The sequence below is a fragment of the Longitalea arenae genome (assembly GCF_016924755.1).
In the GTDB taxonomy this organism is placed as follows: Bacteria; Bacteroidota; Bacteroidia; order Chitinophagales; family Chitinophagaceae; genus Niastella; species Niastella arenae.
In genome coordinates this window covers 57,672-115,342 of sequence record NZ_JAFFJX010000016.1, presented here as the reverse complement: position 1 = coordinate 115,342, position 57,671 = coordinate 57,672, and the positions used below count along the sequence as shown (strand labels likewise).

Below are 57,671 nucleotides of genomic sequence, written 5' to 3'. Positions count from 1 at the left end.
GGGTATGGAAAGAAAAAGGATTTACGTTTCAACATGCGCCTGTATTTATGGGACCGGCCAACGCGCTTGACGGAACCGGCTTTATGTTACTATCGGGCGACGAAAAAATAATCAGCGACCTTACACCTTCGCTCGAGAAGATGACCGGAAAACTTCTTTATTTCGGTGCCGAAGTTGGCAAAGCCGCCGCTATGAAGCTGGCCGGTAATGCTTTTCTCGTATGCTTAACCGCCGGCTTAAAAGACACACTCACATTATCGAAAGCGCTTGGTGTTTCCCTGGAAGATCTTTTGACCCTGTTCGGCTCCTGGAACCCGGGGGCACTTGTAACGGCCCGGCTGCAACGCATGACCGGCGCCGACCATTCGCAACCTTCCTGGGAATTGAACATGGCGCGGAAAGACACGCAATTATTCATTGACGCCACCCAACAAAGCGGCGACCAGCTGCTGCTGATGCCGGCCATTGCCGCCCTGATGGATGAATGGATCAATAAAGGATTTGGCGGTCATGACTGGACGATCATAGGAAAATAAGAAGGATTGGATGGAACATACTTGTAAAGGTCGCTCAAATAGGCGACCTTTAAGTTTTAATAAAACAGGCAATTTTCATGACGGCAACCGGATCGGGCGTATCTCATAATACCAGTATGAAAAACAATCCCGCAACCGTCAGCTATTTTCGCATTCTCAGCAACGTGGTGTCGCTGTACCGCCGGGTTCAAAGGCAGGAAAAATGGCTTCACAAGCAATTGCCCATCATTTTAGCGGACACTGTTCCTGACTACCAGCAAAGTTTTTCGCCCAGAGACATAAAAAGAATTACCAAATACTGGCAACTGGCCCTAAACCTGGTCTGCGAAAACCTGTACCAGTTAACCGGAAACAAACCAGACTCCGGCGAACACAAACGGATCATCTTATTGAGTGTGTTCGGTCCTTTGTTCGACGATCTCTTTGATGACAATATATTGCACTACGAACAGATCGCTTCCCTGGTGGCAAAGCCCGAAACATATGTTCCGCAAACAAAAACCGATCTGCTGGTTAAAAAACTTTACCTGGCCCTCCTTGAAATTACTCCGAACCGGCAATTATTTATTGAGCAGCTGCAGCAGGTCTCTTATTGGCAAAGAGCTTCTTTAAAACAATTAAATAATACCATAACAGAGGAAGAGCTCTACGAGATCACCTATAAGAAAAGCTACTATGCCATCCTGTTATTTTGCGCGGTGCTCGACCATTACCCCGATCAACAAGTACTGGAAATACTGTACCCGATCGCCGGCCTTATGCAATTGACCAACGACGCCTTTGATGTTTGGAAAGATGTGCACAATGGGGTGTACACCCTCCCTAACCTGTACCTGAATTTTGAACAGCTGCAGGCCCGGTTCCTGGCCGAAATTGCGTTGATCAATCATAAGCTATGGCAATTGCCTTATACAGTAAAGAACAAACAAAAATTCGCCATTACCATTCATTCCCTGCATGCCATGGGATGGATCTCGCTTGCGCAGCTCAGGCAGGTGACAGCCGGTATATCTAGTTTCGAAGCGCTTACAAAACTGAGCCGAAAAGCCCTGGTTTGTGATATGGACAGTTTTGAACAAAAATTAAAATGGCTAAAATATATTCATCGCTTCGTCAATTATTAATTTAATTTAATTCGGTTCCGCAGGATTTCATGAAGGCGTTGGCTGGTTTGCCTACTAAATCAACATTTTTAAATAGAAAATCCCGGTCTCCATGGAGACCGGGATTTTCTATTTTTATGTCAAATTCAATTATTAGCTAAACAGTTACGGGGCTGGATGAATCTTGCTTCGGCGGGCAATTCAACATGTAATGGCTGATTGTCTTTGTTCTTAACCAGGTCTTTATTCTTCAATCCCCATTGATTCAACTGCATCAAAATAGGCACTATGGTTTCGCCTACCTCCGTGAGTGAATACTCCACACATAAAGGAAAGCCGGGGAATATTTTCTTGCTCACAATTCCATAATCGACCAGCTCACTTAACTGCATATCAATGACGCGGGCACTGGTTGATGTTATTTCCCGGTGCAGCTCGCTGGGCCGTTTTATACCGCGGCTGATGGCATCGATGATACAGGGCTTCCATTTGGCGCCAAATACTTTCATGGCTACGACAATCCCACAATCCAGGTCTTCCTTTATCTTCCGCTCGTACATGTTTTTTTTAGCTTAAAATTAATTCATTCCGTGCATAATCCCGCCGCCGGAACAGCTTTATTCCATACTGAATAATTTTTCGGTATAGGAATAATTAATCGGTTATTTTTTCTTTTTGACGCTTGCCGAAACTTTGCCTCATCGAATCTACACAATATGAAAAATTTACAATTTAAGAATTGGGGCACGGCAGATATTCTGCCTATATTTTCCTGGCTGGGCGTTCTTGTATTAACGTACACTTTCATGCATGGGGCCGACCATTATTTGCAACTAACCCCCGAAGCATTGGGCAAATATTTTAAATTCCGGTGGTTTCTCATCGCTCATATAACAGCCGGTGGCGGCGCCCTGCTGTTAGGTCCTTTACAGTTCTGGAAGCGGTTTCAACAAGATAACTGGAGGTTGCACCGCATCCTTGGCATTTTGTACCTGCTGGCCGTATTAGTCAGCTCCATTTGTGCTGTGGTCTTAGCTTATACCACCGCCTATGCCGTGAATGGCCCTTATGCATTTTCCGCACAGGTATGGGTAAGCGTGTGGATCATTTCCACTTATATTGCATATAGAAGCGCTATTAAAAGAAAATTCAAACTCCACAAAGAATGGATGACCCGGAGTTATATTGTTACTGTCGCATTTCTTATTTCCGGCCTGCTGTTGAAAATGCCTTTTATTCAAAAACTGGGAAGTTTTGAAGACATTTCACCTTCCCTGTTCTGGTTTGGCTGGGCTGTTCCTTTATTTGTGTATGAAGTTATTCTATCGGCCGGCAGAAAAAGTTAAATGCCATCCTGTAGAAACAGAACGGCTCTACTTACTAGCTATGAAACAAGATCTTTAAATCAGGCCCCATTATTTATTGCGCTTAAGCAACGCGTAACAATGCCTGCAACTTGGGTTCTATAAAAAAGGTTTCATCCTGCACTACATCTATAAAACAGGTCTTTTGCAGATCCTGGAACTGTTTCTCTTCGCGCATGGCAATGATGGCTTCTTTATCGAGTTCGCATTTTACCCGAACCAATGAAGGGAATTTTTCTTTAACCATCTCCAGCACATCGTCCCAGCTGAATTTGCGGTCTTTGGTGACCTTGGGCGTTCCTGTACGAAAACCGATCACACTATGTAACAGATCAAGACTTTTACGGCGGCCCCAGCTGTCTTTTTGCTCTTTTGCGTAGATCTCCAACAGATCCATTTGCTGTTCTTTTTCCAGGGTGAGCTGGATGATCTCATCCTGGAACTGATTTCTAATGTTGTTGATACGTTCATTCATTTGCGCTTCGATAATGTTGAGCCGGGCTGAGATCTCAGCATAACGGGCAGAAGCCTCCTGGGCCTGATCATAATTTACATTGATGATCACTTTCTTTTTTTCGCGGAACATGTTTAAATTTTTTATGGTTATGAAATTGATTCCTTCAGCCTGTGAAAAGGAGGAAGAGCAGTTATACCGGCTCTTCCTGGCATTCATTGAAATAGTTTTTCACAGGTTCATAATATTTCAGGATCTTTTCATCCTGCACATTCAACCAGTTATATCCACTTCTGATACCCTTGATCACACCTGCGTGATCAGTAGCACCTGTAAGATTAGCCAGGAGGCTGTAAGAGATATGCGGGAATCTTTTCTTGCCTGCCATCCACAATAATTTTCGCATGGTTGGCCGGTCGTTCGCCCGGCTTTTATCACTTACCCATGATAGTTGCACATTCCAGCAATCGCACATGGCTTCGAAGAGTTGTTTCACTTCCTCTTCCACCAGTTTATTTGAATAGCGGGGGATGAGGATCACATCAATACCAGCCTGTTCCTGGATCTCATGCTGGGCACGGGTAATAACATGGCTTACGATCGACAGCTCTCTTCTCGTATGTACGGTCATGGCATGTCCGTTTTTATAGCTTGGCTTTGCTTTTCTTTGTAATAACATTTGTGTCATAAGTTAAGGCGGTTTAATACATTAATAGATCGATTAATAAGCCGTTTTATACGCTGGCAGGCCATTTGCCCAACCGGTATAGAATATGTTATTAATAAATTTTAGTTCATCGTTTTAAAGGGTCAAACAATAAAAGCGTCTGGAAAAGATCAGTCAGCACAAGAAGCAGTATCAGAAAAAAAGCCCGGGAGAAGAAGCCAGGATCAGGCTATCGATATTTCATGTTCCTGCATTTGGGTCTGTAGTAAATGGCACGATATTCTTTGCAGCACGTAACAGTAAATTATCGTTCTCGATAATATGCATGTAGGTGGCCATTATCTGCACATTGTCACGATCACCCCGTATCACCTTTCTCACATGATCGGCAGTAACCCCATGGATTTCTGCGACCAGCGCAGCCACATCGCGCCTGCGTAGTACGGTTTCGTTATTTTTTTGCATACTTTTAGCCCCCTGCATACTTGTATCGTTTTTCGATACAGCAAATATATGCCTCAATTTTGGACATTACCAACTTTTGAGGCAAAAAATTTTACTTTATGTCGACTTTTTTTGCACCCAACCTTTCCTACTTAAGGAAGAAAAAAGGGCTGACTCAGGCAGAAGTGGCCACCGCATTGGGTTTGAAGCGTAATACCTTTTCTAATTACGAGACAACTCATTCAGAGCCAGATTTGGGAACATTAGAAAAAATTGCCTCATTTTTCGACATTTCGATCGATGAGCTGGTGAGCGTTGACCTTGCAAAAGGCGGTTTGGTGGAATACAGGGAAGAAGATGAGCAAAAAGAAAGTCACAAAATCACTGAAAACGAGCCGGATCAAAGCACTGATGAATTTCCGGTTTCGGTAGTAGGCAGCACGCTTTTTCCTTTTCGCCGTTTTCAGGCGCCCAAGATCATCACCATGGACAGCCAGGGTGAAGAGAACATTATATACGTTCCCGTAAAAGCCAGGGCAGGGTATATGTTAGGTTACGGAGATCCTCAATTCATTCAGTCCTTATCAGCATACCGCCTGCCCGGCTATACCAACGGCACCTACCGCATTTTTGAAGTGGAAGGTCATTCCATGTTCCCAACCCTGCAGGATGCAGACCGGGTAATCTCGCGCTGGGCCGACATTTCAGATGTTCGTGATGACCGGGTATATGTGCTGGTTACCCGCAGCCAGGGAATATTGATCAAGCGATTGATCAACCGGTATCATGAAGGAAAGATCATTGTCAAAAGCGATAATAATCATGCCGGGGAATTTCCTACGATCGTGCTGGATGTGGATGAAGTAGCAGAGATCTGGTATGTAGTAGAACGCTGGACAAGGCAATTGCCCGGACCAGGTGAAATTTACAAGCGCCTGGTAAATATTGAGGCCGAACTGGCTATGTTGAAACAACGTATGGGGCAGCAATAAGCTCAAACCCCAAATGGATATGTTTCCGGCATTTGATGGCCTTCCGGCAAATGCAGGGCATGCAAAGCCTGCGTGGTATCGATATACACAAAGGCATCATAGCGCTGGTTCAGGATCGTGGGCACATAATTTCCAAACCTTTCTCTTCCGGGGTCGTATACAACGCCAATTGCCCGATGGCCTATACGCAGATCAAACAAGCGATCGGTTTCTTCCTTAAAGATCATATAACGGTCATTGCTACCGCGTAAATGCAGGGCTTCTTCAACACTGCCCGGCCGTGCAGGCGGCACATCCATTTCCTCCATTTGAGCGCCCCAGGCTTCACCTGCCAGAACAGTGCCTTTATACGAACCAAAGCCAACCAGGAAGACCTCTTCTTCACCATATCGTTTTCTGCCTAATTCACCAATATTCACCATGCCTTCCTGCTTCATGTCTGTGGCCCTTGCATCGCCGATATGGGTGTTATGTTCCCACACAATTCCTCTGGCGTCTGGGCCATGAAATGCCAGCAATCGTTCCAGCGTTTCCATCATGTGGGTATCGCGAATGTTCCAGCTGTCGTTATCGAAGCCGATCAAACTGCTGTAATATTTTTCTGCGTTCACCGCGATCAATGCATTCTGTTCGGTATTGAAACCAGCCTCCCGCTCGCCATTGAGGAATTGCGCTTTCATCCGGATCTCTTTGAGCAGTGCCAGCACCGTATCGCGGCAGTTATGTTCCTTTAAAGAATATGCATAGGCCTGTTCCCTTTCGCGAAAGGGTTCAAAACAATGTATGGCCGCTTTGACCGACGAAGCCGCTTCACCGTCTTCTTTATCGAGGTATTTAACCATTGCATCCATGGAATCCCACAGGCTGTAAACATCCAGTCCGTAAAAACCTACTTTCTTTTCCATGCTTAAGCGCTGGTTGTATTCGCGCAGCCATTCGGCCAGGGCAGCGGTTTCCCAGTTGGCCCACATCCAGGTAGGCCATCTGTCAAATACCTGCAAAACCTCATGGATGTTATTACCGGCATCTTTATAACCCTTGATGTACCGGTTGATCTTATAACAATCGGGCCAATCTCCTTCAACGGCAATAAAATTGAACCCGCATTCTTCGATAAGTCTTTTTGAAATGGCCGTGCGCCAGGTGTAGTATTCGTGTGTTCCATGGGATGCTTCGCCGAGCATTACCACTTTTTTGTCGCCTGCAGCTTCGATCAACGCGTCGAGATCCTTTGCACTGGATAAGTTATGCATTTGACTTCTTTCCTCCATTGCAGCAATTTTTACGCCATGGAAAGCGATTGCTTACTTCCAATTTGCGCTAAATCTGTACACTCCCGAACCAACCTTTACCACGTAATATTCTTTTTCCTTTCCAACCACCTCTATCTCTTTGGCTGCGCTTAATGGATTGCCGTTCTCCAATACTTCATCTGATCCCTTCAGTGGAATATAGATAGTAGCGGTGGTATTGGCAGGTATGGTTACATCGAACAATAACCTTTCATTTTCTATTTTCCAGGCGGAAGACAATTTTCCATAGCGCGTGGTGTAAGTGGCTGCTGCCTGGGTAAAGCCGCCGCCGATCTTCGGTTGTACCCTGATCTTTTTATAACCGACTGCTTCTTCATCGGTATCCAGTCCGGCCATTACGCGATACATCCAGTCGCCAATGGCGCCGTATGCATAGTGATTGAAAGAGTTCATGGTGGCGGTTTGAAAAGTGCTATCAGGCCGGATGCCATCCCAACGTTCCCAAATGGTAGTGGCGCCCATTTTCACCGGGTATAACCAGGAAGGATAGCTTTCCTGCAGTAACAGGGTATATGCCACATCGGTATAACCGAAACGACTAAGCACATGGCAGAGATAGGGCGTGCCCAAAAAGCCGGTGCTAAGATGATTATTATATTGCTTGATGTTTTTCACCAGCCGGTCTGCCGCCTGCTGCCGCATTGATTCCGGCAGCATATCAAAGTGCAGGGCCAGCACATAGGAGGTTTGCGTATTGCTGGTGGTAGCGCCGTTCAAGGTGGTGTATTCTTTTAAAAAAGCATCTTTTATTCTGTTGAGCAAGGCCGTGTATTTGGTGGCTTCCTCGGTTTTACCAAGAATTCTGGCCGCGTTTATCAGCAGCTGGGTAGAGTGCGCATAAAAACATTGCGCTATAAAGTACTTGTCGGTGATAGCCGATCTTCCGTCACGGTCATTGTTCACGCTGTAAAAGAGCCAGTCGCCATAATGATTGCCTTTATTCCAAAGGTCGTTGGTGCTTTGGCTGGTCATATAATCAACCCAGGCCTTCATACTGCTGAATTGTTCTTCCAGTACTCTTTTGTCGCCATAGGTTATATACATGCTCCAGGGAATGATCGTTGCCACATCGCCCCAGCCGGCGCTGCCACCACCATTGCCCATCACGTTGGGAATAACATGCGGAATGCTGCCACTGGCGAATTGGTCGGCCGACAGATCCTTCAGCCACTTGTTAAAAAAATTATTGCAATCCTGTAAAAAAGTAGCTGTGCGAAAGAATACCTGTGCATCGCCGGTCCAACCCAGGCGCTCATCACGTTGCGGGCAATCGGTGGGCACATCCAGGAAATTGCCTTTCAGTCCCCATTCTATATTTCGCTGCAACTGGTTTATTAAATTGTTAGAAGAAGTGAAGCTGCCGGCTGGTCTCATATCAGAATACAGGGCCACTGCCGTGAAATTTTCGGGTATTAATTCGCCGGGATAACCTTCTACTTTTATAAAGCGGAAACCATGCCAGGTGAAATGCGGTTCAAAAGTTTCTTCTTCATTCCCTTTTAATATATATATGTCCTGTGCTTTTGCCACACGAAGGTTCTCGGTGTAAAAATTTCCGGCTTTATCCAACACTTCCGCATGCGATACAGTGATCCTGTCGCCTTCTTTTCCTTTTGCTTTCAGCACTACCCAGCCAACGAGGTTTTGCCCGAAGTCGATCACCTGCTCACCCGCTGGTGTTTTAAAGATTCGTACCGGCTTAAAAGTTTCATGTTTTTTAACCGGTTCATTGTAGGTAGCCAGTAAAACGTCTTTTGAAAATTCGGCGCGTTTTGCAGGGCTCCAGGCCGCATCATCGTAACCAGCCATGGCCCAACCCTTTTTTTCCTGGCGGGCATCTATCGTTTCCCCGTGATATACCTCTGAATACCGGATAGCACCTGTGGCCGATTTCCAGCTTTCATCCGATACGATGCTTTGTGTAGTGCCATCTGTAAATGTTATATCTAACTGAAACAATAATGCGATATCTTTTCCATATCTATTATTTTTCTCTTTTCCCCAGGCGAGATCACTGCGGTACCAGCCATTGCCCAGGGTTACGCCTATGGCATTATTGCCCGCTTTCAGCTGATCAGTTACATCATAGGCCTGGTATTGCAGGCGCTTGTTGTAGCTCGTCCACCCCGGAGTGAGGTAGGCATCGCCTACTCTTTTGCCGTTGATCTGTGCTTCATACAATCCATGTGCGGTGATATAAGCAACTGCCGATCTTATTTTCTTATTATTGCTGAATTCTTTTCTGAATAACGGTGAGGCGCGCAGGCTGTCTTCTTCAAAACCCGGTACGATCCAGCTGGCTTTCCAGTCTGCCGGTTTCAACAGCCCCATTTGCCAGTAAGCGGGCGCACTCCAGGCAGAAGCCTTGCCCGTATTATCCCAAACGCGTACCTGCCAGTAATATTTTTTGCCTGAACCAAGTGCAGCGCCATTATAGGGCACCAGCACCGACTGGTCTGATATGATCTTTCCTGAGTTCCAAACATCACCTTTTGAAATTGTCTTTATATCGTTTGCTACTCTTATTTCATATGCTGTTTGAAGTACATTCCGCTTCGGAGAACTGAGTTGCCAGCTAAAACGGGGGTTGGTTACATCAAGCCCAATGGGGTTGCTGAGGTTCTCAATGACCAGGTGCTGTACCTGTACTTGTGCGAGTGCTGCGGAAATGCCTGTTGATAAGGCAAGAAACAATAAAAAGACCTTTTTCATATGTGCTTTCGTTAGTGTTCTAAAAACGTCCTTACGTACAATCCTTCTAAAACGGCTTACATGCCAGGGACCACTATATCCTGTGAAGGTATTGCGAATTTCTTTTTTGAGTCATGTTTCGTAGGGGGGCAAAACAAGATACAAAGCTTCTACGGTTCACTGTCCTGCGGTGTCCCGGTTGATCCCATCCAAAACAACAGAGGCCGCCCTACTCAGGCGACCTCTTGTTTTAGCCTCAATGATATTGCCGATTACTCTAACACCAATGTAGCCATGGAATGCGGCAAACTGGTGATCTCTGCTGCATTGCCCTGCAGCCATACCCTGTACGCCAACTGGTCGTTCGACGTGTTCAAAACAATCACTACCACTTTGCCATCGGGATTGATGAATGCGGTGCTTGCCAGCTTATCGCGGCTGCTGGCAGTACCTACCCGCCGGGCGCCTGCTTTTACAAATTTTGAGAAATGCCCCAGGTAATAATAGGCATTGGTATAGATCAGTTTACCGGTTTTAGTGTCTGCATGCACGGGGGCAAAACAAAAGTTACCAACGTGGTTCGGTCCGCCGTTTTCATCCAGCAAAATATTCCAGTCGGTCCATGCCACGGTACCACTATTAAAATCATTTACCATCGAGAAACCGTACCGCTCGCCAATAGCCCAATCATGGATGCGGTTCATATCGAACTTCTCAACGCAGCCTTCCGTAAAGATCAAATTTCTGTCAGGGAAAGTCTCGTGTACCCTTTTCAGGTTCTCGAATTGCATGGCGCTGCCGGTCCAGGTCTCATACCAATGATAACCGATGCCCCACACATATTTAGCGGCTTGCGGATCATTCAAGATCGTAGTAGCGCGTTGATATAAGAGGTCGCGGTTATGGTCCCAGGCAATCAGCTTTTTATTGCCCAGGCCTTCTTTATGCAGGGTGGGCCCTAAATATTTCTTTATAAAATCCCTTTCTTCCTCCGCGGTGAAAATGCAGGATTCCCAGCGCTGTTTTGCCATGGGTTCGTTCTGCACGGTAAGTCCCCACACCGGTATGCCTTTGCTTTCATAGGTCTTGATATACTTCACAAAATAATTCGCCCAGCTTTGCCTGTATTCTTCTTTCAGCTTACCGCCCTGCAGCATGTTGTTGTTGTCTTTCATCCAGGCCGGCGGGCTCCATGGACTGATATATAAAGGGAGTTTACCCGCCGTGGCGAGTGCCCTTTTGATCATGGGGATGCGGTATTTTTCATCATGCGCTATGTTGAATGTTCTGAGGGCTGTATCATTTTCATCAACATAGGTATAGCTGCCGCTGGAGAAATCACAACTATTCATATTCGTGCGGATCAGGGAATAGCCGATGCCTTTTTCTGCACTATAATAGGCGTTTATCAGCTCCTCCTGGCTGGCCGCAGGTAATTTGGCAAAGGTTTCTGCACTGGCATCTGTGATGGCGCCGCCTATGCCGGTTATGGTTTGAAATGTTCTGGCGACATCAATAAACACACAGGGCTGTGTTTCGAGGGGCTGGCCAAAGGGAGAAAGGGTCTGGGTCTGGGTCTTTGACAAGCGGTAATCCGTTTTTTCCGCCGTGGTATACACGGTAATTGTTCTATAGGTTTGTATTGGATTTACCGCCCTGGGCTTTTGCACATTTTGCGCCTGAACAAGCTGGGTAAGGAAAATTAAAAACGGGACAGGAAATTTCATCTTTATATCATTTTACAAATTACCATACATAAGTGCCAACAGCCCCGGCATTCAGGCTGGTGCTTACCATTTTTCCATTGAATTTTATATTAAAAGCGCTTGCAGCCGTTCCTTTATTCAATGCGATCAATACCTTTTTACCTGCGGGATTTTTAAATGCTACCGTAAGTATATCACCGGCATGGTTAGAGGCAATACGTACCGAACCAGGCCGAACGAATTTGGAAGCATGCGCAATAACATAGTAGGATACATTTCTCGTTATGGTTGCACCAATGGTAAGCGCGCCCAAACAGCTGGTACAACCACCTGGGGTATGCGGTTTATAGCCAGGATCGGCAGCCAGGTTCCACTCCAGTACATTGCGGCTCCAGTTACGGGTAGCGCCAATGATCAGGTTTTCAACATGCCACTGCAGATCCACCGGAAAATTGCCCGGACCTCCTACCCATTGTTCCGTAAAATACACGTGTTTATCAGGATGTGCATTGTGCACTTCGGTAAGCGCTGAAATATTGCCCCCGTACAGGTGAAATGCCGATCCATCAACAAAAGGTTTAGCCTCGGCATCATTTAATATGGCCAGCGGATAATCGGGCCGGTCGGCATTGTGGTCGTACAATATGATTTTGGTAGTGACCCCTGCCTGTGCGAATGCGGGCCCCAAATGGTCCTTGATGAATGCTGCCTGCTCAGCAGCCTGCATGACCATGCTGGGATTATTACCGCCGTGCAGTGGTTCGTTCTGCGGTGTAATGGCATCGATGGTAATGCCCTCGGCTTTCATAGCCTGGATGTATTTTACAAAGTAATTGGCATAGACGCTGTAGTACTCAGGCTTCAGGCTGCCGCCTTTAAAGCTGCCATTGGTCTTCATCCATACGGGCGCCGACCAGGGCGAGCCTAATATTTTGATAGCGGGATTTAATGCAATGATCTTTTTCAATACAGGTATCAGGTCCGGCCTTTCTTTCTCTATGCTGAAGTGGGTGAGGGCCGGATCGGTTTCACCGGCCGGCATATCATCATAGGTAAAGGTAGTAGCGCTTAGATCGGAGGCGCCAATACTGATGCGTAAATAACTTACCCCGATATGCGTACTATCCCACAGAAAAAGCTCTTTCAATAAAGCGTCGAGTGTGGCCGCCGGCAGCGCATTCAAGAGGGAAGCGCTTCCGCCGGTTAATGTATACCCAAAGCCGTCAATCGTTTGAAATGTTTGCGCGGTATCTACCTCAATAGTGTTACTTGCAGTTCCCGTACTGGAAAATAACAGGCTTATGTTCTGTTTATTGAAGAGAATGTTGCGATCGCCCTGGGTTAAATAAAAATGCACATCGGTAGAAGCAGGCGGTTCCGGCGCAGGCGGCGGATTTTCGGTTACCTCATTTCTCGTGCAGCTGCCGTTCAACATCATCCAGATCAACAATAAGCCAAGAGAATTGAACATAAAATATGGTGGTTCTTTTAATGATCTCATCGGATAGGTTTGAAGTATGACCTGTAAGGTGCACAGGCAGGTGCTGCATTTCTTTCAAGTTTATGTGCACCTGACAGGTCCTGCTTGAAAAGACCTGTCAGGCTCGCATTTACATCTCAACTGTTTGGTTTTCGATGACGAACCTTACAGGTCATGGTCATAGTGTTAGCTAATTATAATTCGGGTTCTGTTTGATCTTCGTGCCCTGTGTTTCCCGGAAAGGAATGGGAAATATTTCATGGGTGCCGGCTTTAAAACCCCTGCTTCCCAATACTGCCGGTGCATCACCCCATCTTACCAGGTCGAACCAGCGATGGCCTTCGCCGGCGAGTTCAGCCCGGCGTTCTTTTTTAATGGCGTCCATAGAAACAGGCACAGGAGTCAAGCCAACCCGGGCTCTAACCGCATCGAGCAAGGCCTGCGCCCGGGGGCCGGTAGCATTCAATGCTTCTGCTTCCATTAAATAGGTATCGGCCAGGCGTATGAGGTAGGTATTCTGACGGTAATTCAATTCGGCATTGCCACCGCCTTTGGATACATCTTCTTTACGGGGCAGGAACTTGTTCAGGAAATAACCGGTATTCATATAACCGGCAATGTATTTTACTTTGTTAGCGGCCTGCAGTGGGTTCAGGTCTAATAAAGTAGCTTCCTTGCGCGGGTCATCTTTTATGAAATCATAAAAGTTCTGGGTAAACACCAGGAAGCTCCAGCCAGATGGCAGATCGGGTGCTGATGTATCTTTTCTTTCATAACTTCTGGGACCTACCTGAACATTCACGGTATTGCCTTCATCACGGCCGCTGCCCCAAAAATCCCAGACAGAGTTGCCACCGGCACTGTGCGTTTCTTCTAATATTGATTCTGAGTTAAACTTGTTCGAAGGCTTCCACAGGTCACTGAATTTATCGAGCAATTTATAACCGAATGGGCTCACAGCGCCAGGTGTACCATTCACTTCAGCCAGTTGCTGGGCAGCCAGCGCATTCTTTTTCTCATACAGGTATACTTTTCCCAATAGCGCCTTTGCAGCCCCTTTGGTAAAACGGCCGGCTTCAGTAGAGGCGGTAATCGTAGCAGGCAGATCGGCAATGGCTTCGGTAAGGTCTTTTTCTATCTGCGCATATACGTCTTCGGGTTTTGCCTGTGAAGGCTCGTACAGGTTGTTAATACTTACCGGTTCCAGGATCAGCGGAATATTTCGGAACATGCGCAACAGATTAAAGTAATAATAAGCGCGTAATGCTTTTGCTTCTGCCGCAAATCGTGCACGCACTTTATCATCCATGGGTACATTCGGCAATTTCAATAAGAGGGTATTCGCTCTTAAGATTCCCTGGTAAGGATCGTTCCAGAAGCTGGCAGCCATCAGGTTCGAGGTCATTGTATAATTGGTGAAAGCCTGTAACTGCGTGCCATCGGTGGCGCCGCCGCCACCGGCCACGTGATCATCGGAACCTGAGTTCATCAGGGCAAGCATATTGTCGAAGCCACCGGAATTTTTTCTCAATACATCATACACAGCCACCAGGGCCCAGTAAGCCTGGTCCTGGTCTTTATAATAAAAATCTGAGAGGAATTGTCCCTGCGGCGTTACATCAACAAAGCTTTTTTTACAAGCTGCCAGGGTGTTAAGAGCAATTACTGCCAGCAGTAAGTATTTTATTTTTATGAGTCGCATAACTGTAAATAATTGGGTGAATGATTAGAATGTCAATTGAACACCGCCAATAACGGAACGGGCCTGTGGGTAAACTCCTTTGTCAACGCCAAAAACGACGCCGCCAATTTCAGGATCATAACCCGTGTAGCCTGTTATGGTGAACAGGTTCTCAGCGGTTACATATACCCGCAGCCTGCTGATCTTTATTTTGCTCAGCAATGTTTGTGGTAAGGTATAGCCCAGCTGCACCAGTTTAAAGCGCGCATAATCGCCTTTTTCAAGATAGAAATCAGACATTCTTGAAAAGTTACCATTGGGATCATTGCTCGATAACCTGGGAAACTCATTGGAAGTGCCTTCGCCTGTCCAGCGGCCCAATACTTTCGATTGATAATTGGCATTGCCGATATCGAGCCGGCGAAGCCCCTGGAATATTTTGCTGCCTGCAGCACCCTGCATAAACACCATAATGTCGAAGTTCTTGTAGCCGGCGTTGAGTGTTAAGCCGAATGTATATTTGGGAATGCTGCTGCCGAGGAAGGTCTTATCGAGGTCATCACCGGTGAACTTGCCATCACCATTTACATCTACCCATCTGAAATCGCCCGGTTTCGCATTGGGCTGAATTAACTCACCGTTCTTGTTTCTGTAGGCATCGATCTCGGCCTGATTCTGGAAAATACCATCCGTTTGAAAACCGAAGAAGGTGTTATAAGACTGGCCTTTCTGAATACGGGTTACGGTACCCATGGTTTGAAAGCTGGCCTCACCGGGAATAAAGTCGGCATCAGCAGCTACATAAGTCACTTTGTTTTTCAGGTATGAGAAGTTGGCATTGGCGCCAAAGTTCACTTCGCCGAAATTGGTGCGGTAGCCTACTTCAAGATCTAACCCGCTGTTTTCCATATCTGCCACATTGGCTACAGGCGCAGTAGATACGCCTACATAACCAGGGATCGTAACAGGGCGTAAGATACCGGTGGTCTTCTTGATGAAATAGTCAACATTAAGGGTGAGCGATTTCAGCAATTGGGCTTCAAAGCCAATATTGGTTTGGGAGGTTTCTTCCCAACGCAGGTCGGGATTGTCGAGCGACTGCGGTGCATAACCGGTGGTGATATTATCCGATGTTCCGATGGTATAATTAAAGCCGCCGTTTATGACCGCCAGGTAACCGAAGTTCCTGATGGCATCGTTACCAACCACACCATAACCACCCCTGATCTTTAACCGGTCAAACACATTGTTCACCGGCCAGAATGCTTCATTGGAAACATTCCAACCTACAGAGAAAGAAGGGAAGATTCCATATTTATTCTTCATAGAGAACCTGGACGAACCATCTCTTCTGAGGATACCGGTGAACAGGTATTTTTCATTATAATTATAGTTCACGCGCGTGAACAGGGATGACAATATATGTTCAGTAAGGTCAGAAGAAGTTGAGTTCCTGTTTGCCTGGGGAATGTCGAAATTAAAAGAAGCATCTTTATAACTGCTGATGGGCAAACCGAACAGGGTGACGCTGGAGGCGCCGCCAATATTCTCTACATAAGCACCCTGACCCAATAAAACGGTTACATTGTGTTTATCGAAACTATTGGTATACGTTACTGTGTTCTCAATATTCCAGTTAAAACTGTTGTTATTTTCTTTTCTGAGGTTGTTCTGTGAAGTTTTCACATTCGCGCTCAGGTAGTAGAAAGGGGTGAAACCCTGATTGCCCCAATAAGCCAGTTTACCACCCAGCGTTGATCTTACTTTTATATGTTTACCAAGCGCTGCTTCCAAATAAACATTACCTACAAAATCATCAGACCAGTTGAATTGGCCCAGCCGGGTTTGAATATAAGCGGCAGGATTGGTAATTTCCTGACCCACATATGAGGAGATCGCATAGGGATTTCCATTTGCATCTTTGATCACCGGGTTATTGCTGTAGGGATTGGCGTTCGCAATCGCCGGGTCGGTAATTACCAATGGCGTTACCGGATCCAGGTTGATGGCGGAAGCCAATGGGCCACCAAATTCATTATTGGTATTGCCAATGCCAACTGATTTCTGCCGTGAATACGCCAGGTTCTCGCCGAATGTGAAGATCTTGCTGATCTTATGCGTTGAATTGAGCCGTACGTTCTTCCGCGTATAGTTCGAGATCGGGCCGGCAATGATGCCTTCCTGGTCCTGGTACCCGAACGATAAATAAAAGGTTGACCGTTCATTACCGCCGCTCATGCTTACTTCATGTGAAAAACGGGCAGCATTATCATTAAAGATCGCATCCTGCCAGTCGGTTCCACTACCCAGTGCAGCAGGATCATTGAAAATTTTGGCGCCGCCGCCGTTCACCGATCTTTCATTGATGATCGTAGCATATTCGGTGGCATTCAGCAGGTCGAGCTTTTTATTGGCTTTCGACACACCGTAAAAACCGTTGTAATTCACCGTTAGCTTGCCACTTTTGCCTTTTTTGGTAGTCACGAGGATCACACCAGTTGCTGCGCGGGTTCCATAAATAGCTGCAGAAGCCGCATCCTTCAATACTTCAATGGACTCAATATCGCTTTGGTTCAGGTAGCCGATACCGCCCTGGTCAACGACCACTCCATCAACTACCCACAGCGGATTATTTCCGCCGTCGTTACCGGCGCCGGCGCTGAATGTGGTAACACCGCGTACCCTGATGGTAGAGGCAGACCCGGGCTGACCATTATTCTGGGCGATGGTTACACCGGAAACGCGCCCTTGCAGCGCCTGCTCGATCCTGTTACTGGGTACATTTTCCAGGTCTCTTGCTTTTACGCTTGAAATAGCGCCTGTAACTACTTTTTTACTCTGGGTTCCGTACCCGATCACCACTACCTCATCGAGGCCTAAGCTGGCTACATCTTCCATTTGTACCAGCAGGGGGCCGCTTTCGGGAATGGATAGCTCCTGGCTGTTCATTCCAACATAGGACACCACCAAGCGAACTTTACGGTTAGGAACATTGATGGAAAAATTGCCGCTGGCATCGGTTGTAGTAGCAACACTGGTTCCTTTTATTGCTACCGTTGCCCCCGTCAGGGGCTCGCCGGATCTGGCATTTACCTTACCGTTTACTACAAGATCCTGTGCCAGTACAGGTAAGAAGAGGGCCTGAAAGACCAGCACTACGAGGACAATTCGCAGAATTTTCATACGCAAGTCAGTTGTTAGTTAATAATGAAACAAATCAAAATCTAAAGTAGTCCCTTGATAGGCCCTGGCCTAAAAAGGGGCCCCATCAATACCCCATCAAGCCAGCCATACAGGCAGGTTAGACGCTGTTTTCACCCCCTCTTTACCACATCATGGCGGCTATATGTTTCGGATATTCTTCGTCTTACGCTTAAGGATAAAATAAAAAGCCCCGGCAAAATTGCCGGGGCTGCTGCATAACCGATTGTATTACTCAACTGCTGTAAACTGTATGTCGCGGATGCTCATTTCTCCTTCATCAATGTATATACGCAGGCTATTGGATCCTTTCTTCAAGGTGATATCTTTTACTTCAAGGGATTGCCAACCTGTTGTGCTGGCAACCGGTAGTTGTTTGGTACCGTTACCATTTACCTGTACACTTAGTTTTGCTATTTCTTTAGCAGGGTTACAGTTCAGTTTAAGATGATAATTGCCGGCCTTGACCACATCGATCGTGTATTGCAGCCATTCACCCGCTTCGCTATTCGTTACATAATAACTATCATTGGCAGGGTCTGCCGCGATATCCACCCCATCATTGCGATACACCCGGCCCCGGTTGCCACCACGGCTGCCGTTTGAAATGTGGTAATCGGCGGTATCGGTATCAAAATAAGCGGCCCCATTACTGCCCAGGTCGTAGTCCACCGCTTTTACGATAGCTTCGTTCCTGACCACATTCTTTTTAAAGGGAATGGTTGCCCGTGAAAAAGGTTGCCGGAATAATGCATCCAGCACGTCTCTTTTAATGACCGTGTTTTCCAGCTTAGTGGCCGCGGCCAATTCCATCAGTCCTTTCCAGGCCTCCACTGCAGTAGGTTTGGGTCCTTTACCTGCCCAGTATTCGAGCACCTTATCATATTCCTTATTCGACGGGATTTGCATCGGGTTGTTATTGCCCAGCTTTTTCAAAGGCCACCAGGCCCAGCCAATATTGTTGGTTTCAAGCAGCCGCACCGCTTCAGTAAACCACACGTTGGAGTTTTCGCCGGTTTCGCCGAGCCAAACCGGTACATTATAGGTATCCCTTGTTTGCAGAATGTGTTTAATGGCGTCCTGGGTATTAAAATTCCAGTATTTATGAAAGCTTAGCACCATGTTCTTATCCCAGGGCGGCAGTATACCATTATAATTATTACCCCAGCCATTCCCTTCAATGATGATGATGTGTTTATTATCTACTTCACGAATGGCTTTGGTGATATCCACCATCAATTGTTTCAGGGGTTGGTTACCGGTTTCTTTTAAGCCGTTCTTGTCATTTTTGAGATCAGCAAAGCCCCAGTTTGGTTCATTCAGAATATCATAACCGCCGATCCAGGGTTCATTGGCATAGCGTTCAGCCAATTTTCGCCATAAAGCGACCGTTTTCTGCCGGTTCCCCTCGCTTTCCCAAAGCGATGGTTTTGAGGGGTCGCGGTCGGCAATATTGAGGTCGTTACCCTGCCCGCCGGGCGCCGCATGCAGGTCGAGAATGAGATATATTTTATTGGCTTTGCACCAGGCCAGCAGCTTATCGGTCATTTGAAAGCCTTTTTCCAGCCAGGTTTGTTTCCCCGGTTCCGGCTCCTGTTCGGCAGACAGGGTGTACAGGTTATAGTGCATGGGCAGGCGAACGGAATTAAATCCCCAGGCTTTCATGGAGTCGATGTCAACTTTGCGCGTATGATTGGCCAGCCAGGCATCATAGAATGCCTTTGTGCTGTCTTCGCCGATCAGCTCTACGATGCGGGACCTGATCTTGTGCTGCATGCCCTCGCCATTTACCCGCAGCATGTACCCTTCCTGCAGCATCCAGCCGCCAAGGCCAACGCCACGGAGCAGTACGTTCTGCCCTTTTTCATTAACAATCTGCTTTCCGTTCACCCGCAAAAAACCCTGGGCGTCGGAATCGGGGTGGGCCAGCAGTAATAGAGATAACAATAACAAGCACGTTGATCTAAGGTGTAGCATTGAGAATTATTTGGTTGTTACAGGTTACAAGTTTCAGGTTCCATGGTTTCCGGAGGGATCAGGCACCGTTACCCATTTCGCACAGCCGGTAATCGCGGGCAATTGCAATTGCGATCCCATTGACGGTATCTAAATTATAACTCTACCAGAAAAATTTACGATCCGGCACCCCATCAATACCACATCATAAAGAACATAAACTATTAAAAAACAGCAACTTTACCCCATTAACACCCCATCCACCCCCTTTTTTCATATTAATCATTTACCTAACTTAGTATCATATCGCCCTCAATTGCCTCTCATGAGAAAATTATTGCTTACCATAAGTTGCCTTGGTTTGTTACATGGGTTTGCCCAAAACACCATTGCCCTGCCTGAGATCATCAATTATCAAAAACAGGTTTATAATGCCGGTACCCAAAACTGGAAGATCGCCCAGGATAAAAAAGGCATTATGTACGCTGCCAATGATGAAGGTCTTTTAAGTTTCGACGGAAATTTCTGGAAAAAATACACCTTACCGGCCGGCACGGGAGTTCGTTCGCTGGCCATCGGCAATGACGGACGGATCTATATTGGTTCCCAAGGGGAGATCGGGTATTTTGAACCGGGCAGGAACGGAAAGCTGCAATACCACTCTTTGAGCGACCTGATCCCCGACAATGAAAAAGATTTTACCGATATCTGGGATGTTGTTCCGGTTGGAAATGAAGTTTTCTTTAGATCCTTTCGCAAGATCTTTCAGCTGCAAAACGACAAGATCACGGTCTATGGCAATCCGGCCTGGAGTTTTCTGGGACTGCACCGGCACAAACTGATCAGCAAAGCCTGGCAAAAAGGGTTACTGCAATTTCAAAACGGCACCTGGGTGCCTTTTTCCAAACCTGATTTCTTTCCGGAAAAAGCGGAGATCACCGCCATTGTTCCGCTGCAGGGCGACAGTTCACTGCTGCTCACCAAACATCATGGCTCTTATATCTTACACGGTGAAACCATCACCCCCTTTAATACGCCAGATATGCGGCTGATCAATGAAAAGAACCCTTATAGCGCCGCCGTGATCGATCAAAACCAGATCGCTATCATTACCAACCTGGCGGGTTGTTTCGTGATCAACAGTAAAGGGGAACTGATCCAACGGCTTTCGAAAGCGGAGGGACTTCAAAGCAATAATATTCTCACCGTTTTTGTTGACAGGAAGAAAAATATCTGGCTCGGCCTGGATAACGGCATTGATTTCATCGCTTACAATAATGCCATCAAACATATTTATCCCGATTACCAGGAACACAGCGCCGGTAAGGCGGCCATTGTTTTCAAGGACAATTTATATATAGGAACTTCCAATGGCGTTTATCAGTCGGCCCTGGCTGATCATAGTGATATTGGATTGATCAAAAGTAAATTCGAATTGATCCCCGGCCCCAAGGGGCAGGTATGGAACCTGTCGGAGTTAAATGGCCAGTTGGTGATGGGGCATAATGATGGCTTTTTTGTGATCGAGAACAAGAGCTCGCGCATGATCGACAGCAGCTCAGGCTTCTGGACCTTCATGCCCCTCAGTAATGTAACGCCATCCCCGGTCGTGATTGCCGGTACCTATAATGGTTTGAATTTTTATAATTATGTAAATGGCCGCTTTATCAATCCTGAAATTCATTCCCATTTTGAGTCGGCCCGTTTTGTTGCGGTTGACAATAATATTGCCTGGGCGGCGCACCCCTATAAAGGTTTGTATAAAATATCGCTGAATGGCGGGGTTAAACCTGCTTATACCCCCTATAAAGACAGCAAAGGTCTACTCTCCGGTAATTACAACCATATATTCAAGGTGAAAAGCCGGGTGGTTTTAACGAACGACAAAGGGATCTTCGAATACAATGCAAAGACGGGGGATTTTGAACCTTCGGTTTTCCTGCAACAATTGTTACCAAAAGTGCCTATCCGGTATATGAAGGAAGATAGCCAGGGCAATATCTGGTTCGTGCATGATCGCCATCTGGGCGTTTCAGACCTCAGCGGCAAACAAGCGAGGATCATTTATTTTCCGGAGCTTAATAACCGCATTATCGGCAACGGACTGGAATTTATATATCCCTATAACAGCCGAAATATTTTCATAGCAGCGGAAGAAGGCTTTTATCTCATCGATTATGAGCGGTACAAACAATTCAAAGAAGAGATCCCGATACAAATAAGCGATGTGCGGATCGTTAACAAGCGCGACAGCACCATTTTCGGTGGTTATTTCAATAAAGAATCAGAGCAACAGTTAATGAATGAAGAGGTGCCCAACATCCAATATGCATGGAACTCCATTCATTTTGATTATGCATCGCCGCTCTATGGCAAACAATCGAGCATTGAATATTCCTATTATCTCGAAGACTTTGATAATGGCTGGTCGGCCTGGTCGAAGAAGAACGAGAAAGATTATACGTATTTGTCGCCCGGCACTTACACTTTTCGCGTAAAAGCAAGGACCCACGAGGGACAGGAATCGGCGGTGGCCGCTTACCGGTTTACGATCCTGGCGCCCTGGTACCGTAGCTCCTGGGCTTATGCCCTGTACAGCATCCTGGCAATCCTGTTTATCTATGCCATTTATAAATGGCAAAAGAAAAAGTTCATCGTTCAGCAAAAAAAGCACGATGAAGAGCGGAAACGCATGGCCTACCTGCACCAGCTGGAGATAGAAAAACACCAGGAAGAACAAAAGCAATTGATGTACCTGCACCAGCTGGAGCTGGAAAGAAATGAAAAAGAGATCATCCGCTTACAGAATGAAAAGCTGCAATCTGAAATACAGGTAAAAAATACCGAGCTGGCTTCAACCACCTTTAATCTGGTGCAAAAGGGGGAGATGCTTATGAAAGTGAAGGAAGAATTTGTACGCATGAAAAAATCGAGTGAAATAGATAAGGATACCGACGATTATAAGAAGATCCTGCGTATGCTGGGTGACGATAAAATGAAAAAAAACTGGGAGCAGTTTGCCATGCATTTTGATAAAGTGCATAGTAATTTCCTGGTATCATTAAAGCAGACCTATCCTTATCTCACTGCGAGTGACCTGAAGTTATGTGCCTATTTACGCCTCAACCTTACCAGTAAGGAAATAGCCCAGATCATGAATATTACCATTAAAGGTGTTGAACTGGGCCGTCACCGCTTACGAAAGAAATTAGGCATTCAGCCAGACGTGAACCTGGTTAATTTCTTATTGAATTTTCATTCAGAAATAAATTAATGAACAGGATAACGGTGCCAGGGTTTGAGACCGTGGCACCGTTCTTTGACATTTACGCGCTCTGTAACTGATAAATGGCCGGGTAATCGATATAACCGCTATCGCCGCCCTGGTAAAAAGTTTCTGCATTGGGAATGGCCAGTTCGGCGTTATGGCGAAAACGTTCAACCAGGTCGGGGTTGGCAATAAAAGGTTTGCCAAACGCAACGAGGTCAACCAGGTCTTGTTGTAAAAGCGCTTCGGCAGAGGCTGCAGTGTGCCCACCGGCCAGGATGATCAGATTATTGAATTGTTTACGTACATCCTCTAAAAAGGAGTTCGGGATGGATGATTGACCGTTGGTGATCAAAGCCGACAAATGTATGTACAGGATATCCAGCTTTTGCAAAGCATCGATCAGGTAAGTATATGTCGCGGCTTCTTCTTCATAGGGCGGCAGATCATTGATATGGGCAAACGGGGACAATCGTATGCCAGTACGTTCTTTACCGATGGCCGCCACAACGCCTTCCATAATTTCAAGCAGGAAGCGGCTTCTGTTGGCTATGCTGCCGCCGTATTCATCGGTTCTGCGATTGGTATGCGGGTGGAGAAATTGTTCAGGCAAAAAACCGTGGGCGCCGTGAATTTCCACACCATCGAAGCCCACTTCAATGGCGCTGATGGCAGCCTGGATATGCGCTTCTATCATTGCTTTTGCACCCGCTGTTGTCAAAGCTTCCGGAACCGGCAGCGGCAGATGCACATCACCGGGAACGCGAATCACACCTTCGGCCTGCACGGCAGAAGGAGCCACGACGGGTGCATTTCCTTCATTATTCAGCGGGTGACCAATGCGGCCTGCATGCACCAGTTGCATAAATATTTTTCCGCCTTTGGCGTGAACTGCATCCACTACTTTTTTCCAGCCCGCTTTTTGCTCCTCGTTATATATGCCGGGTACCTGTAAGTATCCTATACCGTTGGCCGCAACCGCTGTATTGTCGGTAATTATTAAACCGGCGCTTGCTCTTTGTGCAAAGTATTGAACGGTGGAAGGTCCGGGTACGCCGTTCACAGCACGGCGGCGGCTCATAGGCGCCATCACTACCCGGTTATTTAAGTTGAGTGTTTTTGTAACTAACGGTAATAATAATTTCTTTGCTTGCATGACTGATCGTATTTGAGAACAAAATTATCAGCCAGCAAGACGGGGGAACAGTGACAGAAAAAGGTTTGTTCTGTACAATTAAAGGTTGGTCATGGCCTTAACATTTCATTGGCAGTTTTGGTCTGTTTAGCGTTCTTCCGGTATTCGAGCGGACCCACGCCGCCGGTATGTTTTCTGAACTGCCGGTTCAAATGGCTTTCATCGCTAAAGCCAAGTTCCTGGGCGATCTGGCTTACCGTGAGTGCGCTGTTAGCCAGCCGGTGCTGCACCAGTTGCATTTTGTATTGCATGATATACTGTTGCAGGCTTTCGCCAGTGAGCTTTCGGAAATATTCACCAACATAAGTAGCCGAGAGATTAAATTCTTTAGCCAGGTAGGCGATGCGTAAGTTTTCCGGTTTATTGATGTTCTCATGAACATGGAGCAACATGCGATTGATGAGTGGTTCCGCCTGCGGTTCGGCAGCTTTAGAGGGAATACCATCCGCTACGTGGCGGGCAAGTATATTCAGTACGAGGGTAATGAAATGCTGCAGGTTTTCCTGGTAAAAGGATTGCTTTGATTCGTACTCCTGCACCATATTGCCAATGATGGAAGAGATCATCTGGCAGTCGGCCGGCTGTTTAATGAGTACCCGTTCGAAGCGGTTATGATGGTAGAAGATATGTTCCAGTTGACGAAGCCATTGGGTTATCCGTTCGCGGTCCTGGGCCGATTTGCATTTGCTTAAGAACACTTCAGAAAAACGGATGGAACAAAAGCGGGTCGGTTTTTGCATTTCAAAGCCGCGGCAGTCGAGTGGTGTGAAAAGAAAAATACTGCCTTTGCTATAGGGGAACCGGTTATCGTTTACCAGGCGTACACCTTCCCCATCGAGGATCTGTACGATCTCGAAAAAATGATAAACGAGCGGGCGTGCCTGCCAGTCTTCCATATCTGCCACGTACAATTCAAAAGGCTGTTGGAGCGTTTTTTGTTTCATACCTGGTAAAATTACAATGGAAATGCTTACCGTGGCGCCCGGTTCTGGCGTGGCAGTTGTCCGACTTGTGAACAGTGCCTTATGCCTCTTTCAAACTGAATGGCTTTTTACTATTTTAGCCGCAATAAGATTAAAATAAACCCTCATATGGCATATATCATGGTTGATATAGAAAGTGATGGCCCTATTCCTGGCGATTATTCCATGATCTGTTTTGGCGCCGTGCTGGTAGATGAACGGATGGATAAGACCTTTTACGGAAAGTGTAAACCTATATCAGATAGATTTATTCCGGAAGCGTTAGCAGTTTCCGGTTTTTCGCGCGCAGAAACGATGACATTTGACGATGCAGCTTCAGTTATAAATTCCTTTGCCGGCTGGATAAAAACAGTGGCAAAAGACAGACCTGTGTTCATCAGTGACAATAATGGTTTTGACTGGATGTTCATCTGCTGGTATTTTCATCATTTTACCGGGTCCAATCCTTTCGGGCATAGTTCGCAAAACTTAGGCAGTATGTATAAAGGACTGGTAAAAGATACTTTTCAAAACTTCAAGCACCTGCGCAAAACGGCCCATACCCATAACCCGGTTGATGATGCCAGGGGAAATGCGGAAGCCTTACTCACCTTGAAGAAGGAGTATGGGTTGAAGATCAAGTTGTGATTAGAATCTGTAATATGACCGAAATTCCGTTCATTTGAAAAGCCCGGTCGCGATCATCTGACCGCAACCAGGCATGTAAACAAATAAGTCAGTTCAGCTATATTTTTCCAACGCCCGCGCCCGCGATTACTCCTGACTTAACCGCACTGGCGTCATCCAGCGAATAGGAATAGGGCGGGGTAAATGTGCAGGTAGAAGACGTAGGTGCTGCTGTACCCGTAATACCTGAGAACGTATTGCCAATAACCTGGTACTTACCCAGTGTAGTACCACTGGCAATGATCGGGCTCTTAACCGTCTCAAACACATTGTTCTCCACGCGAACGCAGGCGCCCATACGCGAATCAATGCCTGATCCCCTGATCACATTATAATAGTTATTATACACATGTGCCACTCCGCCGCGGTTCAAAGGCAGCCGGGAAGCAATATTGCGATAATAATTATGATGGAAAGTCAATTTCCTGTCGGAGATATCTGTATCAGAAGAACCGATCAAATGAGTTTTGTGGTTGTCGTGAAAATAATTCCATGACAATGTAATGTACTGGCTCGTATTTTTGATGTCGACCAAACCATCGTACAGGTCTTTATTCGTCTGCACCGTTGGATCAGTGTTATACAGTTCGCAATGGTCTATCCATACATTGGAGCTGCTGCCCTGGATACTGATGCAATCACCACCATTTACAATGATCTGGGGCAGTCCTTCATCGCCATCCGGATCATAAACGGCAGGATCGCTGCGGTCGGTAATAGAAGTGAGTGTGATCTTAATGTTCTGAATTATGACATTCGTTTTACTGGAAATATTTAACCCAATGCCATCTAAAAAACCAGCGGTGCCAACGCCCAGCAGGGTCTTGTTGTTATTAACGTTGATACGTCCGCCTTTGGTGCCATTATAGATCCTGCGATCTACTCTTACAATGTAAGTGGTGGAACTTTCGAGGTAGGTTTTCAAATCTGCGAAACTGGTTGCGGTAACAGTAGCGCCGCCCTGTCCGCCGGTGGTACCACCGTTTTGGGTGGCAAAGCCGGCAATACCAAATGGCGCTTCGGTAGTGATCGTTCTGCCGTCACCGGATTCAACAGGGGCCGTCCCTATCTTAGATGTAGTTGATTTAGAGCACGAAGTTGTGCAAATATGGAAGCTTATGGCAAGTACTTCCATACAAACGAATGAGGTTTTTCCCATTGGAAGCAAGTTTGAAATGAATAATAGATTTGATCATGGAGATCTACAGGATACACATCCCGGTTGCCGGCGTGAAATGGCAATAAGAGGAAACTATAACGGTTGGGTACAGATCAAAGCGCTGCAGCGTGGCCTGGCAATCGTTCGTAATCGTGTAAATTCGCTTATGTAATATAGTAACTAGATAACTTAAAATAATAGCCGGCTGCCGCTTTTTCTGTGCAATCGTTCCCGGAAAAGGTGGCAAGGCAATCGGGGCCCCATTCTATTTAAAAATTTTCCGATCGTTCAATTCCCTGCAACCACTGTTTAATTTTTTTTCGATGCCAATAAAAAACTTCAGCCCGCATCTACTTTTTAAATAGATCAAAAAATAACTATTCCTGCCCGTTTAGTTTTTTGCCGACCCATTTATTATTTCTTACGCTGAAGCCGGTACACACTTTCAATGGCCTTGCATCTGCTCCAAGGTATGGCTGCGGATCATAGTCATCGCCCGCACAGGCGAACCCATATACTGGGATCCCGTTCTTCGTATTGTTCAGTAAACATTTATTCTTTAACCAGGCCGGCCCCATTAAAGGGGCCGGTATTTTTGTTTCTACGGGTCCTTAACCAGGACACCATAGCCATCCACACCGCTAAAATATTCAATCTCTTTGTTGCATTTAACGCCAAAAGCGCCTACTTTCGGCCCAGTTCTAAAATATTCATGATGTCAAAAATCGGGATCGTATTAAGCGGCGGTGGCATAAGAGGATTTGCTCATTTAGGTATGTTACAGGTGCTGGAAGAATTAGAAATTCAACCCTCGGCTATCTCCGGTGTAAGCGCCGGTGCAATCGTTGGCGCTTTATACGCAGCCGGCCATTCGCCGCAAAAAATACGAGATCTCCTCAAGAAACACTCCTACTTCGGCTGGTCGAGCTTTTTGTTGAATAAAGATGGTCTTTTCTCCATGAAGGTGCTGCAAAAAGTATTGCAATCCTGCCTTCCTGATAACAGTTTTGAAAGCCTTTCGAAAAAACTATATATTACTGCTACCGATTACGCCAATAACGAAGCCGTAACTTTCTCGAAAGGCAAACTTATTGAAGCAGTGATCGCTTCTGCTTCCGTTCCCGTCATTTTTGAACCTGTAAAGTTCGATGATCGTGTGCTGGTCGACGGCGGCTTATTGAATAATTTTCCCGTTGAACCCCTGGAAAAAAACTGCGATGTACGCATCGGCTGTTATGTAAACAGCATCCCGAAAGGCCTTGGCAATGGCAAACGCATCGGTAAAATGAATATGATCGAAAAATGTTTTCACATGGCCATTGCCCCTGTGGTTTACAGTAAGGTTGAAAAACTCAACCTGTTCATTGAACCCGATCTGCATGCCTTCGGTATGTTCGACGTAAACAAAGCCGATCAAATTTATGAAGCCGGCTACCAGGCTGCCATGAAACATAAAAACAAACTATTAAGCCTGGGCTAGGAAATACTCTTACAAAATACCTTCGCTGTTCATTCATACATAAAAAACCTGACCTTCAACAGCTAATCGGCACCGGGGTTCTTGTTGACTTATGTCAATAAACTAACGGTTATAGTGTCGTACGATTAATTCAGAATAAATTTAACAGACCAACAAAATTGCGGTTTTAAAAAATTGCGGTAAATTATATAAGGGTTAACCCATAACCCCGGTTTTTGTCTCTGAATAATTTGTTTCACCTTTCGTTTTATTGGAAGGGCTTTTTTAATCCTCCCACACACTAATCACTTAACCAATGAATTTGAATGAATATTAACCTTTAAACGCTTCCATATGCAAACAACGCTGCTGCTGTACAATGACAACAAACTTCAACCCCAAAACGAAACCAAACTGGCAGACCTTGTCAAATCGCAACTGGTATTAGGTTTTGGTGGTAAAGAAGTGATTAATACGCAACCCGTATATGAAGCGCTGAAATCAACCTTCCCTGAGGCGCATATAGTTCTATGCTCAACGGCGGGCGAGATCATCAATAAACGGGTAAACGACAATTCTGTATCAGTAGCAGCCATTGAACTGGAAAAAACCTCCATACAACCCGTTGCAGTGAACATTCGCGACTATGTAAACAGCTATGAAGCTGGCAAAGCCCTGATCAAACTGATCGATTTTGCCGACCTATCGTATATCCTTATCATTTCAGACGGAAGCCATGTAAATGGCAGCGAACTGGTGCGGGGCATCAATGAACTGGTGAATGACCGCGTACCGGTTACCGGTGGTCTTGCGGGTGATGGCACCAATTTTCAATCGACCGTGGTTGGACTGAACGAAAAACCATCCGGCGGCAATATCGTGGCCATCCCTTTTTATGGTAAACACTTCGTAGTTTCCCATGCGTCGATGGGCGGCTGGGAGATCTTTGGCCCCGAACGCACTGTTACGAAAGCAGTCGCCAACCAGCTATTTGAGATCGAAGGACAAAAAGCGCTTGACCTGTATAAAACCTACCTCGGCCCATATGCTGATGAATTGCCGGGATCCGCTTTGCTGTTTCCGCTGGGCATTAAAACGCATGAGGATGCGGCGCCTGTTGTGCGAACCATACTTTCCATTGACCAGGAGAGCGGCAGCATGGTGTTTGCCGGCGATATTCCCAATGGCTCAAAAGTACGGTTCATGAAAGCGAATTTCGACAAGCTCGTTGATGCAGCTACGTATGCTGCCGGACAGGCTTTTCAAAAATTACCTGCGGCCCCCCAACTGGCATTACTGATCAGCTGCGTTGGCCGCAAGATCATTCTGGGCAAACGCACCGAAGAAGAAGTGGAAGCTGTTGCCGATACCTTTGGCAATAAAACCTTACTCACCGGCTTCTATTCTTATGGTGAGATCTCCCCCTTCAATGATAACGCAAAATGCGAATTACATAATCAAACAATGACAATTACCACCTTTGACGAGATATAATTGCGATATGGGCTTCAATAAACTTCTTGAACGGCAAATCAGAAAATACCTTCCTGAAGATTATTGCATGGATGAACACCTGAACCGCTTTATTCAGGCTGTACACGATTCGTATGAAGAATATGAACGGGACCGAAAACTGTTCAACCATGCTTTCGCCTGCAGTGAAAATGAATACATAAAAATTAATGAGAAGCTGAAGCTGGAAGCCAGGATTAAACATGCTTCTATTCAACAGCTGAAGGAAACCATTAATAAATTCAAAGGCACCGATTCCCATGTTTATAATGAATCCGATGACCTGTCGGATATCATTAATTACCTGGAACATGAGCTGCAGGAAAAAAAGAAGGCCGATGACCTGCTGCAACAATCGGAAAAACGTTTACGGCTGGCATTGTCAACCATCGATGACAATGTGTGGGAATATCATTTCCCCACCCGCACTATGACCTTCGCCATCAACGAAAAATCGATCCTCGACCTCGACAAAAATGTATATGAAGGAAAAGAAAACCTGGTGTGGTGGCAAACCATTCTTGAAGAAGACCGCCATATAGCCGTTGAAACCTTCCAGCAGTATATGAGTGGAGAGATAACCAGGCATTGCGTTGAATACCGGGTAAAACTTAAAAATGGAAAAACGAAATGGATCCTGAACCGGGGCGGTGTTATCAGCAAATCCAAAACCGGAAAGCCCGTTACCATCATCGGTACGCTTACAGACATTCAAAACTATAAAACCATTCAAAGTGAGTTAACGGAAACCGCCAACCGCCTGTCGCACCTGCTTAAGAACCTGCAAACAGGTGTGCTGCTGGAAGATGAGAACGGAACGGTGGTGCTGACCAATAAAAAGTTCACCGAATTTTTCGCTTATCCCGGCTCACCCGAAACCCTGGTAGGTATTGAATGCACCGAATTATATGAAACGAGTACTTATCTTTTTAAATACCCGGGTGAATTCTTAAGTCAAACAGCCAGGCATTTAAAGAACCGGGCGCCGGTAAATACCGAAGAACTGATCATGGCCGATGGCCGGGTGCTCGAAAGAAATTACATTCCTTTATTTATCGATGATATTTACCGGGGTCATTTATGGACTTATAACGACATCACTGAAAGAAAACGATCGGAGATCCAGCTTAAAAAGCAGGAAGAAAAATACAGAAGCATTATCGCCAATATGAACCTTGGCCTGATTGAGGTTGACCTGGAGGAAAACATAAGGTATGTAAACCAGAGCTTTTGCCTCATGAGCGGATACGAAGAGCATGAACTGATCGGAAGAAACGCCGCCTCGCTCTTTGTAAAAGAGGAGTACAGCCAGGTTATGGAATCCAAAAACAGTTCGCGGCAAAAGGGAATTTCCGATGCGTATGAAATGAACGTAAAAACCAAGCACAGTGATGCCAACTGGTGGCTGATCTGCGGCGCTCCACTGTATAACGACAAACAACAATTGATCGGCTCCATTGGTATTCACCTTGATATTACCCAGCAAAAAATACTGGAGCGGCAGCTGATGGAAGCGAAAGAAGTTGCCGAACGTTCTGTTCATGCCAAAGACCTTTTCCTGGCTAACATGAGCCATGAAATACGAACGCCCATGAACGCCATCCTGGGTATGAGTAAACAGCTGCAAAAGACCATTCTCAATCCACAACAGCAATCTTTCCTCGAGATCATTGGCACCGCTGCAGAGAACCTGCTCGTGATCATTAACGACATTCTCGACTTTTCAAAACTCGAAGCCGGCAAGGTCACCCTCGAAGAAATCGGTTTCAATATGCGCGATCTCATAACCAATACCAGCCGCATCTTGAAGTTAAAAGCGGAAGAAAAAGGGTTGGTCTTTTCCGTTTCCATTGCCCCCGAAGTAGCGCAGGTATTAAAAGGCGACCCCTACCGCATAAACCAGATCTTAATGAACCTGCTAAGCAATTCCATTAAATTCACCAAACGGGGTAAGGTTACTTTACAATGTTTGATAAACAGTAATGAACCACATGCACAGCAGTTGCAGATCGTCATCAGTGATACCGGCAAGGGCATGGATGAAGCCTACCTGAAAAACCTTTTTAATAAATTCAGCCAGGAAGATGAAAGCATTGCCCGCAGTTATGGCGGAACAGGGCTTGGCATGAGCATCGTTAAACAACTGGTTGAACTGATGAATGGCAGCATTGCCGTAAAAAGTAAAAAAGGCGAGGGTACCCAGGTGACCATTCAATTGTTTTTTGCAAAAGGCACCGAAAACGATCTGCCGAAAAAAGATAACAGCCATGTGGAAGCGCATATCCTGGCCGATAAAAAGATCTTACTGGTAGAAGATAATGAAATGAACCGGGTGGTGGCAGAAACCATTTTAAACCAGTATGGCGCCACTATATCGGAAGCCGTGAACGGTGTTGAAGCCGTTGACGCTATCCGCAGCCACACATTCGATATTGTATTAATGGATATTCAAATGCCGGTTATGGATGGACTGGAAGCCACGCGCACCATCCGTAATGATCTGCAATCGAATATCCCTATCATTGCCCTTACAGCCAATGCTGTAAAAGGTGAGATGGAAAAATGCCTGCAGGCGGGCATGAACGATTATCTGAGTAAACCTTTTGAAGAAGAAGATCTCATCCGGCTTATTGCCAAATGGCTCGGGCGTGAAACGCATTTCGGCCCCGCCAAAAACGTCACAGTTAACACCACTCCTTTATACGACCTGACGAAGCTGAAGCAGATCACCCGCGGCGACGACCGGTTCATGATAAAGATGTTGCAGATCTTTATCAATGAAACGGCAAGCGGCCTGGCCGGTCTCGAAAAAGCGTTTGAAGAGCATAATATCAAACAGGTACAGTTCCTTTCGCACCGCATGAAATCTTCGCTGAATAACCTGAGCGTTGTGGAAGCAGCCGGTATTGCCGAAAAAATTGAGAAAACCAGCTGGACGGAACCCGAATATCCTGCCCTGCAGCAACAGATCAACGCATTTAAAAAAATCATGAATGAACTGATCCCGATGCTCAGGGCAGCTTATCCCGAGCTCATCTGACAAAACCTGCCGAATGATCATCTAAATGGGGAACAGGGAACCTGCCATGCAAAACGCCTGTGGTAACATTGCCTCAAAAATGGCTGCCTCAACACATCCCTTCTAACCTTGGAATAAGACAGGCTGCGTGGCTTCCGGCCACGGCAACTTATTGAAATGTAAGCAACTGCCACTTCAACTGCCAAGTTTTTTATGGAATTTCAAGAATAGTAACGACCTTTACAGCGTCTATCATTCTCCATCCTTGCTTTTTTAATACTTGCCATAACCTGAAAAGTTAGTTAGGCGAAAAGTGCTCCATTATGCCAATGGTGGCACAATTGTTCATTAATGTTTAATCAGAAGAACGAGTTATGGAACAACCAGTTAAAAAAGTAGTTATTGTCGGAGGAGGATTCGCCGGCATTAACCTCATCAAAAAGCTTAGAAAAGACAAGCGCTTCCACATTACCCTGGTAGATAAGAACAACTACCATTTCTTTCCTCCACTCTTATACCAGGTTGCAACCGCTTTCATTGAACCTTCGAATATCAGCTATCCGTTTCGCAGGTTATTCCAGGAAGCCACCAATCTGCGCTTCCATATGGGCTGCCTGAAAAAAGTAAATCCCGAACAAAACACCATTGAAACAGACACCGGCATTGTAGCATATGATTACCTGGTGTTGTGCCTGGGCACTGAGACGAATTATTTTGGCATGGAACGCGTAAAAGACAATTCGCTGCCCATGAAGACCATCGATGACGCCCTGAACCTGCGTAACCATTTATTGCTGAATATGGAAGAAGCAGTACACACCAGCGATCTTAAGGAAAAAGAAAAACATTTGAATATCGTGATCGCCGGCGGCGGTCCAACCGGCGTTGAATTAGCGGGTATGCTGGCGGAGCTGGGCCGCAATATTGCGCTGAAAGAATATCCTGAAATAAAAGACCTGCGTTCACACCTCTATCTTATCGATGCGGGTAAAGCGCTGCTTGGCCCCATGAGTAAAAAATCACAGGAAGAGGCCACCCGGGTATTAAATAAACTGGGTGTGCATGTGATCCTCAATACCGCCGTAAAAGATTACCAGGATGACGTCGTATACCTCTCTGACGGCCGAACCATTCCAACCAACGTATTGATCTGGGCTTCCGGTGTAACCGGCAGGGAAGTACCCGGTTTACCGGCTTCTGCTATTGCTCGTGGCAGACGGATCCTGGTGGACGAACATAATAAAGTGCAGGGCACCCAAAACATCTTTGCGTTGGGTGACATCTGCTTAATGACCGCTGATAAGAAATTTCCCAATGGCCACCCCCAGCTGGCGCAGGTAGCTATCCAGGGAGGTAAACAGCTGGCTGAAAACCTCATCAGGCAGGCAAACAACAAACCTATGGAAGCCTTTGTTTATAACGATAAGGGCAGTATGGCCATTATTTCAAAATACAAGGCGGTGGTTGACCTTCCCAAACTATTCTTCAAAGGTTTTGGCGCCTGGATGGTTTGGTTATTCATCCATATTATTCCATTGATCGGTTTCCGTAATAAAATGAAACTGGCCTTCAGCTGGTTCTGGTCCTTTATGACGAACGATCCTACGCTGCGGTTGATCATCCGGCCAAGAAAAGAAGACGTACAGAAAGAGTTGACCAAGTTGAAAACTTAATACGGGATCATTCATGAAAAAAGTCCGAAGCAATGCTTCGGACTTTTTAATGTATAGATTTTGTTAATACTATTTACATGTGAACTTATTTACCAGGTTTTCTTAACAACTACTGTATTCGTCCACCGGTCGTGCCAGGGCATATAGCCAAAGGCGCTGAACGGTTCAAAGGGAACAAAGCGGCATAAGGTCCGCAGTAAGGCATGTTTAAAAGTAAACGGAGTGCCATCCTGGGTGATAGCGGTGGTATTGGTTAAGATCTTACCTAAGGTCCTGCCTTTGGTAGCAGCCTCGAAAATGGTATAATAGGTGAGCGTGACCGCCAAAGAAAATAAAAGCCTTAGCCAAACGGCCGCCATGTTTCCCTGCATGATGGCATCTTCACTATAATTTCCATTACTGCTTAAGCCAAGTACATAATCAAGGCCATTGAAAATTACCCCAATTGCGATCTGGTCAATAAGATAATTGACAAACCTTATTCCCGGTGACACCGGATCAACATAATTTACTTCATCATGTATATCCTGTAACAGATCTGCCTGATTTTGTGGTTCCATTATAACAAAGGTTAAGGTGCAAATGTAAAACGAAAGAACGGTTTACGGTAAAGCGTATTGCCACGGTAAGTAAAAATAACTATACGTTGTAAAAAAGGGTGAACTACCCGTTGGCAGTTCACCCTTTCAATATTAACATTTCATTGATTATTGCCTTACCAGCTTCAACTCATTGATGAGGTTGGTAGCGCCGCCCAGCTTATCGATACACCAAAGCACATAACGAACATCTACACAGATGGTGCGGTTATATACCGGGTCGAATGATATCTTATGGCTCAAAGCCTCGTAATTACCGTCGAATGCCAGTCCGATCAAATTTCCGCTGCCATCGATCACTGGTGAACCGGAATTACCGCCCGTAATATCATTGGTAGTAATAAATCCAATCACCAGGTCATTGCGTTGTTTATCGATGTATTGGCCGTAATCTTTTTTCTTAGCGAGTTCTACCAGTTTCTCGGGCAGGTCAAACTCATAATCACCGGGTTTGTATTTCTCCAGCACACCTTTCATCGTAGTTACATAGTCGTATTTAACTGCATCGCGCGGTGCGTAGCTTTTTACATTTCCGAAGCTAACCCGCATGGTAAAGGTGGCATCGGGATACATTTTTTTGGCTTTTACCGTATCCATCTGCATAATACCCTTCAGGTATAAGCGGCCAAACTCATTGTTCTTTACAGTGAACTGCTGAAAATTCTGCAGGTATTTACCCTGCCAGTTCTTTAAAAAGGCGCTGGCTACAGCATATGCCGCATCGGCCTGTAGTACGGTAGCATCGGGATTAGCACTGAAAGCCTCCCATTTGGCATTATCCAGGATCATGGTATTGGCGAAAATACTGGCTGCATATTTTTTGTAAGTAGCTTCATCGTTCAGATCGCCGTAATTCGCTTTTATGGCATCATAAAAACCGATGGGGTGCTGGGTTTTATCGATGTCTTTGTAATACATCATCAAGACCGTTGCCACTATATTCTGGTCAGAAGGTCTGTTCTCATTTTTCAACAACTCGGCTCTTGCTTCTTTGGCAGCATCTATCGCTTTTTTAATGTCTGCTGACCCTCCCTTTTTTACGATGGCATTTTCCACCTGTTGCAAAGAACCGGCAAAAGCCAGGAGCGGTGATCCGAAAATACCTTCATTGATATACACACGGTGTTTTGAAAACGGGCGCCATTGATCATAAGCCGCGCTCCAGTCTTTAAAGATATTTGCAAATTCGGGTTTGTTATTCGCCCATGCCTGGAATTTTGCCTCAGCCGCTTTCTTCTGGTCATATACATTGTATTTGATCAGCTGTTTGCTTTCACCATCAAAGAACTTCCAGTAATTGGCGATAGACGCATAATCAGCGGCCAGTTTCAGTTTGGTAGCCGGATCATCTTTCATTTGCTCAAACATATATTTCAACCGCATGTCACGCAACTTCACCAGCGTGGGATTATCGATATCTATTTTTTGTTTGATGCCAAAAGATGTTTCATATCTGTTGGTGCTGCCGGGATATCCGTAGATCATGGCATAATCGCCATCTTTAATACCTTTAATAGAAACGGGCAGAAAATGTTTAGGCTTTAAAGGAACGTTCTCGGGCGAATATTCAGCGGGTTTTCCATCCTTGCTCATATATACGCGGAAGACGGAAAAGTCGCCCGTGTGGCGGGGCCATTCCCAGTTGTCGGTATCGCCCCCATATTTACCAATGCTTTCGGGTGGAACCCCGGCCAGGCGGATATCGGAATATTTTTTGTAAACAAACACCAGGTATTGATTGCCTTTGAACAGCGAGCTTACCCTGGCAATGGTGTTGGTTGATTCATCGGAAAGCCGCTTGTTGATGGCCGTTGTAACCGCAGTGATCTTAGATACACGGTCAACGCCGCTCAATCCTTTTGCAGAATCCAGCACTTCAGCGGTTACATCTTCTATTTTGGTAAGGAACTCAGCATATAAGCCGGGGGAGGGAATTTCTTCCTGTTTGCTTTTCGCCCAGAAACCATTTTTGAGGTAGTTGTTGGTTACCGAGCTGGCAGATGCCACCGCATCGTAACCACAGTGGTGATTGGTAAAAATAAGCCCCTCGTTACTTACAATTTCGCCGGTACAAAATCCGCCGAAAATGATAATAGCATCTTTGATAGAGGCCTTGTTCATGTGGTATAACTGATCTTTGGTAAGCTTCAAACCCCGCTTCACCATATCGTTATAAACCTGTTGACCAAGCAATAGCGGCAGCCACATGCCTTCATCGGCAAAACTGCGCGCCATAGTAACGGCTAACACAACCGTTAAATAAATTTTCTTCATATAATGATAGCTTTTGTGGCGGCAAACCTATAGAAAATTTTCATTAATTGGCTCAACGGGTATGCCGTCTGCCGAATATAGCCATTTTATCTTTTTAGTTCCTGTAATATCTTTACCATGTATGCCCGCACGTCTGCAGAATACAGCCTTTTGTCCATGCTATCGAGGGTGCGGCCCGAAATGACCCAGTTCATGGAGTATTTCAATGGCTCCTGCGGCCGGTATAAGTTAATGGGTTTATAATGTAAATTGTTGCCGTACATGTCACGCAGGTAATTCTTCAGGCGGCTGTCGTTAATACTTGTTTGTACGCCATAAGCGCCCATCAATGTTTTCAGGGGAGCAGCCAGGTCATTTACAAATGGATTGACCTTTTTTAATAATACATCGCCTTCGGGGCCATTGCTGATGTGCATTACATAAAAAGAGATCTTCTTGCAATGGTTACTCAGTATAGTGTCATTATTCGAGCGGCAAATGCTATCGCGTAAGGAATTCAATTTAATGATCATTTCATGCACCACTCCTGCGCCGGAATTATCTACATATCCACCATCTACAAAATAAAATGGAAACTCGGTGGGACCATTCCTTAGAAATTTGTAGGCATCTATACGGCCGGCCGGACTAACATAGGGGAAACTGGCGCCCAACACAACGGCTGTGCTCAGCTTCATATCCTTATTATCTTTTAGCCGGGCCAGCACATCGATCCTGTTATTGAAGGTAAGCGGGTCAATGGCGATAGTACTGATCACCGATGGTTGTCCGTCCTGCATACGGGTAGTATTCACACAAAGAATGGGCAGTTTCGTATTCACGCGATCTTTGTATACGGCCAGCTCCGATAAAGGCGTTTGCAGCTGCCGTTTCAGCAGTACACTGTCTTTAGGCGCCCATTCCAACGCATCTGTCAAGGCCTTTGCGCGGTCGCCGCGGGTATCCATGGGCAGCATCGCTACGAAGAAATCATGGCCCAGCATACGGCTTAGTGTATACGTAAGAAAATCGCTGCGCAGGTATTCCTTTCCTGCCTGGTAAAATGACTGATCATTCGGCAGGTCCTTATTGGGCCGGTCTGCGGCATTTTTCAATAAGGTATAAAAAGCCGCATTACCTACACTTCCACCCGAAGCACCCGACAGGCAAAACAGGTGTTTTGAGAAATCATGTTGTGAAGTGTCTTCCAGCTTTCCCAATACCGAAGCCACCCAATAACCAGAACGGGAAGCACCGCCATCAGAGAGTACAAAGTACACCGGAAATTCTTTAGATCTTTTGATAAGCGTATCCCTGTCTTTTACCCATTGTATGAAATAATCACGTACACTGGCTTTGTTGGTAAAGCGCTTTATGGTTGGTTTCTTTTCGATCAATGCCACTTCATGGCGTTCCGTCCACTGACCAAACAGGAAAGTGAGGATCACGAAAATGAGATGGATATTTATACCAATACGGATGGAGATAAACGCAAGTATGAATCCGAAACCCATGAATACTGAAAAAGCCAGGAGTACAAAAGGGAAAGAACCCATTGAGACCGCAAAACCTACATTAAGTGTACAGGCCACGTAAACGCCCAGCGCCACCAGGCTGATCATTAAAAAAATAATATGGAAACGCACTTCTTCCCGCGGTATGCCGAGCAAATGAGCCAGTTGTTGCACTTTTGCCATGGCTTTGTTGGATTGTTTCTGCTCTTTTTTATACTGCTGTAGCATTTCCCGCCTGGTTACCACAAGCACCAAAAAGCAGGCCTGCAGTACCAACAGCATCAGGATCACCATCCAGGAATAACGGTCAATATTAAATGTGATCAGCGTTGAACCCGTGACTATGAGCAGCAGCGTTATTAAAAACAACCGGTTAAGCCGGATCACTTTGAACCGTCGTTCGAAATAATTGTTCATCCAGAAATAATAGGGAATGGAAGCGGCCAGCAAGACAAAGTATAATTTACTGTCGTCCTCGATAGCACTGCCAAATACCGGTGTTTGTACAAAGGCGAGTATAATTATAGTGAAGATAGAAAAGCCTATAAAACGGGGCATGTGTTTATAATAGCTTTCGGGTAAATAACCCGGTGCCGCATGAACGCAATCCTTTTTGGCATTGGCCACTGTACGGGCCGCATACCAGCTAACCAATACCAAAAAACCTAGCAGGGATTGAAACAGCAGGAAAAAGCCGCGGTGTTCAGTGGCTAACACCATCAGGTCTTTACCCTGTGCCAGGTTCCAGAAGCAAACCAACGTAAGTGCAAGGAAGAGTAAACCCGGAAAAAATACCCATAAAGCTCTGAAAAGGTAACGGAGCAGGGTAGTCAGGCGCTTTAAGATACCGGTTATGGCCGACATAGATAACAGTTTTAGGGAATCCTAAGATAGTTATAAGGTCGCCAATTCCAATACCCCAATAGTTGTATTCGGGCATTGGTTAGTCACTGATCGAAACCGGTCCGGCTATTAATTATTCGCCACTTCGGCCCCATCATTCAACGCATTCCACAATAGATCCTTTAGCTCGCTGAGGCCCTGCTGGGTGAGTGAAGAAATAAAAATATGGGGAATATCAGCCGGCAACTCTTTCTTAATGGCTGCTTTCAACTCTTCATCGAGCATTTCACTTTTGCTGATGGCTATGAGGAATTGTTTATGCAGCAGTTCCGGATTATATTGTTCCAGCTCGTTCACGAGAATGGAAAACTCTTTTTTATGATCATTGCTATCGGCTGGTATTACAAACAACAAAACCGAATTGCGTTCAATATGGCGCAGAAAGCGGTGGCCCAGGCCCCGGCCTTCGGCCGCCCCTTCAATAATTCCCGGCAGATCGGCTACGCAAAAGCTTTTACCATCGCGATAGGCTACAATGCCTAATTGCGGGGTGATGGTAGTAAACGCATAATCGGCGATCTTGGGTTTGGCAGCAGTGATCACCGATAGCAGGGTTGATTTACCGGCATTTGGAAATCCTACAAGCCCTACATCGGCCAGTACTTTCAGTTCGAGCACCTTCCAGCCCTCTTCGCCTGGCTCACCCGGTTGGGCATACTCCGGCGCCTGGTTGGTGGGTGTGGCAAAACGCGCGTTGCCCAATCCGCCCCGGCCGCCTTTCATCCACACGATCTCCTGGCCATGCTCCAGGATCTCGGCCTCCTGTTCTTCGGTTTCTTCATCCCGGGCAACCGTGCCCAGTGGTACTTCAATGATAATATCCTTGCCATCGCGGCCGGTCATATTGTTCTTATTACCGCCCTGGCCATTTTCGGCCAGCACATTCTTATAATAACGAAGGTGTAATAACGTCCACAGGTTTTTATTACCGCGCAGGATGATATGACCTCCCCGGCCCCCATCGCCCCCGTCGGGCCCGGCCTGGGGATTGAATTTGGTACGTAAGAAATGCTTGCTGCCTGCGCCTCCATGGCCGCTGCGGCAGAATATCCTGATCTGATCTACGAAGTTTGATTTTTCCACTATTCTTTAATTGGATGCAAAGATAGGTGATGCCGGGTTAACCCCCTTTCACCTCATTCCAGGTCCTGTAAAGCACCGCTTGTTGCGGCCGGTCGGCAGGCAGCTCGCGCAAAGGTTCGCAAGGCGCCCAATCCCGATACATTTCCCCGGGCAGGGCCTGGTACAGGCGGGTGCCAGCGGTCTTCCATGCTATCATTTCATCGGTTACTTCCTTAACGATCCTTGCCGGATTACCAACCAGTAAACTGCGGGCAGGGATCTTTTCATCGGCTTTAATAAAACTAAGCGCCCCTACAATACATTCATCACCCAATTCAACATTATCCATGATCACACTGTTCATACCCACCAAACAATTCCTGCCAATAGCAGCACCATGGATCACCGCGCCATGACCGATATGCGCACCCTCTTTCAATAAAACGGTAATGCCGGGGAACATGTGTACCGTACAATTCTCCTGAATATTACAACCATCCTCAATTACAATACCACCCCAGTCGCCACGAATAGCAGCACCCGGTCCTACATATACGTTTTTTCCAATAATTACATTTCCGGTTACAGCTGCCTGTGGATGAATGAAGGATGAAGCATGCACAACCGGTATAAAGCCTTTGAATGAATAGATCATACTGACTTTTTTTCAAAGATAGTCTGGTTGGCAGTAAATCCCCATAGAAAGCCATTGTTTGAATTTTGCAATTAATCGTTTGATTCCGACAAGCAGCGGACGCTGCGATTCAATTAGTTTTGTTTTCTAAACACAATTTTATGAAATACAGAGATCTGGGAAATACCGGTGTTCAACTCCCGGCTATCGGGCTGGGCTGTATGGGAATGAGCTTTGCTTATGGACCACGCAACGACGAGGAATCTATTGCCACCTTGCACAGGGCGCTGGAACTGGGTATCAATTTCTGGGACACGGCCGACATGTATGGCTTTGGCCATAATGAAGAACTCATAGCGAAAGTGCTGGCGCCTAACAGAAACAAAGTGTTTATCGCCACTAAGTTTGGCTTCCGCCAAAGAGAAGGCGCTACTTCCAATTTTGCAGGCACACCGTCTACTTATTTTGATGGTTCACCTGCTTACATGAAGACAGCAGTTGAAAAAAGTTTACAAAGGTTGAAGATCGACACCATCGATCTCTACTACGCGCATCGCATCGATCCGAATGTGCCTGTAGAAGAAATGGTAGGAGCTATGGCCGACCTGGTTAAAGAAGGCAAAGTTCGTTTTCTTGGTTTGTCGGAAGCATCTGCCAGCACCATCCGAAAAGCACATGCGGTTCATCCGATAACGGCATTGCAAAGTGAATATTCATTATTAACACGGGATGTGGAAAGGAATATTCTGAAAACCTGCCGCGAGCTGGGCATCACCTTTGTGCCTTACAGCCCCCTGGCAAGAGGCTTGGTTACTGCTACCGTTCCTGATAAAGACAGTTTACCAGGCGATGATTATCGCAGAACATTGCCTCGCTTTGAATCTGAACACTGGCAAAACAACCAGCAACTGGTAAGCGAATTTGCCGGGCTGGCTAACCAAAAGGGTTGTACGCCTGCACAGCTGGCGCTGGCCTGGGTGCTAGCACAAGGAAATGATATCATTCCCATCCCGGGTACCAAAAAGAGAAAATACCTGGAAGAAAATGCCGCTGCCGTTGATATAATGCTAAGCAAAGAGGAACTGCAGCAAATAGAGGCGGTCATGGAGCGGTATCCCAATGTAGGGGATCGCTATAGTGAGGGCGCTTTAAAACTGATCGATCAACAATAGTACAGGTTTGCCACAGTCCGGTTTGTGCAGTTGGCAGAGCTGACACACTTCTTTATTCCCAATAAGCCGGATGGAACTCACACGTTCCATTCGGTTTCTTTTCTGAATACAGTGCCTTTAAACAGCGCCGCCAGTTCTCCACTTTCTTTTTCAATGCGCACTTCGTAAATAGCGATCTTATTCGTGCGGCTTTTTTCTGCTGCCGTTGCAGTTATGATATCGCCTGCTTTCAGCGGTTTAATGTGCGAAATGGATGTTTCTACAGAAACGGCCTGCCGGCCATGGCTGTTCGATGCAAAGGCCAATGCGCTATCGGCCAGCGAATAACTGATACCGCCATGGGCAATTTCAAAGCCATTGCACATTTCGGCACGTATCATCATCCTCAATTTACAAAACCCTTCTTTTTCTTCCAGCCGCTCAACCCCCAGCCATTGACTGAAGTAGTCTTTATACATCATGGCGTCGATGATGGCACTGGCCCTCGTTTTACTGAAGTCAGACATAACCAATAGTTTATAATAAAGCATGTAACCGGTAACGTTTGCTAAACCCTGCCGCAACCGGCCTATTCTCCTTTGAACTGCGGTGATCTCTTTTCCAAAAATGCCTGTATGCCTTCCTTAAAATCATAGGTATTGGCTGCCCTTTGCTGATATTCATCTTCCAGCATCAATTGCTGCTCCAGACTGTTGGTCATAGACTGGCTGAGCACATGTTTGGTATAAGCTAATCCCTTTGTAGGCATTTTTGACAAGGTGGCCGCCAGCTTTTTGCTTTCTTCCGCAAACGCTTCATCGGGAATGACCTTATAGATCATGCCCCATAACTCGGCCTGCGTGGCTGGTATCTTATCGCCCAGCATCATGATGGCGCTTGCTTTTTGCCAGCCGATCAGGCGCGGCAGCGTATAAGTGCCGCCACTATCGGGTATCAATCCCAGTTTTGAAAAAGCCTGGATGAACGATGCTGAATGGGCCGCCACCACAATGTCGCAGGCCAGCGCGATGTTGGCGCCGGCGCCGGCGGCTACCCCGTTCACGGCAGCGATCACCGGTTTTGGCAGTTTACGAATGCGGGTAACAATGGGATTGTAATGTTCTCTCAGGATGCGTTGCATACCCGGTCCCTGCGGCTCAACAACTTCGGCCAGGTCCTGACCGGCACAAAATCCTTTACCGGCGCCCGTCAGGTATACACATCGCACTGTTTGTAAGTTGGCGCATTCATCCAGCTTCTGCTGCAGGAGCAGAGCCATTTCGCGGTTAAAAGAATTTAGTTTGTCGGGGCGGTTCAGGGTGATCGTAGCAATTCCTTCTTCAATGGTAAAAAGAACAGAGGACATATGATTCGATGATTTAAGCAGCGTTCAAACAGGAAAGTTAACTAATAGCATTTAAAATAGTCGAAAGGCTCCTGGCAGTCGTTACACTGGAATAGCGCTTTGCAGGCGGTTGATCCAAATTCGCTTATGCGCCGGGTATTGTATGAATTACAGTGCGGGCATTGCACTGCTTCGTCTTCTGCAAACAACTCGGTATGGCAAACCTGTTGTTTAGGGTTGGGAGGCGCAATACCATAGGCCTTTAGTTTTTGTTTACCGGCTTCCGTCATCCAGTCGGTTGTCCAGGCCGGTGATAAAATGGTAGTGATCTGCACATTGTTATACCCATGTTGCATCAAAACCATGCGTATATTCATCCGTATAACATCCATGGCCGGGCAACCTGAATAGGTAGGCGTGATCACTACTTCTATTTTCTCCTCCTCATTCGCCTTTGCTATTTTTACATCCCTTACTATTCCCAGGTCAATCACCGTTAACACAGGCACTTCGGGATCACACACTCCTTCCAGTATCTCCCATACTTTTCTAACTGATATGTTCTCCGTTGTCTTCATTATTGTATTTCACCTTTCAAACACTTGTATTTACCTGGCCCACTGCCTGTTGGCCTACCATTCACAACCGGGATAAACGCGTTGCATATACTGCATTTCCGCCAGTATATAACCCAGGTGTTCCGAATGCACACCTTCCTTACCCCCATGTTGCATCCAGGTGCTTTCGCGGCCTGCAGTTGCATCGGTAAGCATTGCTTCGGCAAAGACCTCATTCACCCTTTGTTGCCAATGCGTTTTTAGCGCGGTAACATCAACGCCAGCACCGGCTTCAACAGCTGCGGTTTCATAACTGGCCGGTATAAATAATTCACCGGTATACATCCATAATTCATCGAGTGCATTCAATAACCTGTTTGCACTTTCTTCAGTACCATCGCCCAGCCGGATCACCCATTCACTGCTCCAGCGCAAGTGATAAGTCACTTCTTTCAATGACTTTTCTGCAATGGCGGCCAAGGTGGCATCGGTTGAACGCTGTAATTGCTGGTACAAAAAGAACTGGTAGGTACTGAAAAAGAATTGTCGCAAAATGGTTTGCGCCCAATCGCCATTAGGTTGCTCCACCAGCAGGCAGTTCTTATAAGCTCTAACGTCGCGCAGGTAAGCAAGGCTGTCTTCCGTGGCAAGCCCAGCCTGACCTTCCCCGTTCGCAATAGGCGCTCCTTTAGGTAGCGGGGTAGCGTTCAGTTCATTCATCAGGGTTGCGGCGTACTGGTATAAACTTCTGGCCTGGCCTAAAAGGTCCAGCGAAATATTGGTGATGGCGATGTCCTGCTCCAATACAGGCCCATGCCCGCACCACTCACTATTGCGTTGTGCCAGTATGAGGGCATTATCTGCGAGGTGTAGCGTATAGTTATAAATCGTGTCCTTTGTCATGGCTGATTACATATGCGTTAATTCATCGGGCAGATCATAAAAGGTAGGATGCCGGTATACCTTGTCATTCGCCGGTTCATAGAACGAAGCGGCTTCATCGGGATTCGACGCATGGACGTATTTGCTTTCCACTACCCAAATGCTTACACCTTCCATGCGGCGTGTATACACATCGCGGGCATTTTCGATAGCCATTTGTGCATCGGCCGCATGCAAACTGCCTACATGTTTGTGATCGATGCCCTGCTTGCTGCGGATGAATACTTCCCATAAAGGCCAGTCGGCGCCATCCCCGCTCCCTCCGGTAGCTGGGGAACCAGCCTCTTTTGAGGAGCTTTTCATTACCCGGTCATTTACCTGACCGCCACCTTTATCTTCCGGGATATCACCGTAATAATATTTTGTCAGTCGTATAGCCATTACAATCGTTTTATTTTCTTACCTGGCGCTCATTGCGATCAGGTACTTGTTTTTATTTCTTCAGCTATTTCTATTCTCCACTGCCATCCTTCAATTAGGCAATTTGTTTTTCCTGGCGCTGTTTTCTTTTAGCGGCATGCGCCCTCGCTGCATCTCTCACCCAGGCCCCTTCGTCCCAGGCTTTGCGCCGGGCATCGAGGCGTTGCTTATTACAGGGTCCATTGCCTTTTACTACATTCCAGAACTCTGTCCAGTCAATTTCACCAAAATCATAATGATTGGTTTGTTCATTCCATTTCAGCTGCGGATCGGGTAAACTCATGTTCAATACTTTTACCTGTTCAGCGATCATGTCAACAAACTTTTGCCGAAGCACATCATTACTCATGCGTTTTATTTTCCATTGGGTGCTTTGCTCACTGTGGGTTGATTCGCTGTCGTGCGGACCAAACATCATCAGGGAAGGCCACCACCAGCGATTGATCGCATCCTGGCACATGGTACGTTGTTCGGCTGTACCTTTTGAAAGCGCCATGAGTATATCGAAGCCCTGCCGCTGGTGAAAACTTTCTTCCTTGCAAATGCGCACCATCGCCCGGGCATAGGGCCCATAAGAAGTGCGGCATAACATTACCTGGTTCAGGATCGCAGCTCCATCAACCAGCCAGCCAATGGCGCCAATGTCGCCCCAGGTAAGCGTAGGATAATTAAAAATGGAAGAATATTTGGCTTTGCCGCTATGCAGGTCAAGGATGGTTTGTTCGCGGGTAGTGCCTAAGGTCTCGGCAGCAGAATACAGGTACAGGCCATGCCCCGCTTCATCCTGCACTTTGGCAAGCAGAATGGCTTTTCTTTTCAGACTGGGCGCCCGGCTGATCCAGTTCCCTTCGGGCAGCATACCCACTATTTCACTATGTGCGTGCTGCGAGATCTGCCTGATCAACGTTTTTCTATAGGCATCCGGCATCCAGTCTTTTGGTTCTATCTTGATCTCTTGGTCAATTTTTGACAGAAAGATTTTTTCTAATTCCTGCACCGACATGGCAATTCGTTTTTAGTAGTTCCAAAGATAATCATTTGTCATTAATACTAACAATCGTTAGTGGTTTATTGCCTGTATTTGCCTTGTTTTTTCGCAAAGCAGGCATAACCAGGTTAATAAATCATTAACTGAAAGCCCTTTTACGGACTTGAAAACGGGTTGGGCATCATGTGGCGTTTCGCATGAAATGCAGGCTGGCAGCGGGTTTTAACATTTTATACAGGGTTTAAACATCCTATAAATGCAGTAGAGTTGATTTTTGCAGGGCCCTGGCACTCCATAAGTTTGCAATACGAAACGCAACAAAGAACACCACCTGGTGTAAAGCTGAAACAAGATGTTGCCCTCTCTTTCGAAAAGACGTACGAATTGCCTGCCGCCGATTGTCCAAATGGGATAAGAATTAACAGCATTAAAAAAATTATAAATTACACATCATGAAAAAGGCAATGAGGAATTACGGAATTATCGCCATCGTTTTAGTAGCTTTTACTTTCGCTTTCTCTAACACTGTAATGGCAAATGAAGAAGGCCCCAAAAAACATGTTACTGAATTAAAGTTCATCGGCAATAAAGAAAATCAACCTGTATTTGAACTGAACCTGAGCTCTACAGTGGAGGACGAGTACACCGTTACTTTCCGCGATGAGTATGGTAACCTGCTGTACACTGAGAAATTCAAAGGCGCTAACCTCAACAAAAGATTCCTGTTAAAAGCAGATGATCTTGGAGATGCAGCTTTGAATGTGGTGGTAAAATCTAAAAAGAACAATACCACTGAGGTTTACTCGATCAACAGAAGCCACAGCTATGTTGAAGAAACTGTAGTAAACAAAGTAAAATAAGCGACGACTACCAGTCATCAACATTACATAAAGTTTGCACGAGGGCGCCCCGATCGATCGGGGCGTTTTCTTTTTTAACCAGGCAGTGCTTATGCCTTAAATAATTCTAATATAACGGTGAATTTCACACTAGATGGCGAAATCCATTAAATTTTGCTAACTTCCATTGCAAACCTTACCGCATGAGAAAATTACTCTTGCTCGCCGTGAGCATATTGTTACTACAGGCTATCCGTGCGCAACACACTATCCTGATCAGGCAGGTAAATATTGTGGATGTAGAAAAAGGCACCATTATCAAAAATGCCGATGTACTGATCAGGGATACTGCTATTCTCACTATTGCTACCAGGCAATCCGATCTTAAGGCAGATACTGTTATCGATGGCAGTAACCGGTACCTCATACCGGGTTTATGGGATATGCATGTGCATATGTGGACGGATGCATGGTTCCCGCTCCTGCTCGCCAATGGTGTAACAGGCGTTCGTGATATGTTCTTTTTCATTCAACTGATCCAGGGATGGAAGAAAAAGATCGCCAGTAATGAAATTGCCGGTCCGCAAATTGTTGCCGCCGGTCCCATTGTTGACGGCCCCAAACCAATTTGGCCGGGATCGGTTGCCGTGAAGGATGCAGCACAGGCCAAACAGGCAGTAGACTCATTGAAAAATATCTTACACACTGATTTCGTAAAAGTGTATTCCCTGCTGCCCAGGGATGCTTATTTCGCCATTGCTGAAGAGGCTGCCAAACAGCATATTCCTTTTGCCGGACATGTGCCCACACAGGTCACCGTTGTAGAAGCAGCATGTGCCGGTCAAAAAAGCCAGGAGCATCTGAATGGATTCCTGGAGGCAGCGTCTGACAGCGCTGATTACTATATGCAGGTATTACAGGGAAAGATAATTGATACCAATCTAAGGAAACCGGACAATGCCAAACAATTTCTGCAACGGACATATAATGCCCGCAAACTCAAAAGCATATTGCAGGAAATAAAAAAATACAATAGCTGGATCTGTCCCACCCTGATCGTTAACTATAATATGGCGTTTATACATGATACGTCCAGGTTAAGAGACCCCCGGTTACAATACCTGTCCAAAAGCATTGCGCAGGGCTGGGACCCAAGCAAGGATTTTCGCTCAAAATCGCGAACGCCGGAATCAGCTGCTGTTTATGAACGCAATTTTCAGATGCAGCTTCAATTGATCAAGCCAATTTTTGATGCCGGCATTCCCATCCTCGCAGGAACCGATTTCCCGAATCCTTATTGTTTCCCGGGTTTTGGTTTGCACGATGAACTGGAATGGCTGGTAAAGGCTGGCCTCACGCCCGCACAGGCTTTGCAGACAGCTACTATTAATCCGGCCCGTTACCTGGAACTGCAAAACAGCTACGGAACCGTTAGCGCTGGAAAAATCGCCGACCTGGTATTACTGGATGAGAACCCCTTAGTCAATATCAGTAACACCAAAAAGATCCGGGCAGTGTTTGTGCATGGAAAAGTATATGACAGGGCAAGGCTCAACAATATGCTGGAAGCAGCCAAAAAGAAGGCTGGCAATTAAATCGCCAGGGCTGAACGGTGTGAAGCTTCCAGGAAACAGCCATTAGTGATGGTGGCCGCTGGCAGCATCGGCACCCTTTTTAAAAATGTATTCGCTGTTTAGCAGATAAGCGCCACTGATCACTACCACTTCGCCCTGCTGCAGCCCTGATTTAACTTCTATACGGTCGCCGCTTTCCAGGCCGGTCTCGATCATTTTTCGCTTGTAGGTATTTTGATCGGTTTGCACCCATACCATCGCCATTTTTCCATCGCGCAATACTGCATCGATGGGCAGCGTCATCGCATTACCGGCACTGCTTTTTAAGATCACGTATGCCGGCATGCCAGGTTTTAATTGATTGTTGGTATTGGCGATCGATACCCGTAATAAATTAATGCGGGTATCTGCGCTTATTTCCGGATTTGCAAAGGTCACCTTGCCTTTTATTTCCTTTCCGGGCATATCGGGCAACTGCACCGTTGCCACGCCTTTATAATCAATAGAGGCCAGTTGTGAGGCGTATACCTGCGCTTCCGCCCACAGGGTCGACAGGTCGGCCAGTTTTACTACTACGCCTCCTTCCATTACATACTGCCCTTCTTTTACCGGTAATTCTGTTACATATCCCGAAGCAGTACTATAGAATGCGGTCAGCGGCGAGAATTGTTTTGTTTTTCCCAACGCATCGATCTGGGATTCGCTCATACCCCATAACATCAGTTTGTTTTTGGCGCTTTGCAGCAATTGTTTAAAATCGATGATGGAATTGCCCAAAGTCTGCTGTCTTTCCATGGCCGCCAGGTATTCCTGTTTGGCGGTATTCAATTCCTCGCTGTACAGATCGAAGAGGCGATCGCCTTTTTTTATATAGTCACCGGTATTTTTAAAATACAATCTGTCTATGCGGCCGGTGATCCGGGCGCTTACCGTATTTACTTTCATTTCGTCGAAGTTCAGGGTAGCGGTCAACACTACTTTATCGCCCATGAGAGCGTTGCCAAGCGTATCGGTTTGAATGTTGCCCAGCTGGATCTGCTCGTCGCTAAGCATAATTTCATCCCGGGCTTCCTTTGATCTGTTAACCGGTATCAGGTCCATGTGACAAATAGGGCAGGTACCCGGTTTGTCCTGCATGATCTGCGGATGCATGGAGCAGGTATAATAACTGTCGCTTTTTGCTGTTGCAGGCGTTCTTTTGTTTTTGCAGGCGCTCAGTAAAAAGACCGCCGCCAATGCTGCATAGAGAACAAAGCGTAGAAAGGAGCGTCGCAAGTAAAGCCGATCAGCATTCCTGCCGCCCGAACCATAAGAGAAAATATTTTGAAGCATATTGTTGCTATTGTTTCACTTTAATAAAACTTTCGCTATCTACCAGGTATTGGGCATTGGCAGCCACTTCATCTTCTTCTGTCAAGCCATTCAATACCTGGATCAAATGATCATTTACAATGCCGGCCTCTATTTTATGTGCAATAAAAGCATCATCCTTTTTTACAAAAACCACCTTATCGAGCCCCAGGGTAAGTACGGCTTCTTCGGGTAACCAGCGTGCAGAACGGGCGCCGGCAAATATGACGGCTTTTACCTGGCTGCCGATGGGTATGGCATTATTGGCATTGTTGAAGTACACGCGGGCCGTGGCCGTTTTATTATCAGGCCGGTAAAATGGCTCAATAAAACTAATGGCCGCCCTGAAATCTTTGTCAGGCACTGTTTCCGGGATTATGCGCACTTTATCGCCCACTTTTACCATGCTGGCCTGCCCGGAGAAAATATTCAATACCGCCCAGGCTTTGGATGGATTGTAGATCACAAATAAATTCTGCCCCTTAGTTACATACATGCCCTCTTTGAGGGGCAACTCCTCAGTGATCAGCGATACATCTTTCATTCCGCTTTGTGCCTGCTGTTGCATGGATTCAGGCGAACTGCTTTCGTGAATATGCCCGCTGTATGCGCTATAGATGGAAACCGTATTAACAGGTTTGCCGCTTTTTATAACCTGGTCGAGCTGCTGATTACTCATGCCCAGCAATAGCAGCTTTTGACGCGCCGCGCCAATAAGCGTTTTATTTTCTGCATCGTGCTGCTGCAGGAACAAGAGGTTCTGCTGGGCCGTTAACAGTTCAGGACTGTATATATCCATGATCTTTTGCCCTTTGCTCACCTTTTGATACCTGTATTTGACATACAACTTTTCGATGCGGCCAGATACATTGGAAGACAGGGTGCCTACCTGCCGGGTGTCATAGGTAATAAAACCATAAGCAGGTATCTCTATGGGTTCGTCACGCAACTGAATATGTACCGTAGGGATCGACGAAAGCACATACTGGTTGCTTGGCCGTAACAGATCGTTTAAGGTTATATCTGTGACCTTTTCGCCATTGGCTGATTTTTTCACGAGGTCCATACCACATACCGGGCAGCTGCCTGCTTTGTCATTAATGATCTGCGGGTGCATGGGGCAGGTGTAGGTTTCCTTTGCAGCTGCCTGTGTTTGTGGCTGTTTTTGTTTTGCTTCCTGACACGCTGTAAATACGATAGACAACAGGCAATAGGCAATAAGCAGTATATAAGCTCTGTTTATTGACCATTTACCACTGACCATTGACCATAGACGATGATGACTACTCATTTTAAAATTATTTGATCTCCAGTATCTTTTCAAGTTCAGCCTGTAGCAACAATGCAGCCTTTAACTGATCCAAATATTCCAGCTGCGTCATATTCAAAGCTTCCCAGGCATCGAAGAGTTCGAACAGTTCTTCGGTGTTCTGCTCATAGCCCAATTGCATGGTTTGAAAATTCTTTCGCAAAGCCGGCACGATCTGCGTTTCGTATAATCGCATTTGTTTCCTTTTGGTTTCGAGCTCTGCACGGGCGGAGCCCGCCATGCCGGCAGCTTCATTCAGGATCATTTGCTGCTGGCTGCGCAGGGATTCATTTTGCCATACCAGGCTTTCGGCCTTGGCCTTATTCATTTTTGACGACCATTTTGCGAGCGGAAACTTCACCATGCCCATGACCGTAAATTGCGCCGGTTGCGCCGCCAGTCCGATCATGTGATCATACCTGATCCCGAATTCCGGTTTTAGTTTTGCCAGCTCGGCTGTACGCTGCAGGTTGTTCACTTCCATATTGCGTTGTAAAGCCTGGATATCGCTTCGCCTGGCGGCCAGGTAGGCCGAATCCATTATGGCCGGGGAGAATTCTTTAAGATCATAGACAGTGTCAATACTGAATTCTGTATCGGCCTTGCGGTACATCAGGCTGTTGAGCATAATGCGCTTTTGACGCAGCTCGCTTTCCACCATCAGTTTCATATTGTCGATATTGGCCAACGCCGCTTTTGCTTTATAATAGGCACTGATCCTGCCCAAACCGTTCTTATACCGGATCTCAGCGCTTTTGATCATAAAGTCAAGTATATGACTGCCTTCATCAAGCACCGCCTGCTTTTTAAGCAGGATCACCCATTCATAATAACTTTTTTTGGCGGTGTACAACAACTCATTTAATGCCACTTTTCTTCTTTCTGTTTCCACGGTTGACATGGATCGCATCCAGGCGGCTTCGGCGTTCTGCTTTTTACGGTTGGGAAACATTTGTTGCGCCGACACCATAAAAAAGCCCATTCCTTCACTATGCATCATTGGATTGGCCTTGATCTCTTTCGTATCATAAGGCGTCATAAACAAGCCTGCACCCGCCTCCGGCGGCATCCAGCTGTAGGCGCCTTTGGCGGCTTCATTAAAAGCGCGGGCTTCGGCTTCATACATTTTTAAACCCGGGTTTTTGCTCTCGACCGTTGTTAAGATCTCCTGCAGGGTCATTGGTGATTGAGCGGATAAGGCCATCGCCCAGCCTGCCATAATACCGGTTATTATACATCTTTTGAACATACTGTCTTTTTTATCGCAATGCTTTGCGTATTTCAATTGACTAATGTTTTGCTTCCAATACATCTATCTTTCCATGCTTACGCAATTCAAATTCTTTAGCCATTAAAAAGATCAATGGGGTCACCAATAAGATGTGGGTAGCAGAAGTAAGTACACCGCCCACCATGGGTAACACGATCGGCTTCATAACATCACTGCCAACACCATGGCTCCACAGAATGGGCACCAGCGCAAACAGCGACACACATACCGTCATGATCTTTGGCCGTAATCTTTTCGCAGCACCGGCAATTACATATTCCCGCAGGTCTTCCCGGGTGATCGTTTCCCTTGAATTTCCCTTAAGGGCTACCAGTTGCTGCATGGCATCGTTCAAATAGATCACCATCACAATCCCCGTTTCTACGGCCAGTCCAAACAAGGCGATAAAACCAACGGCCACCGCAACTGAAAGATTTACATCCCAGAACCAGATCATGTAGGCGCCGCCGATCAGTGCAAAGGGTATGGTGATAAGGCTTAAAAATGCTTCGCGTGCAGAATGAAATGCGAAATACATGGAAATAAAAATAACGAGTAATACCACGGGCAGGATAAGCTTGAGGGTGCGCTCACTGCGCATCAGGTTCTCGTACTGGCCGCTCCATTCCAGATAGTATCCTTTTGGTAATTTACTGATCATGGCGTCCAGTTTTTCACGCGCTTCGTTTACGGTGCTGCCAAGATCCCGCTCCCGTACATTGAACAAAACCGTTCCGCGCAGCATGGCATTTTCTGAATTGATCATCGGCGGGCCTTCTGCAATGGTAACATCAGCTACGGCTTCCAGGGGAACGGGACCATAATTCATAGTTTGTACCTGTAACCGTTTCAATGCACTGAGGTTATTGCGAAAATCCTGGCCAAAGCGCGCATTTACCGAAAAACGCTGGCGGCCTTCCACGGTAGTGGTTAATTTCATTCCGCCCAAAGCAATTTCAATTACCCGGTTCACATCGTCTACGCTCAGCCCATAACGGCTGATCTCGTCGCGTTTAATATGGATGTCGATGTATTTACCGCCGGTAATGGGTTCAACGTACAGGTCTTTAATGCCGTTAATTCCTTCCAGTTCCTTTTTAATGGTTTCAGCAAAGGCGTAAATGGTATCCAAGTTCTGGCCATATACTTTCACGCCTACATCGGTACGGATACCGGTACTCAGCATATTGATCCGGTTGATGATTGGCTGCGTCCAGCCATTGGTCACACCGGGTATCTGCAGTTTATTATTCAGTTCATTAATGATATCATTCTTGGTGATACCGGCCCGCCATTCTGCCTGTGGCTTCAGGAGGATGATGGTTTCTATCATACTGATAGGAGAGTTATCGGTAGCCGTATTGGCCCGGCCTGCTTTACCCAGCACATTCTTTACCTCCGGAACCGTTTTAATGATCTTATCCTGCACCTGCAAAATGCGCTTCACTTCACTGTTCGATACATCGGGCAAAGTGACCGGCATAAACAATAAAGAACCTTCATCGAGTGGTGGCATAAATTCCCGCCCCAGGCTCATGAGCAGCGGAATGCTGATGGCCAGCGCAATGATATTTACGGCAATGGTTGTTTTGCGCCACTTAATGCAGGCGCGTATCACCGGCTCATATACCCGCTCGAGCAAGCGGTTTACCGGGTTGGCCGTTTCGGGCCTGAAACGGCCCTTCATGAAGAAGGAGATCAGTACCGGCGCCAGCGTAACCACCAGCAGGGCATCAACCACCATGATAAAGGTCTTGGTAAAGGCCAGCGGGTGAAATAATTTTCCTTCCTGGCCGGTGAGCAGGAATACCGGCAAAAAGGAGGTAATTATAATGATGGTTGAAAAGAATACGCCCCTCGAGACCTGTTTGCAGGCTTTTTCTATGATCTGCATCCGCACGAGCTCCGGAATGCGGGGTTTATCCTTTCCGCGTATTTTCTTAAATAATTTCGTCATTGGATCATGATTTTGTGCTTTGCTGCTGCTGGTACTCCGCCAAATGGCGATACGCGTTCTCACTCATAATGATGCCATTGTCGACAATAACCCCAATGGCCAGGGCAATACCGGTCAATGACATGATATTCGATGACAGGCCAACGGCATTTAACAGAATAAAACTTACTGCAATGGTGATGGGGATCTGTATGATGATGCTTAAGGCGCTGCGCCAGTGGAACAGGAAGATAATGACGATCACACATACCACGATCATTTCTTCAACGAGCTTATTCTTTACATTGCCAATGGCTGCCTGAATGAGCTCACTGCGATCGTACCCGGTTTTAAAAGTTACGCCCTGCGGCAATCCCTTTTCCACCTCTTTCATCTTTTCCTTAACAGCCGTGATCACTTTATCGGCATTTTCGCCATAACGCATTACGACAATGCCGCCTACCACTTCGCCCTGCCCATTCTCATCAAAAATGCCGAGCCGCAGATCGCCGCCCATTTGCACCGTACCAATATCTTTTACGCGCACAGGAATACCATTGTAATTGCCAACGGCAATACTTTCCAGGTCTTCCTTATTTTTCACATACCCCAATCCGCGGATGATATAAGCCATATCGCTCATTTCAAACTTGCGGCCGCCTACATCATTATTGGCAGCTTTAACCGTGTTCATTACATCCATGAGGGATACGTTGTAAAACTGCAGCTTAACAGGATCGAGCACAAGCTGGTATTGCTTTTCGAATCCACCAAAAGAAGAAACCTCTGCTACCCCGGGAACCGTTTGCAGGGCCAGTTTAATATACCAGTCCTGCAAAGCCCGTTGTTCGCCCAGATCCATCTGTTTTGCGTCGAGCGTGTACCAGAACACGTGTCCCACGCCGGTACCGTCGGGGCCTAATGTGGGGCTGATCCCTTCGGGCAGCAGGCGTTGTGCATAGTTCAGGCGTTCCAGCACGCGGGTACGGGCCCAATAGATATCGGTATTATCTTCGAAGATCACATACACGAAACTCATCCCGAACATGGAGGTCGCCCGCACGTTCTTCACCTTCGGTATGCCCTGCAGGTTGCTCACCAGGGGATAGGTCACCTGGTCTTCGATTATTTGCGGACTGCGGCCCATCCATTCGGTAAATACGATCACCTGGTTCTCCGATAAGTCGGGAATGGCGTCGATGGGGTTTTTCTGCACATTGACAAAACCCCATGCCAACAGAGCTGCAGCCATGGCCAGTACAACGTACCGGTTTTTGAGCGACCAGCTTATTAATGATGATATCATAACTATTTATTGATGGCTCTGTAAATCATGAATGGTGAATGGTGCGTGTTGAGTGACTCATAATCTTTTAGATTAAGATCTGATCTTGCCCCATCAGAAATTCATTGCCTCACTGCCTGCCCGTTACTCACCATAGCTCCTGATTATCCGAACCTGTATTTCATTATCACGGCTTGTCCCGGCCCCTGGCCGGGGTTATCACATTGTTTATTGAATCTCTTCTTCCACACTACCGCATTCCATCATCTTATCACCAAAGTAGGGGTTCCTGACTTCCCTGGTTTCGCTTAACCACATAGCGCCTTTGCCATCTTTTGCCATCGGACAATGATCATGATACAGGGTTTTTCCCCCGCCAAAAGCTTTTACCAGGGCATACATATTTTCGCTTAAGAGAGAAAAGCGTTCGCGCTGGTGTTCAAGATCATTGGTGCTTTTTGAAATATGTTCTGCGTGTTCCTTCATGCCGGCCTCATGCTGATCGTACACTTTTTTCTGATCGGCCGCTAACAGCGATTTATCAAAGCCCTTCATAGCTTCCAGCATATTTTTAGCAGCATCACCGGCTTCACTTGCCTTTCCATTGGTGAGCGCGTTCTTTATTTGCAGATAGTGATCAGTGATCTTTTTCATGTAGCTGGCAACACCGGCATCTACATTGCTAAAGGAAGCCTTCACTACTTTTATTTCAGCGTTCTCTTCCGTGGCAGCATGACCAGATGAAGCATGCTCATCCTTTTGCGTTTGGGTTTGTTCCGTAGAGGTATTGTCACCGCAGGAATATACGATTACTGAGAAAGTTGTCAACAACCCGAAAAAAAGCTGTTTCATTTGATTCGTTTTTGAAGTGATGAATATTATAAACAATACCAGAAAAAGCAGGCTGGATCAGCAACCAGGCTTTTTCAAATACACTATTAAATTTTAGAAGGAAGATATGTGCAGGCATTGCTGTAAATAATGCCAGCGGCCCAACAGGTTGTCAGGCATGAGGAAGAAAACAGATCAAATACGGAAAATGCAATAACGGATCCGGAGGGGCACCCCGCTTCGTGGCGGCGCATTGGATACCGGATGTTCTTCAGTAACAGAAGCGGCCACCGGCGTTATAAAAGAAGGATATGAGGTAATAAGCGGAATTTCAACAGGGGCTCCGGCCTGGTAGCGGTTCTCCCCTTTTTGGTCTTTCTCTACCTG

Annotated in this window: 45 protein-coding genes (2 of these 45 cut by a window edge); 13 read left to right on the top strand and 32 right to left on the bottom strand. The window is 46.3% G+C overall.

Features of this window, described 5'->3' with window-relative positions; genetic code table 11:
* Window positions 1-536, top strand: the 3' portion of a protein-coding gene (locus JT717_RS23765) for an NAD(P)-dependent oxidoreductase (protein ID WP_205513532.1). 304 nt of this gene lie to the left of the window's left edge; only the last 536 of its 840 coding nucleotides appear in the window; its start codon lies beyond the left edge, outside the window; it ends in the stop codon at window positions 534-536.
* Between the two features lie 77 nt (window positions 537-613).
* Window positions 614-1,660, top strand: coding sequence for a class 1 isoprenoid biosynthesis enzyme (locus JT717_RS23760; RefSeq protein ID WP_205513531.1), 1,047 nt, complete (start codon window positions 614-616; stop codon window positions 1,658-1,660).
* A 125-nt stretch (window positions 1,661-1,785) separates the two neighbouring features.
* Here the strand turns inward: JT717_RS23760 and JT717_RS23755 are convergent, their stop codons facing one another.
* Window positions 1,786-2,199: a winged helix-turn-helix transcriptional regulator gene (locus JT717_RS23755; protein WP_205513530.1), complete on the bottom strand. Its 414-nt coding sequence runs from the start codon at window positions 2,197-2,199 to the stop codon at window positions 1,786-1,788.
* 156 nt (window positions 2,200-2,355) lie between these two features.
* Between JT717_RS23755 and JT717_RS23750 the strand changes: the two genes are divergently transcribed.
* A complete protein-coding gene (locus JT717_RS23750; RefSeq protein WP_205513529.1) occupies window positions 2,356-2,985 on the top strand; it encodes a DUF2306 domain-containing protein in 630 nt (209 codons plus the stop codon).
* An 82-nt stretch (window positions 2,986-3,067) separates the two neighbouring features.
* On the opposite strand, the gene JT717_RS23745 is transcribed toward JT717_RS23750, so the two are convergent.
* From JT717_RS23745 to JT717_RS23735, 3 genes are all read right to left on the bottom strand, one after another.
* Window positions 3,068-3,589 carry a host-nuclease inhibitor Gam family protein gene (locus JT717_RS23745; protein ID WP_205513528.1) on the bottom strand — a complete coding sequence of 174 codons (522 nt, stop codon included), beginning with the start codon at window positions 3,587-3,589 and terminating at the stop codon, window positions 3,068-3,070.
* 61 nt (window positions 3,590-3,650) lie between these two features.
* Window positions 3,651-4,145 (bottom strand): hypothetical protein, encoded by a 495-nt coding sequence (locus tag JT717_RS23740; RefSeq protein ID WP_205513527.1) that lies wholly within the window; start codon window positions 4,143-4,145, stop codon window positions 3,651-3,653.
* A gap of 219 nt (window positions 4,146-4,364) precedes the next feature.
* On the bottom strand, window positions 4,365-4,589 hold the full coding sequence (locus JT717_RS23735) for a hypothetical protein (protein WP_205513526.1): 225 nt from the start codon (window positions 4,587-4,589) through the stop codon (window positions 4,365-4,367).
* 98 nt (window positions 4,590-4,687) lie between these two features.
* Here JT717_RS23735 and JT717_RS23730 point away from each other — a divergent pair, with 98 nt between their 5' ends.
* Entirely contained in the window at window positions 4,688-5,560 is an 873-nt protein-coding gene (locus tag JT717_RS23730) for an XRE family transcriptional regulator (RefSeq protein WP_205513525.1), read from the top strand.
* A gap of 2 nt (window positions 5,561-5,562) precedes the next feature.
* Here the strand turns inward: JT717_RS23730 and JT717_RS23725 are convergent, their stop codons facing one another.
* The 7 genes from JT717_RS23725 to JT717_RS23695 form a co-directional block, all read right to left on the bottom strand.
* Window positions 5,563-6,831: an erythromycin esterase family protein gene (locus JT717_RS23725; RefSeq protein WP_240348390.1), complete on the bottom strand. Its 1,269-nt coding sequence runs from the start codon at window positions 6,829-6,831 to the stop codon at window positions 5,563-5,565.
* 33 nt (window positions 6,832-6,864) lie between these two features.
* Entirely contained in the window at window positions 6,865-9,585 is a 2,721-nt protein-coding gene (locus JT717_RS23720) for an alpha-L-rhamnosidase (protein WP_205513524.1), read from the bottom strand.
* 251 nt (window positions 9,586-9,836) lie between these two features.
* Window positions 9,837-11,291: a glycoside hydrolase family 30 protein gene (locus JT717_RS23715; RefSeq protein ID WP_240348389.1), complete on the bottom strand. Its 1,455-nt coding sequence runs from the start codon at window positions 11,289-11,291 to the stop codon at window positions 9,837-9,839.
* A 19-nt stretch (window positions 11,292-11,310) separates the two neighbouring features.
* Complete coding sequence (locus JT717_RS23710; protein ID WP_205513523.1) at window positions 11,311-12,771, bottom strand: glycoside hydrolase family 30 protein; 1,461 nt, start codon at window positions 12,769-12,771, stop codon at window positions 11,311-11,313.
* Between the two features lie 169 nt (window positions 12,772-12,940).
* On the bottom strand, window positions 12,941-14,452 hold the full coding sequence (locus JT717_RS23705; RefSeq protein WP_205513522.1) for a RagB/SusD family nutrient uptake outer membrane protein: 1,512 nt from the start codon (window positions 14,450-14,452) through the stop codon (window positions 12,941-12,943).
* Between the two features lie 24 nt (window positions 14,453-14,476).
* The gene (locus JT717_RS23700; RefSeq protein WP_205513521.1) at window positions 14,477-17,614 is read right to left on the bottom strand and encodes a SusC/RagA family TonB-linked outer membrane protein; all 3,138 of its coding nucleotides are present in this window, start codon (window positions 17,612-17,614) and stop codon (window positions 14,477-14,479) included.
* Between the two features lie 249 nt (window positions 17,615-17,863).
* Window positions 17,864-19,609, bottom strand: a complete 1,746-nt coding sequence (locus tag JT717_RS23695; RefSeq protein WP_205513520.1) for a cellulase family glycosylhydrolase — start codon at window positions 19,607-19,609, stop codon at window positions 17,864-17,866.
* A 304-nt stretch (window positions 19,610-19,913) separates the two neighbouring features.
* On the opposite strand from JT717_RS23695, the gene JT717_RS23690 reads away from it, so the two are divergent.
* Entirely contained in the window at window positions 19,914-22,862 is a 2,949-nt protein-coding gene (locus tag JT717_RS23690; RefSeq protein ID WP_205513519.1) for a ligand-binding sensor domain-containing protein, read from the top strand.
* Between the two features lie 52 nt (window positions 22,863-22,914).
* Here JT717_RS23690 and JT717_RS23685 read toward each other — a convergent pair whose 3' ends face one another.
* Both JT717_RS23685 and JT717_RS23680 read right to left on the bottom strand, forming a co-directional pair.
* Window positions 22,915-24,012: an alkene reductase gene (locus JT717_RS23685; RefSeq protein WP_205513518.1), complete on the bottom strand. Its 1,098-nt coding sequence runs from the start codon at window positions 24,010-24,012 to the stop codon at window positions 22,915-22,917.
* Window positions 24,013-24,101: 89 nt separating this feature from the next.
* Complete coding sequence (locus JT717_RS23680; RefSeq protein ID WP_205513517.1) at window positions 24,102-24,995, bottom strand: helix-turn-helix domain-containing protein; 894 nt, start codon at window positions 24,993-24,995, stop codon at window positions 24,102-24,104.
* Window positions 24,996-25,142: 147 nt separating this feature from the next.
* Between JT717_RS23680 and JT717_RS23675 the strand changes: the two genes are divergently transcribed.
* Window positions 25,143-25,661: a 3'-5' exonuclease family protein gene (locus JT717_RS23675; protein WP_205513516.1), complete on the top strand. Its 519-nt coding sequence runs from the start codon at window positions 25,143-25,145 to the stop codon at window positions 25,659-25,661.
* A 97-nt stretch (window positions 25,662-25,758) separates the two neighbouring features.
* Here the strand turns inward: JT717_RS23675 and JT717_RS23670 are convergent, their stop codons facing one another.
* Window positions 25,759-26,859, bottom strand: coding sequence for a pectate lyase family protein (locus JT717_RS23670; protein WP_205513515.1), 1,101 nt, complete (start codon window positions 26,857-26,859; stop codon window positions 25,759-25,761).
* Window positions 26,860-27,571: 712 nt separating this feature from the next.
* Between JT717_RS23670 and JT717_RS23665 the strand changes: the two genes are divergently transcribed.
* From JT717_RS23665 to JT717_RS23650, 4 genes are all read left to right on the top strand, one after another.
* Window positions 27,572-28,339 (top strand): patatin-like phospholipase family protein, encoded by a 768-nt coding sequence (locus tag JT717_RS23665; RefSeq protein ID WP_205513514.1) that lies wholly within the window; start codon window positions 27,572-27,574, stop codon window positions 28,337-28,339.
* Window positions 28,340-28,672: 333 nt separating this feature from the next.
* Window positions 28,673-29,812 carry an FIST signal transduction protein gene (locus tag JT717_RS23660; protein WP_205513513.1) on the top strand — a complete coding sequence of 380 codons (1,140 nt, stop codon included), beginning with the start codon at window positions 28,673-28,675 and terminating at the stop codon, window positions 29,810-29,812.
* Window positions 29,799-32,870 (top strand): PAS domain S-box protein, encoded by a 3,072-nt coding sequence (locus tag JT717_RS23655; RefSeq protein WP_205513512.1) that lies wholly within the window; start codon window positions 29,799-29,801, stop codon window positions 32,868-32,870. Before JT717_RS23660 ends, JT717_RS23655 begins: the two co-directional genes overlap by 14 nt.
* Before the next feature lie 353 nt (window positions 32,871-33,223).
* Window positions 33,224-34,522 carry an NAD(P)/FAD-dependent oxidoreductase gene (locus JT717_RS23650; RefSeq protein WP_205513511.1) on the top strand — a complete coding sequence of 433 codons (1,299 nt, stop codon included), beginning with the start codon at window positions 33,224-33,226 and terminating at the stop codon, window positions 34,520-34,522.
* 89 nt (window positions 34,523-34,611) lie between these two features.
* Here the strand turns inward: JT717_RS23650 and JT717_RS23645 are convergent, their stop codons facing one another.
* From JT717_RS23645 to JT717_RS23625, 5 genes are all read right to left on the bottom strand, one after another.
* Window positions 34,612-35,082, bottom strand: coding sequence for an RDD family protein (locus JT717_RS23645; protein ID WP_205513510.1), 471 nt, complete (start codon window positions 35,080-35,082; stop codon window positions 34,612-34,614).
* A 147-nt stretch (window positions 35,083-35,229) separates the two neighbouring features.
* Window positions 35,230-37,395, bottom strand: a complete 2,166-nt coding sequence (locus tag JT717_RS23640; protein ID WP_205513509.1) for a S46 family peptidase — start codon at window positions 37,393-37,395, stop codon at window positions 35,230-35,232.
* 86 nt (window positions 37,396-37,481) lie between these two features.
* Window positions 37,482-39,752 carry a patatin-like phospholipase family protein gene (locus tag JT717_RS23635; RefSeq protein ID WP_205513508.1) on the bottom strand — a complete coding sequence of 757 codons (2,271 nt, stop codon included), beginning with the start codon at window positions 39,750-39,752 and terminating at the stop codon, window positions 37,482-37,484.
* 108 nt (window positions 39,753-39,860) lie between these two features.
* Window positions 39,861-40,874 carry a GTPase ObgE gene (gene obgE / locus JT717_RS23630; protein ID WP_205513507.1) on the bottom strand — a complete coding sequence of 338 codons (1,014 nt, stop codon included), beginning with the start codon at window positions 40,872-40,874 and terminating at the stop codon, window positions 39,861-39,863.
* A 37-nt stretch (window positions 40,875-40,911) separates the two neighbouring features.
* Window positions 40,912-41,508, bottom strand: a complete 597-nt coding sequence (locus tag JT717_RS23625) for an acyltransferase (RefSeq protein ID WP_205513506.1) — start codon at window positions 41,506-41,508, stop codon at window positions 40,912-40,914.
* A 140-nt stretch (window positions 41,509-41,648) separates the two neighbouring features.
* Between JT717_RS23625 and JT717_RS23620 the strand changes: the two genes are divergently transcribed.
* Entirely contained in the window at window positions 41,649-42,659 is a 1,011-nt protein-coding gene (locus JT717_RS23620) for an aldo/keto reductase (RefSeq protein ID WP_205513505.1), read from the top strand.
* 77 nt (window positions 42,660-42,736) lie between these two features.
* Here the strand turns inward: JT717_RS23620 and JT717_RS23615 are convergent, their stop codons facing one another.
* The 6 genes from JT717_RS23615 to paaA form a co-directional block, all read right to left on the bottom strand.
* Window positions 42,737-43,165, bottom strand: coding sequence for a hotdog fold thioesterase (locus tag JT717_RS23615; protein WP_205513504.1), 429 nt, complete (start codon window positions 43,163-43,165; stop codon window positions 42,737-42,739).
* Window positions 43,166-43,227: 62 nt separating this feature from the next.
* Entirely contained in the window at window positions 43,228-44,004 is a 777-nt protein-coding gene (locus JT717_RS23610) for an enoyl-CoA hydratase-related protein (RefSeq protein WP_205513503.1), read from the bottom strand.
* Window positions 44,005-44,045: 41 nt separating this feature from the next.
* Window positions 44,046-44,561 (bottom strand): 1,2-phenylacetyl-CoA epoxidase subunit PaaD, encoded by a 516-nt coding sequence (gene paaD / locus JT717_RS23605; RefSeq protein WP_205513502.1) that lies wholly within the window; start codon window positions 44,559-44,561, stop codon window positions 44,046-44,048.
* Between the two features lie 54 nt (window positions 44,562-44,615).
* Complete coding sequence (gene paaC / locus JT717_RS23600) at window positions 44,616-45,443, bottom strand: 1,2-phenylacetyl-CoA epoxidase subunit PaaC (RefSeq protein WP_205513501.1); 828 nt, start codon at window positions 45,441-45,443, stop codon at window positions 44,616-44,618.
* A gap of 6 nt (window positions 45,444-45,449) precedes the next feature.
* Window positions 45,450-45,863 (bottom strand): 1,2-phenylacetyl-CoA epoxidase subunit PaaB, encoded by a 414-nt coding sequence (paaB, locus tag JT717_RS23595; RefSeq protein WP_205513500.1) that lies wholly within the window; start codon window positions 45,861-45,863, stop codon window positions 45,450-45,452.
* A 94-nt stretch (window positions 45,864-45,957) separates the two neighbouring features.
* Window positions 45,958-46,905, bottom strand: a complete 948-nt coding sequence (gene paaA, locus JT717_RS23590; protein ID WP_205513499.1) for a 1,2-phenylacetyl-CoA epoxidase subunit PaaA — start codon at window positions 46,903-46,905, stop codon at window positions 45,958-45,960.
* A 437-nt stretch (window positions 46,906-47,342) separates the two neighbouring features.
* Between paaA and JT717_RS23585 the strand changes: the two genes are divergently transcribed.
* Entirely contained in the window at window positions 47,343-47,750 is a 408-nt protein-coding gene (locus JT717_RS23585; RefSeq protein ID WP_240348388.1) for a hypothetical protein, read from the top strand.
* Window positions 47,751-47,932: 182 nt separating this feature from the next.
* Window positions 47,933-49,324, top strand: a complete 1,392-nt coding sequence (locus tag JT717_RS23580; protein ID WP_205513498.1) for an amidohydrolase family protein — start codon at window positions 47,933-47,935, stop codon at window positions 49,322-49,324.
* 42 nt (window positions 49,325-49,366) lie between these two features.
* Here the strand turns inward: JT717_RS23580 and JT717_RS23575 are convergent, their stop codons facing one another.
* The 7 genes from JT717_RS23575 to JT717_RS23545 form a co-directional block, all read right to left on the bottom strand.
* Window positions 49,367-50,635, bottom strand: coding sequence for an efflux RND transporter periplasmic adaptor subunit (locus JT717_RS23575; RefSeq protein ID WP_205513497.1), 1,269 nt, complete (start codon window positions 50,633-50,635; stop codon window positions 49,367-49,369).
* Between the two features lie 7 nt (window positions 50,636-50,642).
* Complete coding sequence (locus JT717_RS23570; RefSeq protein WP_205513496.1) at window positions 50,643-51,944, bottom strand: heavy metal-binding domain-containing protein; 1,302 nt, start codon at window positions 51,942-51,944, stop codon at window positions 50,643-50,645.
* 7 nt (window positions 51,945-51,951) lie between these two features.
* Complete coding sequence (locus JT717_RS23565; protein WP_240348387.1) at window positions 51,952-53,247, bottom strand: TolC family protein; 1,296 nt, start codon at window positions 53,245-53,247, stop codon at window positions 51,952-51,954.
* A 4-nt stretch (window positions 53,248-53,251) separates the two neighbouring features.
* Window positions 53,252-55,189 carry an efflux RND transporter permease subunit gene (locus JT717_RS28675; protein WP_205513495.1) on the bottom strand — a complete coding sequence of 646 codons (1,938 nt, stop codon included), beginning with the start codon at window positions 55,187-55,189 and terminating at the stop codon, window positions 53,252-53,254.
* A 4-nt stretch (window positions 55,190-55,193) separates the two neighbouring features.
* Window positions 55,194-56,474 (bottom strand): efflux RND transporter permease subunit, encoded by a 1,281-nt coding sequence (locus JT717_RS28670; RefSeq protein ID WP_205513494.1) that lies wholly within the window; start codon window positions 56,472-56,474, stop codon window positions 55,194-55,196.
* A 207-nt stretch (window positions 56,475-56,681) separates the two neighbouring features.
* A complete protein-coding gene (locus tag JT717_RS23550) occupies window positions 56,682-57,305 on the bottom strand; it encodes a DUF3347 domain-containing protein (protein ID WP_205513493.1) in 624 nt (207 codons plus the stop codon).
* A gap of 174 nt (window positions 57,306-57,479) precedes the next feature.
* Window positions 57,480-57,671: the 3' portion of an HYC_CC_PP family protein gene (locus tag JT717_RS23545; protein WP_205513492.1), read on the bottom strand. It continues 201 nt past the right edge of the window; the window shows 192 of its 393 coding nt (coding positions 202-393); the start codon falls outside the window, past its right edge — the gene reads right to left on this strand; it ends in the stop codon at window positions 57,480-57,482.

Bases quoted from the DNA above. Each gene is read 5' to 3' on its own strand.
- JT717_RS23760 (WP_205513531.1), top strand. From the start codon at position 614: ATGACGGCAACCGGATCGGGCGTATCTCATAATACCAGTATGAAAAAC.
- JT717_RS23755 (WP_205513530.1), bottom strand. From the start codon at position 2,199: ATGTACGAGCGGAAGATAAAGGAAGACCTGGATTGTGGGATTGTCGTA.
- JT717_RS23750 (WP_205513529.1), top strand. From the start codon at position 2,356: ATGAAAAATTTACAATTTAAGAATTGGGGCACGGCAGATATTCTGCCT.
- JT717_RS23745 (WP_205513528.1), bottom strand. From the start codon at position 3,589: ATGTTCCGCGAAAAAAAGAAAGTGATCATCAATGTAAATTATGATCAG.
- JT717_RS23740 (WP_205513527.1), bottom strand. From the start codon at position 4,145: ATGACACAAATGTTATTACAAAGAAAAGCAAAGCCAAGCTATAAAAAC.
- JT717_RS23735 (WP_205513526.1), bottom strand. From the start codon at position 4,589: ATGCAAAAAAATAACGAAACCGTACTACGCAGGCGCGATGTGGCTGCG.
- JT717_RS23730 (WP_205513525.1), top strand. From the start codon at position 4,688: ATGTCGACTTTTTTTGCACCCAACCTTTCCTACTTAAGGAAGAAAAAA.
- JT717_RS23725 (WP_240348390.1), bottom strand. From the start codon at position 6,831: ATGGAGGAAAGAAGTCAAATGCATAACTTATCCAGTGCAAAGGATCTC.
- JT717_RS23720 (WP_205513524.1), bottom strand. From the start codon at position 9,585: ATGAAAAAGGTCTTTTTATTGTTTCTTGCCTTATCAACAGGCATTTCC.
- JT717_RS23715 (WP_240348389.1), bottom strand. From the start codon at position 11,291: ATGAAATTTCCTGTCCCGTTTTTAATTTTCCTTACCCAGCTTGTTCAG.
- JT717_RS23710 (WP_205513523.1), bottom strand. From the start codon at position 12,771: ATGAGATCATTAAAAGAACCACCATATTTTATGTTCAATTCTCTTGGC.
- JT717_RS23705 (WP_205513522.1), bottom strand. From the start codon at position 14,452: ATGCGACTCATAAAAATAAAATACTTACTGCTGGCAGTAATTGCTCTT.
- JT717_RS23700 (WP_205513521.1), bottom strand. From the start codon at position 17,614: ATGAAAATTCTGCGAATTGTCCTCGTAGTGCTGGTCTTTCAGGCCCTC.
- JT717_RS23695 (WP_205513520.1), bottom strand. From the start codon at position 19,609: ATGCTACACCTTAGATCAACGTGCTTGTTATTGTTATCTCTATTACTG.
- JT717_RS23690 (WP_205513519.1), top strand. From the start codon at position 19,914: ATGAGAAAATTATTGCTTACCATAAGTTGCCTTGGTTTGTTACATGGG.
- JT717_RS23685 (WP_205513518.1), bottom strand. From the start codon at position 24,012: ATGCAAGCAAAGAAATTATTATTACCGTTAGTTACAAAAACACTCAAC.
- JT717_RS23680 (WP_205513517.1), bottom strand. From the start codon at position 24,995: ATGAAACAAAAAACGCTCCAACAGCCTTTTGAATTGTACGTGGCAGAT.
- JT717_RS23675 (WP_205513516.1), top strand. From the start codon at position 25,143: ATGGCATATATCATGGTTGATATAGAAAGTGATGGCCCTATTCCTGGC.
- JT717_RS23670 (WP_205513515.1), bottom strand. From the start codon at position 26,859: ATGGGAAAAACCTCATTCGTTTGTATGGAAGTACTTGCCATAAGCTTC.
- JT717_RS23665 (WP_205513514.1), top strand. From the start codon at position 27,572: ATGATGTCAAAAATCGGGATCGTATTAAGCGGCGGTGGCATAAGAGGA.
- JT717_RS23660 (WP_205513513.1), top strand. From the start codon at position 28,673: ATGCAAACAACGCTGCTGCTGTACAATGACAACAAACTTCAACCCCAA.
- JT717_RS23650 (WP_205513511.1), top strand. From the start codon at position 33,224: ATGGAACAACCAGTTAAAAAAGTAGTTATTGTCGGAGGAGGATTCGCC.
- JT717_RS23645 (WP_205513510.1), bottom strand. From the start codon at position 35,082: ATGGAACCACAAAATCAGGCAGATCTGTTACAGGATATACATGATGAA.
- JT717_RS23640 (WP_205513509.1), bottom strand. From the start codon at position 37,395: ATGAAGAAAATTTATTTAACGGTTGTGTTAGCCGTTACTATGGCGCGC.
- JT717_RS23635 (WP_205513508.1), bottom strand. From the start codon at position 39,752: ATGTCGGCCATAACCGGTATCTTAAAGCGCCTGACTACCCTGCTCCGT.
- JT717_RS23625 (WP_205513506.1), bottom strand. From the start codon at position 41,508: ATGATCTATTCATTCAAAGGCTTTATACCGGTTGTGCATGCTTCATCC.
- JT717_RS23620 (WP_205513505.1), top strand. From the start codon at position 41,649: ATGAAATACAGAGATCTGGGAAATACCGGTGTTCAACTCCCGGCTATC.
- JT717_RS23615 (WP_205513504.1), bottom strand. From the start codon at position 43,165: ATGTCTGACTTCAGTAAAACGAGGGCCAGTGCCATCATCGACGCCATG.
- JT717_RS23610 (WP_205513503.1), bottom strand. From the start codon at position 44,004: ATGTCCTCTGTTCTTTTTACCATTGAAGAAGGAATTGCTACGATCACC.
- paaD (WP_205513502.1), bottom strand. From the start codon at position 44,561: ATGAAGACAACGGAGAACATATCAGTTAGAAAAGTATGGGAGATACTG.
- paaC (WP_205513501.1), bottom strand. From the start codon at position 45,443: ATGACAAAGGACACGATTTATAACTATACGCTACACCTCGCAGATAAT.
- paaB (WP_205513500.1), bottom strand. From the start codon at position 45,863: ATGGCTATACGACTGACAAAATATTATTACGGTGATATCCCGGAAGAT.
- paaA (WP_205513499.1), bottom strand. From the start codon at position 46,905: ATGTCGGTGCAGGAATTAGAAAAAATCTTTCTGTCAAAAATTGACCAA.
- JT717_RS23585 (WP_240348388.1), top strand. From the start codon at position 47,343: ATGAAAAAGGCAATGAGGAATTACGGAATTATCGCCATCGTTTTAGTA.
- JT717_RS23580 (WP_205513498.1), top strand. From the start codon at position 47,933: ATGAGAAAATTACTCTTGCTCGCCGTGAGCATATTGTTACTACAGGCT.
- JT717_RS23575 (WP_205513497.1), bottom strand. From the start codon at position 50,635: ATGCTTCAAAATATTTTCTCTTATGGTTCGGGCGGCAGGAATGCTGAT.
- JT717_RS23570 (WP_205513496.1), bottom strand. From the start codon at position 51,944: ATGAGTAGTCATCATCGTCTATGGTCAATGGTCAGTGGTAAATGGTCA.
- JT717_RS28675 (WP_205513495.1), bottom strand. From the start codon at position 55,189: ATGACGAAATTATTTAAGAAAATACGCGGAAAGGATAAACCCCGCATT.
- JT717_RS28670 (WP_205513494.1), bottom strand. From the start codon at position 56,474: ATGATATCATCATTAATAAGCTGGTCGCTCAAAAACCGGTACGTTGTA.
- JT717_RS23550 (WP_205513493.1), bottom strand. From the start codon at position 57,305: ATGAAACAGCTTTTTTTCGGGTTGTTGACAACTTTCTCAGTAATCGTA.